The organism is Planctomycetaceae bacterium, from assembly GCA_041398785.1.
Classification (GTDB): domain Bacteria; phylum Planctomycetota; class Planctomycetia; order Planctomycetales; family Planctomycetaceae; genus JAWKUA01.
The window spans coordinates 1-55956 of sequence record JAWKUA010000032.1 but is presented as its reverse complement, the minus strand read 5'-3'; the positions used below and the strand labels follow the sequence as shown (position 1 = coordinate 55956).

At 60.5% G+C, this 55956-nt stretch carries 52 protein-coding genes and 2 CRISPR repeat arrays; of the genes, 22 read left to right on the top strand and 30 right to left on the bottom strand.

Annotation, left to right across the window (positions count from 1 at the left end; genetic code table 11):
• The 3 genes from R3C19_24895 to R3C19_24885 all read left to right on the top strand — a co-directional run.
• Positions 1 to 1414: 3-hydroxyacyl-CoA dehydrogenase NAD-binding domain-containing protein (locus R3C19_24895; protein ID MEZ6063601.1), on the top strand; the 1414-nt coding region annotated here is incomplete at its 5' end.
• Positions 1415 to 1525: 111 nt separating this feature from the next.
• On the top strand, positions 1526 to 2689 hold the full coding sequence (locus tag R3C19_24890; protein MEZ6063600.1) for an acetyl-CoA C-acyltransferase: 1164 nt from the start codon (positions 1526 to 1528) through the stop codon (positions 2687 to 2689).
• Positions 2682 to 4391 (top strand): AMP-dependent synthetase/ligase, encoded by a 1710-nt coding sequence (locus tag R3C19_24885; protein MEZ6063599.1) that lies wholly within the window; start codon positions 2682 to 2684, stop codon positions 4389 to 4391. The genes R3C19_24890 and R3C19_24885 overlap by 8 nt, the downstream gene beginning before the upstream one ends.
• A gap of 71 nt (positions 4392 to 4462) precedes the next feature.
• On the opposite strand, the gene R3C19_24880 is transcribed toward R3C19_24885, so the two are convergent.
• Positions 4463 to 5350, bottom strand: a complete 888-nt coding sequence (locus R3C19_24880) for a polysaccharide deacetylase family protein (GenBank protein MEZ6063598.1) — start codon at positions 5348 to 5350, stop codon at positions 4463 to 4465.
• Positions 5351 to 5515: 165 nt separating this feature from the next.
• Between R3C19_24880 and R3C19_24875 the strand changes: the two genes are divergently transcribed.
• From R3C19_24875 to R3C19_24850, 6 genes are all read left to right on the top strand, one after another.
• Complete coding sequence (locus tag R3C19_24875; GenBank protein MEZ6063597.1) at positions 5516 to 6130, top strand: TetR/AcrR family transcriptional regulator; 615 nt, start codon at positions 5516 to 5518, stop codon at positions 6128 to 6130.
• Positions 6131 to 6591: 461 nt separating this feature from the next.
• Positions 6592 to 7629, top strand: a complete 1038-nt coding sequence (locus R3C19_24870) for a DUF1559 domain-containing protein (protein MEZ6063596.1) — start codon at positions 6592 to 6594, stop codon at positions 7627 to 7629.
• 386 nt (positions 7630 to 8015) lie between these two features.
• Complete coding sequence (locus R3C19_24865) at positions 8016 to 8426, top strand: hypothetical protein (GenBank protein ID MEZ6063595.1); 411 nt, start codon at positions 8016 to 8018, stop codon at positions 8424 to 8426.
• A 167-nt stretch (positions 8427 to 8593) separates the two neighbouring features.
• Positions 8594 to 9919 carry a PhoPQ-activated protein PqaA family protein gene (locus R3C19_24860; GenBank protein ID MEZ6063594.1) on the top strand — a complete coding sequence of 442 codons (1326 nt, stop codon included), beginning with the start codon at positions 8594 to 8596 and terminating at the stop codon, positions 9917 to 9919.
• Between the two features lie 166 nt (positions 9920 to 10085).
• Positions 10086 to 11801 carry a hypothetical protein gene (locus tag R3C19_24855; GenBank protein ID MEZ6063593.1) on the top strand — a complete coding sequence of 572 codons (1716 nt, stop codon included), beginning with the start codon at positions 10086 to 10088 and terminating at the stop codon, positions 11799 to 11801.
• A 68-nt stretch (positions 11802 to 11869) separates the two neighbouring features.
• Positions 11870 to 12865, top strand: coding sequence for an alpha/beta hydrolase (locus tag R3C19_24850; protein MEZ6063592.1), 996 nt, complete (start codon positions 11870 to 11872; stop codon positions 12863 to 12865).
• A 1119-nt stretch (positions 12866 to 13984) separates the two neighbouring features.
• On the opposite strand, the gene R3C19_24845 is transcribed toward R3C19_24850, so the two are convergent.
• On the bottom strand, positions 13985 to 14197 hold the full coding sequence (locus R3C19_24845; protein ID MEZ6063591.1) for an AbrB/MazE/SpoVT family DNA-binding domain-containing protein: 213 nt from the start codon (positions 14195 to 14197) through the stop codon (positions 13985 to 13987).
• A gap of 871 nt (positions 14198 to 15068) precedes the next feature.
• On the opposite strand from R3C19_24845, the gene R3C19_24840 reads away from it, so the two are divergent.
• Complete coding sequence (locus tag R3C19_24840) at positions 15069 to 16694, top strand: hypothetical protein (GenBank protein MEZ6063590.1); 1626 nt, start codon at positions 15069 to 15071, stop codon at positions 16692 to 16694.
• The gene (locus tag R3C19_24835) at positions 16642 to 16866 is read left to right on the top strand and encodes a hypothetical protein (protein MEZ6063589.1); all 225 of its coding nucleotides are present in this window, start codon (positions 16642 to 16644) and stop codon (positions 16864 to 16866) included. The genes R3C19_24840 and R3C19_24835 overlap by 53 nt, the downstream gene beginning before the upstream one ends.
• A 772-nt stretch (positions 16867 to 17638) precedes the next feature.
• Positions 17639 to 18440: a CRISPR direct-repeat array (repeat unit 27 nt; unit sequence GGGGCCGGCGTGTTTCAACGCCGGAGG).
• A 10-nt stretch (positions 18441 to 18450) separates the two neighbouring features.
• A CRISPR array of direct repeats spans positions 18451 to 19049; the repeat unit is 36 nt; unit sequence GCTTCAATGGGGCCGGCGTGTTTCAACGCCGGAGGC.
• A 191-nt stretch (positions 19050 to 19240) separates the two neighbouring features.
• On the opposite strand, the gene cas2 is transcribed toward R3C19_24835, so the two are convergent.
• Together cas2 and cas1 are read right to left on the bottom strand one after the other, a co-directional pair.
• Positions 19241 to 19534 carry a CRISPR-associated endonuclease Cas2 gene (cas2, locus tag R3C19_24830; GenBank protein ID MEZ6063588.1) on the bottom strand — a complete coding sequence of 98 codons (294 nt, stop codon included), beginning with the start codon at positions 19532 to 19534 and terminating at the stop codon, positions 19241 to 19243.
• Positions 19535 to 19603: 69 nt separating this feature from the next.
• Positions 19604 to 21430 carry a CRISPR-associated endonuclease Cas1 gene (cas1, locus tag R3C19_24825; protein ID MEZ6063587.1) on the bottom strand — a complete coding sequence of 609 codons (1827 nt, stop codon included), beginning with the start codon at positions 21428 to 21430 and terminating at the stop codon, positions 19604 to 19606.
• A 270-nt stretch (positions 21431 to 21700) separates the two neighbouring features.
• Here cas1 and R3C19_24820 point away from each other — a divergent pair, with 270 nt between their 5' ends.
• Together R3C19_24820 and R3C19_24815 are read left to right on the top strand one after the other, a co-directional pair.
• On the top strand, positions 21701 to 21964 hold the full coding sequence (locus tag R3C19_24820; GenBank protein ID MEZ6063586.1) for a hypothetical protein: 264 nt from the start codon (positions 21701 to 21703) through the stop codon (positions 21962 to 21964).
• Positions 21948 to 22310: a hypothetical protein gene (locus R3C19_24815; GenBank protein MEZ6063585.1), complete on the top strand. Its 363-nt coding sequence runs from the start codon at positions 21948 to 21950 to the stop codon at positions 22308 to 22310. The genes R3C19_24820 and R3C19_24815 overlap by 17 nt, the downstream gene beginning before the upstream one ends.
• A 179-nt stretch (positions 22311 to 22489) precedes the next feature.
• Here the strand turns inward: R3C19_24815 and R3C19_24810 are convergent, their stop codons facing one another.
• Both R3C19_24810 and R3C19_24805 read right to left on the bottom strand, forming a co-directional pair.
• Complete coding sequence (locus tag R3C19_24810; GenBank protein MEZ6063584.1) at positions 22490 to 22837, bottom strand: hypothetical protein; 348 nt, start codon at positions 22835 to 22837, stop codon at positions 22490 to 22492.
• Positions 22838 to 22851: 14 nt separating this feature from the next.
• Positions 22852 to 23103: a hypothetical protein gene (locus tag R3C19_24805; GenBank protein MEZ6063583.1), complete on the bottom strand. Its 252-nt coding sequence runs from the start codon at positions 23101 to 23103 to the stop codon at positions 22852 to 22854.
• Positions 23104 to 23230: 127 nt separating this feature from the next.
• Between R3C19_24805 and R3C19_24800 the strand changes: the two genes are divergently transcribed.
• Genes R3C19_24800 through R3C19_24790 form a run of 3 tightly spaced genes read left to right on the top strand, consistent with a single transcriptional unit; the run spans position 23231 to position 24943 of the window.
• Positions 23231 to 23428 carry a transposase family protein gene (locus R3C19_24800; protein ID MEZ6063582.1) on the top strand — a complete coding sequence of 66 codons (198 nt, stop codon included), beginning with the start codon at positions 23231 to 23233 and terminating at the stop codon, positions 23426 to 23428.
• A 58-nt stretch (positions 23429 to 23486) separates the two neighbouring features.
• Positions 23487 to 24500, top strand: coding sequence for a transposase (locus R3C19_24795; protein ID MEZ6063581.1), 1014 nt, complete (start codon positions 23487 to 23489; stop codon positions 24498 to 24500).
• Complete coding sequence (locus tag R3C19_24790; GenBank protein MEZ6063580.1) at positions 24395 to 24943, top strand: transposase; 549 nt, start codon at positions 24395 to 24397, stop codon at positions 24941 to 24943. The genes R3C19_24795 and R3C19_24790 overlap by 106 nt, the downstream gene beginning before the upstream one ends.
• A 268-nt stretch (positions 24944 to 25211) precedes the next feature.
• Here R3C19_24790 and R3C19_24785 read toward each other — a convergent pair whose 3' ends face one another.
• Together R3C19_24785 and R3C19_24780 are read right to left on the bottom strand one after the other, a co-directional pair.
• Positions 25212 to 26027 (bottom strand): DUF2263 domain-containing protein, encoded by an 816-nt coding sequence (locus R3C19_24785; GenBank protein MEZ6063579.1) that lies wholly within the window; start codon positions 26025 to 26027, stop codon positions 25212 to 25214.
• A 364-nt stretch (positions 26028 to 26391) separates the two neighbouring features.
• Positions 26392 to 26766, bottom strand: coding sequence for a hypothetical protein (locus tag R3C19_24780; GenBank protein ID MEZ6063578.1), 375 nt, complete (start codon positions 26764 to 26766; stop codon positions 26392 to 26394).
• A 238-nt stretch (positions 26767 to 27004) separates the two neighbouring features.
• Between R3C19_24780 and R3C19_24775 the strand changes: the two genes are divergently transcribed.
• From R3C19_24775 to R3C19_24765, 3 genes are read left to right on the top strand one after another with little or no spacing between them, the layout of a single operon-like run.
• A complete protein-coding gene (locus R3C19_24775) occupies positions 27005 to 28198 on the top strand; it encodes a hypothetical protein (GenBank protein MEZ6063577.1) in 1194 nt (397 codons plus the stop codon).
• Complete coding sequence (locus tag R3C19_24770; GenBank protein MEZ6063576.1) at positions 28195 to 29325, top strand: caspase family protein; 1131 nt, start codon at positions 28195 to 28197, stop codon at positions 29323 to 29325. Before R3C19_24775 ends, R3C19_24770 begins: the two co-directional genes overlap by 4 nt.
• On the top strand, positions 29322 to 30392 hold the full coding sequence (locus R3C19_24765) for a hypothetical protein (GenBank protein MEZ6063575.1): 1071 nt from the start codon (positions 29322 to 29324) through the stop codon (positions 30390 to 30392). The genes R3C19_24770 and R3C19_24765 overlap by 4 nt, the downstream gene beginning before the upstream one ends.
• A gap of 144 nt (positions 30393 to 30536) precedes the next feature.
• Here the strand turns inward: R3C19_24765 and R3C19_24760 are convergent, their stop codons facing one another.
• Both R3C19_24760 and R3C19_24755 read right to left on the bottom strand, forming a co-directional pair.
• Positions 30537 to 30911 (bottom strand): hypothetical protein, encoded by a 375-nt coding sequence (locus R3C19_24760; protein MEZ6063574.1) that lies wholly within the window; start codon positions 30909 to 30911, stop codon positions 30537 to 30539.
• Between the two features lie 79 nt (positions 30912 to 30990).
• The gene (locus R3C19_24755; protein ID MEZ6063573.1) at positions 30991 to 31947 is read right to left on the bottom strand and encodes a zincin-like metallopeptidase domain-containing protein; all 957 of its coding nucleotides are present in this window, start codon (positions 31945 to 31947) and stop codon (positions 30991 to 30993) included.
• Positions 31948 to 32463: 516 nt separating this feature from the next.
• Between R3C19_24755 and R3C19_24750 the strand changes: the two genes are divergently transcribed.
• Positions 32464 to 32913, top strand: a complete 450-nt coding sequence (locus tag R3C19_24750; GenBank protein ID MEZ6063572.1) for a hypothetical protein — start codon at positions 32464 to 32466, stop codon at positions 32911 to 32913.
• A gap of 98 nt (positions 32914 to 33011) precedes the next feature.
• Here the strand turns inward: R3C19_24750 and R3C19_24745 are convergent, their stop codons facing one another.
• Entirely contained in the window at positions 33012 to 33488 is a 477-nt protein-coding gene (locus tag R3C19_24745) for a type II toxin-antitoxin system VapC family toxin (GenBank protein MEZ6063571.1), read from the bottom strand.
• Complete coding sequence (locus R3C19_24740) at positions 33472 to 33750, bottom strand: type II toxin-antitoxin system ParD family antitoxin (GenBank protein MEZ6063570.1); 279 nt, start codon at positions 33748 to 33750, stop codon at positions 33472 to 33474. Before R3C19_24740 ends, R3C19_24745 begins: the two co-directional genes overlap by 17 nt.
• A gap of 317 nt (positions 33751 to 34067) precedes the next feature.
• Between R3C19_24740 and mobF the strand changes: the two genes are divergently transcribed.
• A complete protein-coding gene (gene mobF, locus R3C19_24735; protein ID MEZ6063569.1) occupies positions 34068 to 36767 on the top strand; it encodes a MobF family relaxase in 2700 nt (899 codons plus the stop codon).
• Entirely contained in the window at positions 36757 to 37329 is a 573-nt protein-coding gene (locus R3C19_24730) for a hypothetical protein (GenBank protein MEZ6063568.1), read from the top strand. The genes mobF and R3C19_24730 overlap by 11 nt, the downstream gene beginning before the upstream one ends.
• Positions 37330 to 37905: 576 nt before the next feature.
• Here R3C19_24730 and R3C19_24725 read toward each other — a convergent pair.
• From R3C19_24725 to R3C19_24640, 18 genes are all read right to left on the bottom strand, one after another.
• A complete protein-coding gene (locus R3C19_24725; GenBank protein ID MEZ6063567.1) occupies positions 37906 to 38979 on the bottom strand; it encodes a hypothetical protein in 1074 nt (357 codons plus the stop codon).
• A 757-nt stretch (positions 38980 to 39736) separates the two neighbouring features.
• Entirely contained in the window at positions 39737 to 40270 is a 534-nt protein-coding gene (locus R3C19_24720) for a DUF3341 domain-containing protein (protein MEZ6063566.1), read from the bottom strand.
• Positions 40267 to 40617: a hypothetical protein gene (locus tag R3C19_24715; GenBank protein ID MEZ6063565.1), complete on the bottom strand. Its 351-nt coding sequence runs from the start codon at positions 40615 to 40617 to the stop codon at positions 40267 to 40269. Before R3C19_24715 ends, R3C19_24720 begins: the two co-directional genes overlap by 4 nt.
• Positions 40611 to 40841: a hypothetical protein gene (locus R3C19_24710; protein ID MEZ6063564.1), complete on the bottom strand. Its 231-nt coding sequence runs from the start codon at positions 40839 to 40841 to the stop codon at positions 40611 to 40613. The genes R3C19_24715 and R3C19_24710 overlap by 7 nt, the downstream gene beginning before the upstream one ends.
• Positions 40835 to 41572: an NrfD/PsrC family molybdoenzyme membrane anchor subunit gene (gene nrfD, locus R3C19_24705; GenBank protein ID MEZ6063563.1), complete on the bottom strand. Its 738-nt coding sequence runs from the start codon at positions 41570 to 41572 to the stop codon at positions 40835 to 40837. Before nrfD ends, R3C19_24710 begins: the two co-directional genes overlap by 7 nt.
• 13 nt (positions 41573 to 41585) lie before the next feature.
• Positions 41586 to 44702: a 4Fe-4S dicluster domain-containing protein gene (locus tag R3C19_24700; GenBank protein ID MEZ6063562.1), complete on the bottom strand. Its 3117-nt coding sequence runs from the start codon at positions 44700 to 44702 to the stop codon at positions 41586 to 41588.
• A 418-nt stretch (positions 44703 to 45120) separates the two neighbouring features.
• Positions 45121 to 45363, bottom strand: coding sequence for a hypothetical protein (locus R3C19_24695; protein ID MEZ6063561.1), 243 nt, complete (start codon positions 45361 to 45363; stop codon positions 45121 to 45123).
• A gap of 107 nt (positions 45364 to 45470) precedes the next feature.
• The gene (locus R3C19_24690; protein ID MEZ6063560.1) at positions 45471 to 46358 is read right to left on the bottom strand and encodes a hypothetical protein; all 888 of its coding nucleotides are present in this window, start codon (positions 46356 to 46358) and stop codon (positions 45471 to 45473) included.
• Complete coding sequence (locus tag R3C19_24685; protein MEZ6063559.1) at positions 46316 to 47023, bottom strand: hypothetical protein; 708 nt, start codon at positions 47021 to 47023, stop codon at positions 46316 to 46318. Before R3C19_24685 ends, R3C19_24690 begins: the two co-directional genes overlap by 43 nt.
• Before the next feature lie 7 nt (positions 47024 to 47030).
• Positions 47031 to 47171: a hypothetical protein gene (locus tag R3C19_24680; GenBank protein ID MEZ6063558.1), complete on the bottom strand. Its 141-nt coding sequence runs from the start codon at positions 47169 to 47171 to the stop codon at positions 47031 to 47033.
• A gap of 11 nt (positions 47172 to 47182) precedes the next feature.
• Entirely contained in the window at positions 47183 to 48556 is a 1374-nt protein-coding gene (locus tag R3C19_24675) for an MFS transporter (GenBank protein MEZ6063557.1), read from the bottom strand.
• A 21-nt stretch (positions 48557 to 48577) separates the two neighbouring features.
• Entirely contained in the window at positions 48578 to 49258 is a 681-nt protein-coding gene (narI, locus tag R3C19_24670; GenBank protein ID MEZ6063556.1) for a respiratory nitrate reductase subunit gamma, read from the bottom strand.
• Positions 49258 to 49671 carry a hypothetical protein gene (locus R3C19_24665; GenBank protein ID MEZ6063555.1) on the bottom strand — a complete coding sequence of 138 codons (414 nt, stop codon included), beginning with the start codon at positions 49669 to 49671 and terminating at the stop codon, positions 49258 to 49260. Before R3C19_24665 ends, narI begins: the two co-directional genes overlap by 1 nt.
• Before the next feature lie 308 nt (positions 49672 to 49979).
• Positions 49980 to 51473, bottom strand: coding sequence for a nitrate reductase subunit beta (gene narH / locus R3C19_24660; protein ID MEZ6063554.1), 1494 nt, complete (start codon positions 51471 to 51473; stop codon positions 49980 to 49982).
• 72 nt (positions 51474 to 51545) lie between these two features.
• Positions 51546 to 53711 carry a molybdopterin-dependent oxidoreductase gene (locus R3C19_24655; protein MEZ6063553.1) on the bottom strand — a complete coding sequence of 722 codons (2166 nt, stop codon included), beginning with the start codon at positions 53709 to 53711 and terminating at the stop codon, positions 51546 to 51548.
• Positions 53705 to 53842 carry a hypothetical protein gene (locus R3C19_24650; GenBank protein ID MEZ6063552.1) on the bottom strand — a complete coding sequence of 46 codons (138 nt, stop codon included), beginning with the start codon at positions 53840 to 53842 and terminating at the stop codon, positions 53705 to 53707. The genes R3C19_24655 and R3C19_24650 overlap by 7 nt, the downstream gene beginning before the upstream one ends.
• 36 nt (positions 53843 to 53878) lie before the next feature.
• The gene (locus tag R3C19_24645) at positions 53879 to 55204 is read right to left on the bottom strand and encodes a molybdopterin-dependent oxidoreductase (GenBank protein MEZ6063551.1); all 1326 of its coding nucleotides are present in this window, start codon (positions 55202 to 55204) and stop codon (positions 53879 to 53881) included.
• A gap of 3 nt (positions 55205 to 55207) precedes the next feature.
• Positions 55208 to 55956 (bottom strand): hypothetical protein (locus R3C19_24640; GenBank protein MEZ6063550.1); only part of this gene is annotated, 749 nt, incomplete at its 5' end.

Genomic DNA, 55956 nt, shown 5'->3' with positions numbered 1-55956 from the left:
TCTGGTAGCGCTGAAAGCGATTCGTGACGGGATCAATCTTCCGCTGGATCAGGCACTGCAGGTGGAACGTGATGCCGCTCTGGAGATCATGCAGTCTTCTTCCGCGGCGAATCTGATCGGCGTGTTCTTTCGTGGAAATGCGGTGGACCGGAATCCGGGCATCGATCTGCGAGCGGTGCCGCCACGCGACATCGCGCGAGTCGGCGTGCTGGGCACCGGACTGATGGGAGCCGGCATCGCCACCGCCAGCGCACGTCGCGACATTCCGACAGCCATGGTCGACATCGACAACGATCGTATTGCGGCGGGCCTGCAGGCCGCGTCCAAAGTCGTCGAAAGCCGGATCAAAATCGGCCGGGCCACCACTGACGATCTCGCCCGGATGCTCGCGATGCTCAGTACGTCGACGTCGCACAGCATCTTCGCTGACTGTGACATCGTGGTTGAAGCGGTTCCGGAAAATGAGGCACTCAAGACGAAGATCTACGGTCAACTTGCGGAAGTCATGCGCGGCGACGCGATACTGGCCAGCAACACATCGACGATTTCCATTTCGCGCATGGCCAGGTCGGCTCCGGCGGCCGAACGTTTCGTCGGCATGCACTTTTTCTCTCCCGTCGACCGCATGGCTCTGGTCGAAGTCATTCGCGGCGAACAGACCAGCGACGAAACCGTGTCGACCGTTGTCGGTCTCGCCCGGCGGATCGGCAAGACGCCCATTGTCGTTAACGACTGCGCCGGATTTCTGGTCAATCGCGTTTTGATGCCCTACATGGCGGAAGCCGTCCAGTTGCTGCTGGAAGGCGCGCCGATGGATGCGATCGACAGGGCCGCGACGCGGTTTGGAATGCCGGTCGGCCCGATCGCACTGCACGACATGGTGGGCATCGACGTTGCTTACTTCGCCGGAGACGTGCTGGTCAAAGCCTATTCCGATCGCGCTCTGCAGCACGATATTCTGAAACAGATGGTGGAACTCGGACGACTCGGGAAAAAATCCGGCAGCGGGTTTCGAAAATACGTCGGCCCCAAAGGCAAGCCTGCGGACGATCCCGATTTCGAATCCGTCCTCGCCGCGGCTCGCGTTGATTCGAAATCACACACCACTGAGGAAATCACCGACCGGTTGTTTCTGGCAATGCTGCTGGAAGCCGTGCGGGCTCTGGAACAGAGCATCGTTTCCGAGCCGGCGCACGTTGATATGGCGATGATTCTCGGAACCGGATTTCCGCCGTTTCGAGGCGGCCTGCTGGCATGGTGTGACAACGAAGGAGCCGCCGCGATTGTCGATCGTGCCGCGAAGTACGAGTCTCTCGGAAAACGGTTTGAAGCTCCGGAGATGCTGAAGCAGATGGCGTCGTCCGGCGATCGCTTCTATCCGCTGGAGGTTCCGAAAACAAAGTTCGGCGGCTGATGCACGCGGAAAGGACAAATTGGAAAACGGCGCATTAACCGAAACAACAGTCGCCGAAACAATTGCACGGGCAGCCCTTAACAACCAACCGCTCTCGGGAATCTCATCAATATGACCAGTGCCGTCGTCACGCATGCCATTCGGACACCCATTGCGAAGGCGTCGCCGGACAAGGGGTTGTTCCGCGATACTCGTTCCGACGATCTTTCCGCGGAACTCATGAAAGCGATCGTTGACAGGTCGGGCATCGATCCGCACCTGATCGAAGATATTCGCTGGGGCTGTGTTCAGCAGCAGGGCGAACAGGGGTTCGACATCGCTCGCAACGCCGCAATCATCGCCGAACTGCCGATCGAAGTCGGCGGCGTCACCATCAATCGCAACTGCGCATCCAGCCTGCAGGCGATCAACGACTGTGCGATGAGCATCGCGGCCGGATGCGAAAACATCCAGATCGCCGGCGGTGTTGAGCACATGCACCATATTCCCATGGATAAGGATTACAACCCGTCGCCGCGACTGTTCCGCCGTAACAGCGAAGCGATGATGAACATGGGCATGACAGCCGAATACCTGGCCGTGAAGTACGAAATCGGACGTCAGCAGCAGGACGAATTCGCGTGTCGCAGCCATGAACTTGCCGATCAGGCATTTCAATCCGGCGCGTTCAGCGATGAAGTTATCCCGACCTGGGGACGCGACGACGAAGGCCGCAGAATCCCGCTGACTCGCGACCAGTGTGTTCGGTCCGACTGCAGCGTGTCGGCGCTGGCGGAACTTCCGCCGGTGTTCAATCCTCACGGCGGCTCGGTCACGGCCGGAAACAGTTCTCCGCTAAGCGTGGGAGCGGCGGCTGTGCTGATGATGTCCGAAGACAAGGCCCGCGAACTCGGAATGAAGCCTCTGGCTCGCGTGAAGGCGATGGCCGTCGCGGGCGTCGAACCGTGCGAGATGGGAATCGGACCTGTTCCGGCCGTTCACAAGGCTCTGAAGCGAGCCGGCCTGTCGCTGGACGACATGGCCTGCATTGAAATCAACGAAGCGTTCGCCGTGCAGGTGCTTTCCGTATTGAAGCGGCTGGGTATCGATGAAAAACGCGTGAACACACGCGGCGGAGCGATCTCCATCGGACATCCTCTGGGAGCCAGCGGGTGCCGCATTTCGGTCACGTTGCTGCACCGGATGCAAAGCGAAGGATGCCGGTACGGACTTGCGACGATGTGCGTCGGCCAGGGGCAGGGAGTCGCCACAATCTTCGAACGGCTGGGTGATTGACGACAGAAAGAGTCCGATGGCCGACGGCACGCTTTGTACCATGCACCGCTCCGCCGCCAGCGCTCTCGGGCCGCGCATTGCAATTCGTTACAAGCGAGACGGACTCTGGCACGATCTGTCCTGGCACGACGCACGAAATCTTGCCGACCGAGCGACGTTTGGCTTGCTGCAGCTTGGCATCAATCGCGGCGACCGCATCGGTATCCTATCTGAAAATCGTGTCGAATGGATCCTTGCGGACCTGGCCGTGCTGTCGTGCGGAGCCGCCGGCGTCACGATGCATGCTCCGCTGACACCCGAACAGGTCGCCTATCAGGTCGGCCATTCGCAATCGCGGGGAGTCATCGTCAGCGGCGCAGAACAGGCGGCGAAGGTGTTTGACGTTCTGGATCAGTTGCCAGACCTTGAGTTTCTGATCTCCTTCGAACCGCTGCCCGAATCTCTGCAGCCGTCACGGGAGCTGGAACTTCGGACCTGGCCGGAAGTGATCCACAACTGTCTTCCGACGGATGACTGGAAAGACCAGGTGCTGGACCGAGAAGACACCGTCACCAGCGACGACCTGGCCACCGTGATTTACACCAGCGGCACGACCGGCAATCCCAAGGGAGTCATGCTGACTCACGACAACCTGCTGACCAACGCCGTCGTCACAGGAACGACGGGAGGCTACGACGCGTCGGCCGTGATTCTCAGTTGGCTGCCCTACAGTCACATCTACGCCAGAACCGTTGATCTGTACCAGACGATGTACACCAACGGCACGATCTGCGTCGGCGGTCCGGTCGATGTCCTGCTCGACGATCTGACGATGACGCATCCGACATGGATGACGGCGGTGCCGCGGTTCTACGAAAAGGTCTGGTCGTCCGTGGCCTCGCTGCCGCTGGATGAACGCCGCACCACACTCAGAAAGCTATTCGGCCCGCGTCTGGATCACCTGTCTTCCGGCGGAGCTCCGCTTCCCAAATACATCGCGGCAGGACTTCAGGAATGCGGCATTCCTCTTTACCAGGGCTACGGCCTGACGGAATCGTCGCCGGTGATCAGCTTCAACAATGTGTTCGCCAATCGCCTTGGTTCCGTCGGCCGGCCTCTGCCGGGTGTGGAAGTGCGGATCGCCGCGGACGGCGAAGTGCTGACTCGCGGACCTCACGTGATGCGGGGCTACTGGCGCAACACTGAAGCGACGAACGAAACGATCGCCGACGGCTGGCTGCATACGGGAGACGTCGGCACGATCGATGACGACGGGTACCTGTACATCACGGATCGCAAGAAGGACATCATCGTCACGTCCGGCGGAAAGAATGTGGCTCCCACGGAAATCGAACGGCTGCTGATCAGCGAACCGTTCATTGATCAGGCCGTCGTCTACGGCGACGCGCGACCCTTCATTTCCGCGCTGATCGTTCCGAACGCCGCGATGCTGGACGACGAATGCCGGCAGCGCGGCTGGTCAGTGGACGTCGAAGGCGACTTCATCACGTCGCCGGACATCGCCGCGTTTTTCGAACAGAAGATCGCCGCCGTGATGCAGCCCGTCAGTCCGCCGGAACGAGTCAAGCGGTTTCTGGTGCTCAGCCGACCGCTGTCGATGGAAAGCGGCGAACTGACCGCCACACTGAAAGTGCGCCGCCGGTTCGTCATCAGCCAGTTCGAAGGTGCTCTGGCAGCTCTGTACGACGCACCGGGTTCGTAATTTCGTCGACCTTGCCGCGGCGGATTCTGTCCGTCATCGAGAGTCGTGTTGCCGTTCGCGGAGTCACGCCGCTACTTCGGTGCCGCTTTTTCAGAGACCTGCCCGCGAAACTGCTTCCACGTCAGCAGCCCGATCTTCTGTTCCGACAGAAAGCTTCGCATTTCGTCCGACGTGAAGATTCGACGATCACCGTCCCGGCGAGCGGAGCTGTTGGTGATCGCACGCAGTTCTTCGTTGTCGATCCCGCAGTGAATGATGAGTTCGCTGACACCGGGTTTCAGGTTCTTCAAAGACTCGTAGTAGCTGGCGGTGCGCTGCTCGTGAGTATCCCCGCCATAAAACTGCGACAGCGAATCCAGCACCGGCAGACCGCTGGCGTCCAGTGTCCTGACGATCTGATCGGCTGCCTCCTTCATCGCCGGATACTGAGCCGCCGTGGCGTCATCCAGTTTTCGAATGAACAGGATCGGCAGGTTGTAGTCGATTCCCAGGCGAGCATAAACTTCCACCAGATCCGGCCGGCTGACGAGTGCTCCCATGTGAGTGTCCAGATGCGACAGCGGAACTCCGAACGCCTTCGCCCGATCAATTTGAGCCCGCAGCTCCGTTTCGACCTCTTCCGCACGGACGTTAGCGGCAACCTGAGCCACGTTGTCCCATAGGTAACCGTTCTCATCGATTAAACTGGGCACCTTGTCGCGAGATGTCACAGGCCCCCAGCGGTAATGATTCCACTCCGCGTTCAGCGTCAGATGAATGCCGTAGTCGTATTCCGGATGATTCTTCGCGTATTCCGCAAACTCAGAAAACCACGGGCAAGGAACCATGATGCTGGCCGACGTGACGATGCCGGTTTCCAGAGCTTCGATCGTAGCGACGTTAACCGAATGTGACATGCCGGCGTCGTCGGCATGAATGATCAGCTGCCGCTCCTGGCCGCCGCAGAACGCATTGTTCATCGACAGGATTCCCGCGATCAGCAGTGTTCGTATGTTTCCCGCGTGCATTTGCAATCGGCAATCGTGTTGGCTATTTTCAAAAAACTGAAAACCGACCGACCGGACAGTCGGGACGCCTGGAGCTAACCAGAATACTCACCACTTTGCAAGGGCCTGCAACTCGCAATGACAGCCACGTCGCTGGAAACACTGCCGACCGAAAAGCCGCTGGAGCGTGATCGCACTGCTGAGATCTACCGGGCAGCGGCGGAACTAATCGTTCAAAAGGGACTGGACGCCACGTCGATGAATGACATCGCTCAGGCCGTCGACCTGACGAAACCCGGGCTGTACCACTACATCACCGGCAAGAAGGATTTGCTGTTCGCGATCATGCAGTTCGCCATGGACACGGTCGAATCGTTCGTGATTGAACCCGCCGGGAAAATTGCCGATGCCGAAGACCGTTTGCGGTTCCTGTTGAATCGCCACGCCGGAATGACCGAATACGTCCGCGAAATCACGATTCTCACTGAAGAACTGCCCGCTCTGAATCCGGACCATCGTCAGCACATCATCGCCCGAAAACGGCATTACCTGAATTTTCTGCGGCAGTGCCTGAATGAGCTGCGGTTACAGGGAAAACTGCGAGACCTTGACGTTGATGTCGCGGCACTCAACGTACTCGCCACGGTGCTGGGAATCTCACGCTGGTTCGACCCAGGCGGCCGCCTGTCCGCGGAACAAGTCGCCGAAGAAACCAGCCGATTCATCCTTGCCGGTCTGCTGAACAGCGAATAGCCGCCAAACGCCACCGAAGCGGCTTCACTCGTTCCAGTGGCTCATGGCTCCAGCCCTGGAACGCCGTGCCCGGCAAGCTCTGCCTGCCGATCCACTCGCAGTGAAACATGACCGTTCGGAAATCGGAACGTTTACGGCAGTGCGTTCCAAGGCAGGAGTCGCTGGAACGCGGCGCGATGGACTGACCGATGCATGTCCATTTGAATTCGTTTCAAGCGCTTGCTAAGCTTGAGCCGACCGACCGGTCGGTTATTGCGTTGTTCGCTTAAGAATGCACCCGCACCGCAGATGCTCCGCAACTTTGCCGTCACTGGCGGGTTCCTGACTCGCGGATGCGTGCGCGATGTTCATCAGGATTTCGCAGCGAACACCGTAATCATCTCACACGTATCGTTTACTGTGTTTCCTTCGGTTTGTAGTTCGGGATCTTCTTTCCCCAGTCCTGTTCAGGAGCGTGTTCGATGCGACAAGACAAACGAAACCTAAAACGCGCGAGGGGCTTTACGCTCATCGAATTGCTGGTAGTGATTGCGATCATCGCAATTCTCATCGCGCTGCTGCTGCCGGCGGTGCAACAGGCGCGTGAGGCTGCTCGGCGGACTCAGTGCAAGAACAATCTGAAACAGATGGGTCTGGCTCTGCACAACTATCACGATGCCCACCTGTCGTTTCCCTTTGCCTGGATGCTGGGAGCCGATTTCAATTCCTCCGTCTGGAGCGTGCAGATCCTGCCTTATCTGGAACAGGCGAATCTGTGGCGTGAACTGGACCCCAACATTCCCGCGTATGACCAGGCAGCGGCATTCGGATTTGGCCCCGCATCATCCATTGCCCGCCAGCAGGCGGCCATCAAGACGCCTCTGCAGGTCTATCTTTGCCCGTCGACACCGGGAATGGTTCTGCACACGTACGACTTGACTCCGGCCGGCTTTCCTCTAACCTGGACCGCTGCTCGCAGTGACTACACGCCGACCACGGGAGTTCGTGCCGGAATCGCGGTGATCGCGTACAAAGGAAATCCCGGCGGCAACCGCGGCGGTGCTATGAACGCAGTCGGTTTCAACCCGTCCAATCCCACGGGTAGCAGCGACGATACGACCAAAATGCGCGACTTCACGGACGGGACGTCCAACACGATCGCCGTCGGTGAACGTGTGGGAGGAACCACCATTTACGACAGTCGGCATCAGGGAAATGGAACTTATACAACCGTATTGGGAACGACGAACGGCGGTGCCTGGTCCGATCTTCTGAACGGAGAGAACTGGATTGCGGGTGCCCTCTACGACGGTACGCCTTCGCCATTCGCACCTAACGGTGGACCGTGTCCGATTAATTGCTCGAACGCCCGTGGAGCCGGACTTTATAGCTTTCACGTTGGTGGAGCTCAGGTGTTGCTGATGGATGGTTCCGCTCGTTTCCTGAGTGCCAATATCGACGCGGGAATATTTGCCGGGCTGATTACTCGCAGCAAGGGCGAAGTCCTGGGCGAATTCTGACACGCAGGCTGACGCGACGTCCGGAGTGCCGGTCGCTGTCCACTGCGGCCGGCGTTTCCGCGGCACCCTGAATCGCTGCGTGCGGCCTTCGGCCACAGGCTGAGCGATTCAGAGGCAGTCCGGTACTGACGTAACCAGGGTTGTGTCGGCCCGTCGGTACAGAAACGCAATGGAACCAGTACTCCGGTTTCCGGATGAACCAGTTTGACAGGTGTTTCATGAATTTTGTGACTGAGAGAATTCGGACGGATCGGAGCCGCCGACAGGCATCTGCCAGCCGGTTTATACCGCGAGCGGGGCAGAATGAGACATTCGGGCTCGCGGGAGTAAGAAGAGCGAAAAGTATCGGCGTCGGCCGCGGCCAGTATATATTCATCGGCACTATCATGTTGCTGTTGGCCGGCTGTTCGGGCGAAGAGCCGCCGTATCGCAAGGAAACATCCGGGCTGACCGGGCAGGTATTCGTCGATGGCGTTGCGGTTCCGGCGACAACGCCGCTTAAGGTCGAATGCCACAACGTTGCCGGGTTCGATCAGGAACACACGACGATTTCCTCCGCTCTGACCGGCGAAGATGGCAAGTTTGAAATTTCCACCTATGAAACGGGCGATGGTGTTCCGGAAGGAGACTACGTGCTGACATTCATGTGGGGCAAGATGGACCTGTTCTCACGAAGTTACAGCGGCCCGGATCAACTGAAGGGAAAGTATTCCGACGAAAAGACGTCCACATTCAAAGTGACCGTCAAACGCGGCGAACCTTCCGATATGGGACGAATCGATCTCGTGACGAAGTGATGCCGCGCCGCTGAGCGTTTTGTCGCGGATCGTGGGGTGTCGGCGGCGGAATCCGTTTTGTCCCACACAGCAATGTGTCGCCGCTTGCGGAGTGACGATTCGGGCGGCCGGGCGATTCTTGGTCTTTCAGAGTTTTTCCTTCGGACTTCTGCGTTGTGGGGGATTTCATGAAGTCGGTCGCTGCGTTATTGCTTCTGCTGTGTTGTGTCGCCGGTCACGTTCAGGCGGACAATTTGAAGACTGCTCCCGGCGGCGGCGTCCCCGACGCGATATTTCGTTACGTTGGCCGACCGGAACCGAAGTTTGAGTGGAAGGTGACTTCAAAAACGAAGTTGGACGCCGGAACTGTCTACCAGTTGTCGCTGACTTCACAGGAATGGCACGATATTGTCTGGAAGCACGCCGTCGAGATTTATGAACCGAAGGATCTCGCGTTTGCCAGCCATGCCCTGCTGTTTGTCACCGGCGGCAGCGTCCCCAGCGCGCCCGACAGGGATGATATGAGCATGGGCCTGCAACTGGCCGCCGCCTGCGGTGCACGCGTCGTCATGCTGCACCAGGTGCCGAATCAGCCACTGTTCGGCGGCCGGAAGGAAGACGATCTGATTACGGACACGTGGCTGAAATATCTGAATTCCGGTGACGATACCTGGCCGCTGTTGTTTCCGATGGTCAAGAGTGCCGTCAAGACTATGGACGCCGTCCAGCAGCTTTCGGCCGAATGGGATCAGCCCGTTGAACATTTCGTTATCACCGGCGGTTCCAAGCGCGGCTGGACAAGCTGGCTGACTCCCGTTGTGGATAATCGCATCGTCGCGACGGCTCCGATTGTGATCGACGTGCTGAACTTTCGTGCTCAGATGAAGCATCAACTGGACACGTGGGGCGAATACAGCGAACAGATTGTTGACTACACCAGCAAGGGACTTATCAAGGCGCCCGATGTGGAAGAAACGCCTCGCGAAATTGCCCTGCGAATGATGATGGACCCGTATACCTACCGCAAACAGTTGACTCTGCCAAAGCTGCTGATCGTCGGCACAAACGACCGTTATTGGGTCGTCGATTCCATGAATCTCTACTTTGACGACCTGTCGGGAAGCAGGTTTATCCGGCAGGTTCCAAACGCCGGCCACGGCCTTGACGACGGTCGTGATGCGGCGCTAATGACTCTGGCGGTCTTCTTCCGTCACGTGGCGGCCGGTGTGGAAATGCCGAAGATTTCCTGGGACTTCACCGAAGGTTCTCAGGGTCTTTCTCTGACAATGACCAGTGACCAGCAGCCGGCCAAGACGCGACTCTGGGTGGCTCATTCCGCCGACATGGATTTTCGTGATGACCAGTGGGAATCGCAGGAACTGGATGTCATCAACGGCAAGAGCGTTGGCAGAACTGCTGTTCCCGAATCCGGCCACGTCGCGCTTTATGGGGAACTGGAGTACGACTTTCACGGTCAGCCGTGGTCGATCACCACGCTGGTTTTCCGTCGATAGGATGATCCGCTGTCGGTGTACACGCACGGTCGGTGTCTCATCGTGAGTCCGCAGCGACGGAACATTATTTCCGGAGTGACCGCTTGAAACCGGTGGCATGGGCCGGACGTCGGTGAAAACCATATCCGTCATGATCGATTCCTGCGCGTACGAAATGAGTGGCTGCATGAGGTTTCGAATCTTCCGTAGCGGCTTCGTCATCGCCGCCGTTCTTGCCGCGGTTTGGTGTTCCCACATGGTCAGCGCGGGCGACATGCCGGACGCGCCAAGTTATCGCGGTCTGGTCGTCGGTCGCGCAACGCTCGATGAGGTGCGTGCAGCACTCGGTGACTCGCCAGTCGAAACGCGCTCTCCGCAGGATCTGCGCTATCCGGCGGTCGGCAATCCGGCGCTCAGCGATCGGCTGTACTTCCGGAATTCGCGGCTGGAACTCGTTACTGCGGCATCAGCGGATCCAGACTATCCGGACCGCGCGACGATCGAACGAACGCTGGGTGTTCCGGAAGCGGAGGTTCTGTTTCAGACTCAGCAGTATCTGGACTACACGCAGCGCGGACTGAAGTTCATCTGTCGCCCGGACGGTGCGACGACGGGTGTCATCTACTTTCAGCCGCAGCCGCGGCGAGTCCCGGTCGATCATCCAAACGCACGAATCGACCTGCGCCGACAACTGCAGGCGCCGCCACGGTCAGGGGTGCCGATGCAACTGCGTGTTGGAACGGCTGAGGAAAGTATCGCTCCGGAACGCTTCGATGACCTGCTGCCGGACGGTAAGGGATCGCTGCTTTCGTTGGGCGAAAATCTATTCGCGCGAGTGGCCGTGTTTGAACGTGGCGAACGGAAAGTTGTCATCGCCGGCCTGGACGTCTTCGGGCTCGGGCCGTGGGATGTTCAGAAGCTTCGCGATTCGCTTGCGGAGAAGGGGTTTCCGAATGTGATCATCGCGATGTCGCACACGCACGCGAATGTCGACACGATCGGATTCTATGGCCACTACCCGGAACGCTACGCGGCGAGAATTCTGAATCGGACGGAAGCCGCCGTGATGAACGCGGCCGCGAACATGACCGGGGTCGCCGGGCTGCGGCTGGGTTCGTCGGAAATGCCGCTTGATGGCGGCCGGGTTGTTGACCTCGTGCGAAACGGGCGCGATCCGGGAGTTCTGGATCCCACGGTCAACGTGCTGCAGGTAATCGGCGACGACGGCAGGCCGATCGTCAACGTGATTCAGTTGGCCTGCCATCCGGAGGTCATAGAACTCGACAAGACCCGTGCTCTGTCGCCGGACTTTGTCGGAACACTCTGCAGGGAAACGTCGGCGCGGCTGGGAGGGCAGTCGGTATTCCTGAACGGCGCACTGGGAGGCATGCTGACTCCTGACACGCGATTTCGAACTCAGGCGGCCGCGGAAGAGATGGGGCGACGGCTGACGGAGTTTGTCGTTCAGGCAGCCGCCAATTCGGTCGCTTCCGAATCGGAAACACTGTCGATCGAAACGAGAACCGTTGAGTACCCGGTGACGGGAGAATCCGTTCGCACGTTCCTGGAAAACGCGCCGGGACCGGTCGAAATGCACGACGGTCATGTGCGCACGGAAATGAGCGTCGTCTGGATCGGCGATGCACAGTTCATCACGGTCCCCGGCGAACTGCTGCCGGACATCGGCTTTCGGGTCACTCAGAAAATGACCGGTCGCCTGAGGGCCATCATCGGCCTGGCCAATGGCGAACTCGGCTATCTGGTTCCGAGTTTCGACTTTCGAGTCGGCGGTTACGAAGAACGCACCGGCCCCGGTTCGGCCGGAGGTGAAATCACTCAGGCCGTGGGTTTGGAGCTTGCCGTCACGCGGCCTGACAACCTTTCAACAGGAAATCCGGAATGACGTACCGAGTCCTCCGCCGGCGACCTTGTCCGATCAGACGCCTTCGTTCGACCAAACATCTGTCGTCGATGATTGCCATTGCGCTTGCCGCGGGCGTCACCGTGCAGTCACTGGTTCCAGCGTCCGGTGAAGAACCGCCGGACGGCTATTCGTCGGCAACACTGATCAAACTGGCCATCGCCAGCGGACAATTGAAGTTGCTGGACCGGGAACTGCCTGTTCCCGAAACTGTGCAGGTCACTCGTGGAATCGAATACGGAACAGTCGGCGACGCGTCGCTGCAACTGGATCTGTACGCTCCCAAAGGACTTAAGGACGACGTTCCCGTGCTGGTGTTTATTCACGGCGGCGGATGGAAGGGAGGCAGCCGCGAAGATTATCACTACTACGGTGTTCGATTTGCCGAAAAGGGCTACGTTGTGGCAACGATCAGCTATCGGCTCAGCGGTATCGCTCCGTTTCCGGCAGCCGTTCAGGACGCCAAGTGCGCTGTGCGATGGGTCCGCAAACATGCCGCCGAATATCACATCGATCCGAATCGCATCGCTGCTGCGGGAGGTTCTGCCGGCGGACATCTGGTGATGATGGTCGGCTATTCGTCGGATGTTCCGGACTTTGATCGCAGCGGCGGCAACTTTGATGTCAGCAGTCGAGTTCAGGCCGTCGTGAACTTCTACGGCCCGGTTGATCTCACAACGCCGTATGCCCGCAGCCACGAACTGGTCACCAGCTTCATTGGCCGGTCCTACGATGACGCTACGGAAGCGTATCGGTCCGCGTCGCCGCTGACGCACATCACCAGCGACGATCCGCCAACGCTGACTTTCCACGGAACGCTGGACGATCTCGTTCCCGTGGAACAAGCCGATACTCTCGACGCAGCGTTAAAGAAAGCCGGAGTGGAATCGCGCTACGAACGTCTCGAAGGCTGGCCCCACGGAATGGACCTCGCCCAGGTTGTCAACGATTACTGCTTCAATCGAATGCTGGAGTTCTTCGATCAGACCTTCGACATCAAGCGCCAGCCGGCAGCCGGCACAGCGAGTTCACCAACCGACCAATGATCGCGCGTTGAAACCACGCCGCCGCGACCGATCGCAACACCAGTCAGCCTCGCGACGTCAGTCCGCTTTCGCGCGTCGCCCGACCGTGCCGTATCGGCGGACCGTCAATGGCTGCCACGCGGACGGTTGACTTCATCGCCGGGGCCGGGCTCGACTCACGACGCCGTTCGTCCCGTCCGCGTGCCCGTGACAATGCCGTTCCTGCAGAACAAGCTGCTCATGTTGCCGCTTCGGCCTCTCGACTGCTCGCGCTGCACGGCCGCCGCCATGACGGTTGTACTCGCCGGTTGCGACGCCTGAGCGACAGCTGCGTTCGCGGGCTTGTCGTCATCGGCCCGAACCATTCGCCCCGCCGGCCCCGCGACCGTCATCACGGCCGTCGCACACATCGGCGCATTCAACACACACTTCTTCAGCGCGAATTCTTCATCACAAGCCTGCTGTCAGCAATCCTGAAAGGCCACACGTGTGATCGGACATCGATCACTCTTCGGGATGTCACGCCGGAGCCGGCCTGTCTGTCGCGCGGTGACTGCGATTTCGTCGGAGTTCCGTCCGAAACTGTTTCGGCGAATAGAACAACAGCCCGCTGCGGGGCAGCGGGCTGTTTAATAAAGTCACACTGTTTAACGGCATTTCGATTAACGGCGTTCCGGCAGCAGGCTCGAAGTCATCGTTCCGAGCAGGCTGCAATCACACACCTCCCGCCGCGCGGAGGAATATACTGGCCGCGGCGGACGCCGATACTTTTCGCTCTTCTTACTCCCGCGAGCCCGAATGTCTCATTCTGCCCCGCTCGCGGTATAGTTGAGTTACAGGTTGCGGAACTGGTGGCGTCCCGTCACCAACTCTATTCGACCGACATAGTCGACCGTTGTCAGTGGATTCAGCAGTTACGAGCGAGCCGGTTCTCGCTGGACAATATCAAAGAGCGGCTCTCCTGAAATCGCACGATCAAACGCATCACTATCCCGGCTTCGATCCGATCGATCCGCATACGGTGGCCCGACCTGCCTTGAGTCCTTCAGTCGGTGACCGTGTGACAGATCGACAGTGCCGGAGGATCGTCAGTTTGACTCAGCACGAAGCCCGCTCGTTCCTCAGCGGAAACGGAGCAGCTCAGTTCGTCCGACCACTCACCATCAGCCGAGACAGGCTCTCGAAGTCGCCCTGAATCCGGACGATCAGATCGTCGAGATGCTCCAGCCGGATGCCTTCGTCAGTCCGAATCCAAGCCAGTTCACTTCCCGGAGCCGCCTGCATCGCGTCACGCCGCTCCACGGGCAGCGGCACTCGACCTGACTTATCGACCTTCGTTTTCCAAACCGGCACCGATCCCGAAATCTCCATCCTGACCATCCACACTGATTGCCGTTCCTCTCACTAAAGCCACATTCGCAGCAAACTGTCAATGACTCTCTGAATGGCAGCCGACCGGTTCTGGACGATCCTCAGCATCCGGAGCACTCCCCTCCCGCATCGCGCAACCACGGCGATGTCGCGCCTCGTCACGCCCTGAAACTCCGGCCCGCGACCGTCGGTTCCGGACTCTGGGCATAGCGCTGGCGGAGATTCCGGTCCATCAGAATTGCAGGACGGATTCACCGTGCATCCATCCACCCCGTGGAGAAGTCGGGCCATCGGGCTGCCGTAAATTCACGTGGAGGACGTCGCGAATCCCGAACGATGTCGGTTTCGGGCATCCTGGCCTGGTCGCCGGCCGGGTCATTTCGGGCTTTGCTTCGCTCGCACCACCGCTCGCACCACCACCACACTTCGCAAGCCGCAGACGTCGGTCTCCAGGAAATCTCTCGTCGCCGGAAATTCTTTGTCCGGAATTCCCGTCAACTGCAATTAATGCGCTATTGGCGACGGCAATATCAGTTTTCCGTGCTCGTATGAACCCTGAGAACGTCTCCGAGAAAAATGTGGGGCCGGTTGGGACATGTGCCGCATACTCTGCCGGCTGCATGAAGTGCGCCGATTTCACGCCCCGAAGCATCGAGCTGTGTACTGACTCGAAGATTCCAGCAACACCCGGAATCACGAACTCCGGAATCCATCGTTCGCTGTTGCGAATTGCTGACGTGAGCTTTCTGTATTCTGTCGCCCTTCACGGAGTCTGGAAATGACTGAGATCGGATTCGTGCGGAACGTGTGTCGTCGCCTTTCAGGATCGGCGGATCAGCGTCGGCGAAGAGCGATGCGAAACAGCGCGAAGTGTGCTGCGGAGTTGTTCGAGGCTCGGTTGATGCTCAGTGGCAGTCCGATCTGGGTCACCAACACTCACGATTCAGGACCGGGTTCTCTGCGTACCGCGATTGATACGGCGAACGCGGCTCCCGGCGAAGACACCGTCCGCTTCCGCCCTGCAGCGCGAGGCACGATTGAATTGTCCAGTCAACTCGTGATTACGGACGATTTGCTCATTGATGGCCCGGGAGCCAGCAGGCTGACGATCAGTGGTGAGGATGCGACGCGAGTCTTCCTGGTCCTGCCGGCAGAACTCGCCGACGACCCGTTCGTCACTCCGAGTCAGGCGGTGATTGACTCAGCGCCCGACGTGACGATCCGAGATGTGACCATTGCGGACGGTCTGTCCACCGACGCTCCCGGCTACGCGGAGGGTGGGCCGTTCGCGTTTGGCGGCGGACTGTACAATCTGGGCGGAACTGTCGAACTGGTTCGTGTGGAGTTTACAGGCAACACGGCGAGCGGCCTGGTGACGGCGGGAGGCGCGATTGCTAACGAGTTCGGCGGCACGTTAAACATTTCCCGCAGTGAGTTCGCGGGGAATTCGTCAGACGGAGTCCTGATCGGGGCCGGCGGAGCCATCACTTCCGACCTCGGAGCAACCGCGGAAGCCGTCTCGTTCAGCGTCGAGGGATCCGGGAACGCTCCGCAGGGTGTTCCGTTGCCCGGGCAGGAACCACGACCGCACGATATCGAAGGGACATTCACGATTGGCGGGACCACACTGACTCACACCGGCATGGGAATGGTTCAGACGGACACGGCTGACTTAATGACACTCACGGGAGAATTCGGCAGCGCTGCACCGTTTGTCTTCACGGATTCCGACGGAGATTCGCTGGTCACACAGTATGGAAGAACCGAATTCGGAGCGGCCGAACCGGGATTCTTCAAACTGACGGTGAGGGGTCCGGCAGAAGGCGGTTTAAATGTACTGGTGCAAGCGCACTGGATCGCCGAGTTCGTCGTTCAGCCGGACTCGAGCACCGGCAAATACGCCGGCGTCACCGGCAGCTGGATCATGGACGCGTACTCGGACCCATTCGTACTGGGCACCTCCGAGCCCCTTGATTACCGATGGGAAAGTCGGGAAGGCGCTGAATTGCGGTTTCCCAGTCAGTCGGGACAGCCCGAGGTCCACATTGACCGCAGTTCCTTTGTGCAGAATTCGGCTTCTGCTCAACTGGGGCACTTCGAAGGCCAAGCGTTTTCCGGTCTGGGCGGTGGCGGTGCAATCCTGAACATCGCCGGAGTGTTGAACGTTGAACGCAGCGAATTCCTTCGCAACACGGTCACGGGAGGCACCGGGACCGGCGACGCAGTCAGTGGCGGTGCGGGATTTGGCGGAGCCATCAACAGCAGCGATGTATCGCCATTTGGATCGGCACCGTCGGAATTGATCGTGGAAAGCAGTACGTTTGTGAGCAACTCAGCCCTTGGAGGCAGCGGCGGTGATACGGGGCTTGCGGGTGGACCAGCTGGCGGCGGGCGCGATTTCGGTTTCCAACGGCGGAGACGCTCGGTTGCATCGCAACACCTACGCCGGCAACCGAGCCATCGGTGGAAACGGAACTGAAGGCGGCGACGGCGGGAGTGCCTCCGGCGGCGCGATCGCGGGACTCGCCGGGGCCAAACTGAGAGTTCGCGACGACGTTTTCCTTGCGAACACGGCTCAGGGCGGCAGTGGCGGCGCAACCGGTGTTGGCGGCATTGGTCAGGGCGGCGGTCTGGGCGCTCTTCCGAATTGAACTGGCTGGCTGGTTTCCGACGTCCGCCGCCGCGGTTTCCTCATCGTCGTTCCTGCTGAATACGCGCGGGGCGGCGATGGAGAAGTTGGTGGCAACGGGCAGGGCGGAGCACTCGCCGCCGCAGACGATTCGACTCTGACGCTGGCCAGGAGCCCGTCATCATCAACCGCGCCATCGGAGGTTCCGGCAGCGAGGAAGACGGTCTGGGCCTCGGCGGCGGAGGCTTCAACGGCAGCAGCAACCCGGACAATTTGGAACTTGATTTCCTCTCGCTGTTCTGGATTCAGTTCAACCAGGCGTCGGATGACGACGACGCGATCTTCGGTCCGTTTGGCTTGCTGTAACCGCGCCGCCACGGACTTCCTGCGTGTGCTCCAGCCCGCAGGTTTCGTGAGCGGCGGACGACCAGCTGCCGTTGCGGACGCTTACAGCGTCTGCACGGTGGCCGGTGGTGCCACCGCGCATCTCTGTTCTCGTCCGTTGCTTGCCGAAACGCGTTCAGAAGGTGGCAGTCCGCCGGTTCAACCGCCGGTTTATGCTGGCAGAGGCGGACACCGATGCGTTTCGCAACTTTACTGCGATGAGCCTGAATGCCTCATTTTTCTCCGCTCGCGGGGATCAGCAGTTTCGAACTGGTCTTCTTCTTTGCAATCATGACCGGACAGTTGCGTGAACCCGGAGTCGGTCAAATGCGGCTGGCAGACTGTCAATCAATGAACGGTCGCTGCGCCGGCCCCCCGGCATCTGAATTGAAGACAGTTCTTCACTGGAAGCTTCAATGGGGCCGGCGTGTTTCAACGCCGGAGGCGGCAGTCTGAATCCTGACAAGATTCTGATTGACGAGCTTCAATGGGGCCGGCGTGTTTCAACGCCGGAGGCAAAAGAGCATTGCCAGTTCGAAAAGAGGCGGACGGGGCCGGCGTGTTTCAACGCCGGAAGTCCGCACATCCCGGAAGCCATCGACGCCGTCGGCTTCAATGGGGCCGGCGTGTTTCAACGCCGGAGGCCGAGCCGAGGACTTGTGGACAATGCCGGCTGACGCCACAGCTTCAATGGGGCCGGCGTGTTTCAACGCCGGAGGCCAGTCGGAACACTGACTTTGCTGTCCGCCCTCCGTCGCTTCAATGGGGCCGGCGTGTTTCGTTCGGATGTTTCCAGAGAAGTCCGCATAACATGCTTCAATGGGGCCGGCGTGTTTCAACGCCGGAGGCGAGGAGGAACGGACAACCCGTCAATTCATTCAGCTTCAATGGGGCCGGCGTGTTTCAACGCCGGAGGCCACTCGTGTTCGTCGTCTCCGGCTGTCGTTATGGGGCCGGCTTCAACGCCGGGGGCCGGCGTGTTTCAACGCCGGAGGCGTTTCAACGCCGACGTACCGGTGGCAGACAATGCTTCAATGGGGCCGGCGTGTTTCAACGCCGGAGGCTGCAACGGCAGAGGATGTAGGCATGGCAGATGAAGTAGGCTTCAATGGGGCCGGCGTGTTTCAACGCCGGAGGCAACGTCAACTACTCCACACAGCCAGGCTTTGAAGAGGGGCTTCAATGGGGCCGGCGTGTTTCAACGCCGGACGCCGAGAGGCACGCTTCAATGGGGCCGGCGTGTCAACGCCGGAGGCTACAAAAGCCCCGTAGTGTATCCGCCGGCAGGCTTCAATGGGGCCGGCGTGTTTCAACGCCGGAGGCTTTTTGCTGTCCTCATGCCCAGCATCTGGAAGAGCCCATTCGCTTCAATGGGGCCGGCGTGTTTCAACGCCGGAGGCCACAATGTCCCGGCGGAACGCTGACCAAACGTTTTGGGTTCAATGGGGCCGGCGTGTTTCAACGCCGGAGGCTCAGCAAAGGTCGGAAGGGTTCGCTTCAATGGGGCCGGCGTGTTTCAACGCCGGAGGCCTGCCCCGCCAAACTGTGGCTGCGGCTCAAAAACTGGGCTTCATGGGGGCCGGCGTGTTTCAACGCCGGAGGCGAGTAACCATCGGTCGGAGTTCAGGCCGGGGTTCGCTTCAATGGGGCCGGCGTGTTTCAACGCCGGAGGCGTTCCCGTCATCGCACACGCTGTATCCGGCAGCCCAGCGCTTCAATGGGGCCGGCGTGTTTCAACGCCGGAGGCGACTTCGGCCGACGTCATCATCAGCGGCTACGGATCAGGCTTCAATGGGGCCGGCGTGTTTCAACGCCGGAGGCCGCTCGCGTCGCTATTCCAAGCAGAATAACGGGTTACGAACGGTGTTGCGAGTGGTGCCGTCCACTCGCGTATCGGTGCAGCCTGATAAAGCATAGCGAAGTTCTAATAGGTTGCCAAAGAACAGGTTACGACTGCGAGGGGTCACGGGGGTTTTCGCGCCACTTCACCGCTCGAATCCCAACCCGGGACGTCAAAAAACGATCGGACGCGTCGAATCAGGCAGTTCACGCGGAATGCCCCAGTACTGAAGGCAGTCTGACCCGCGTGTTCCGCTGACACCGAGATTCGCCACGAGCAGTCTGTCTTCGGCGAGATTCAGAAGCTCCCAGAGACGTTCAATCAACTGATGTCGTTCTTCACGCGAAAGCTCACAGCGAAACACGGAGTATTGTAGCGATTCGCCGGCTCCCTGGAGAGCCTTGTAGACTTTTCGCAGACGTTTTGGGTCAGAAACGTCGTAACAGATGAGGTAGACGTTCTTCATGAGTGCGTTCCCGAAAGCGCGTTAACGAAGCCTCCGTGGCCAAGACATTGAGTTCGGTACGGAGACGAATTATCGGGTACAGAACGGGACGTACTCAGACAGTTCGCCGGTGACGGTTCTTGCCAGCAGCCGCATCTGAACTTCCAGGATACGGCGATAGCTGACTCGGTAGCCGAACGTCGGGTGAGTGACTTCCTGTTGCAGTCGACGCTCAAAGGCGGCAATCACGGTCTTGCGGCCGCTGTCAGTCATCGTCACAGCACCCGCGCGCTGTATGAAACTCCGTTCATCGACTTCGCCATTGTTGAAAACCATCAGCGCCACGGAATCGGCGATCAGCGGCCGGTATTCCTCCGCGGCGTCCAGCGCGAGACTCGGACGGCCATAGCGAGGCTGATGTAAGAAGCCCAGCATCGGATCAAAGCCGATGCCCTGCAGCACGACCGTGAGTTCCTTAACGAGCAGCGAATAGACGAAGGACAGCACTGCGTTGACGGGGTCTCGCGGAGGCCGCCGGTTACGACCGTTTACGTCGAAGCCGTGGCGATTGTTCAATAGTTGAAAGAAGCCCGAGAAGTAGGTCTTCGCCGCCATACCTTCGAGGCCGAGAAGGGTTACTGCGGTGGTGGCTCGTTCCGCTTTGCGACGGTAGTCGTCCAGTTGATCGAGCGTCAACGGAGAATCTCCGGCGAGGTGCCTTCGCAACAGCGTTCGGGAATTGCGGATCTTGCCGCTGATGATCGGCCGGGCGATCTTCAGAGCAGCGTCGGCGTCCGCAGCGATCTGAAATTGGCGGATGCGGAGTTCGACGTTCTTGTGTACCAGTCCGGTGGTCATCCCGTGAAACCAGCCGCCGTAGCTGAAATGGCAGACGGGAATTCCGCGAGTGTTCAGTTCCCGCAGGGCCTGGGCGGTAACCATCACGTTGCCGAACAGACTGACCTGCGAAACGTCCATCACGCGGCGCTCGCCAACGAGTTCGCCGCGTTCCTTGATCGTCAGGCGATCACCGGATTTCCCCAGAGTCGCTCCCTGAGCCTGAAGATACAAGGGCAAAGCATCATCGCGGGCAGGGAGCAGCTTGCGGACGCGTCCGTGGTCTCGCGGCGGGTCACCGGCGAGCGGGACCGGGGTTTCCGTCAGCAGGTTCGTTTCGTCGGGCAGGCAGATGCCGACCAGCGAACATCTGGGGCATTTGGGACTATCGACCAGCGGCGGGGGCAACTGACCGGCAGCCGCTGTTCGCCGAAATTCGTCGCGCAGCTCACGAGTTCGCGCGATGAGTGCGTCGGTGAACTCGATGGTGACTCGCTGTTTCGACGCGATAAAGTAAAGGACGCCGCTGTCACACTGAAAACCATTCTCTCGCAGGATCAGCCCCTGAGCACAGAGTTGAACACGTTCCGGTTCGTAGGCACCTTCCGGAATCTTCGGTGCCTTGCCGCGTTTGTAGTCGACGGGAGTGGCGACGTTGCTATCGACCTCCGCCAAATCCAGTTTCGCAATCAAGCCTTCAACGGGAGCTGACAGTTCCAAGGATCGGGCATGAATCGGTTCTGGCGGCGAATCTTCGTCACGTTGTTCCTTCGCCACGGGACTCTCGACCGTTTTCCGATCGGGTTTGTCCACGCGACGATGCCCGAAGGTTCCCTCCATGGTTTCCAGGTTACTGGCCCATTCGCCGTCCACCCATTCGAGATACCCGAGACGCGGGCAATAGGTGAATTCGTTGAGCATGCGGACTGGAATGAGTTCCGGCAACGCATTGTCGCAGGCTGTCTGACCGGCTTGATCGATGCTCGCCGTCGCGTTCTGAGGTGCGTCAGGTCCGATGCCCAACTGCGGATTGTCGGAGCGCGGACGTCGCTCGTTCGCACCGTTCACGGAATCAATCATCACGGCCCTCTCTTCAGAGATGAAGTCATCGGGCCTCCGTGCTGGTCGGTCGATTCCCCCACGTTGACCGTGACCGCCACGCAGAGTCAATAACGAAACTGCGGTGCCAGCGATGTTCTTCCGGAGCAGCAGATCTGCGGGCTGGCCGTGGAGTTGCGTTTCCTTGGACCGCGTGAGCGGCGTGAGCATGAGTGAATCTTGTCGAGCTTTCCGTCGAGCAACTTTTGAGTGAACGAAATTGATTGATAGAATCTCGCAAGGAGAATTTTCATGACGAACACGAACGAACTTGACGACTTCGCTGAGCGCGCTCAGACGTATTACGATTCGCACCTGAAAGCTCGCCTGGAGTCGGAACATTTCGGTGAACTGATTGCTGTTGAGCCCGAATCGGGTGAGTACGTGCTGGCAAGTCGATTCCGCGAACTCGAAGTTGCGTGCTTCGAGAAATTCGGCCTTAGGCCGACGCACATGTTTCGAATCGGTGGCGGCGGTGCGGTTCGAGTCGGGGGCAGCCGTGCGCGGATTTCTTGACGACAACAACGCCGCATTTCTGACCGTCGATTTTGGCCAGGGGCCGATGCACTTCCAGATCGACACAGGATTCGACGGGGCGCTGGCGGTTGGCGACGGCTTGTTCGACCCGTCGAAAACTCTTGGTCATGCGGGCGACGTCATTGCCGACCTGGCAGCCAGTCAGGTGTTTCGTTATGACGCCTGGTTCGTTGAGTTCGTGTGGATGGAGGAAGAAACTCGCACGCGAGTTCTCGTCGCACCCGGAACCGACTGCCTGATCGGGACCGCGCTGCTGACACCTCTTCGACTGGAAATCGACTATGAACAACGGACCGTGGAGTTGATGCGCGGAAAGAGCTGGTAACGTGGCTTTCGCCAAATTGGCGACGTCTCGATTTCTGCCGAACCGTTGTCAAATTCCCGCGCTTCCAATTCTCGCTGTGCTAGCTGACGTGACGCGGGTTGCCAAGGCATCCGAGTTTCAACCGTAGCGGAGGTGTCACCACCTGCGCACAAGAGAACTGGCGCGTGTCTCCAAATCACTCAGCCACGGCTTTGATAATCAAACAGAGCCGCCAACAGCAGGTGTCCATTCGGGAGCGGTTTGGAAAGCTCCACGCTGCGAGCAGCGATGGCAAACAGTTTGCCGTTCACCTTGCAGATAAAGTCCAGGTCGTTGTCCGTCGTAGACGCCGTCGTCACCTCCACAACGTCAACCACCTGCCCGAGCGCCTTGCCCTTGAAGGGTGTCACCAGTTCCTGCATGGTCATCTCAACCAGAGCGCCAATGACTTCATCCCCGTAACAATCCACTGTCGCTTCTTCGTAGGCTTCGGACACATCATCGGCATCGAGGGTCTTCCACCAGGGTTTGGGAGGTTTTATTGGCATCGCGCGTGAGTACCTTACTTGGGCACATGAGGAATTGCCGCTGGTTCGTTCCGAGTTACGATGTCGGAACCATCGCCGTGAATCGCAGATTGAATGACTCGGTCGGTCACGTCGTTGAGATATTCTTCCAGCACCCTGGACAGGTCGAGAAATTCGGGCCAGAGCGTTTCTTCGACGAATCGTTCCGAGACGCGAGCCATCACGGTTGTATGTCGCTGACGGTACAGCCGATAGGGCTCAATCTCGTACCGCCGCAGTAGAGCCACCAGCAGCTTCCGCACGGCCGGCGCGCACTTTGGGAAGCAATGGCAATCTGGGAAGGCTTGCGCTTGAGGCGGATTGAAGGTACATAGGACACCATGAACGTTCCCCCGAATTCATGGAGGTTGTCCTGTGTCCGATTCCCAGCGATTTGACCTGTCGGAAATTGTTTGTCACTTTGAAGCACTCGAAGATCCCCGGTCCACAATCAACAGACATCACCCGCTGATCAGTGTCGTGACGATATCGCTGATCGCGGTGCTCGCCGGAGCAGACGGGCCCACAGCCATTTGCAGGTGGGCTGTCACTCAGCAGGAACAGCTCACGTAACCGTTCACAGTCCGAGATTGGTGTTTAAGAAAGTGTCGGAGTTTGCGATACCTCGTGCATGACACGGATGTCGGAAATCCCGCCGGAATTGCTGACGGAGATGACGCCTGCGGTGCGGGCGTTTGTAGAAGCTCTGTGCAATCGGGTCAACGAGCAGGATCGAATCATCGCCGCCCAGCAGAAGCGGATTGAAGAGCTTGAACGGCAGCTGGGAATGAATTCGGGGAACTCGTCGATGCCGCCGTCCAGTGATGGTCCCCGGCAGCAGCCGGCGAAGACTCCGAAGCCGAAATCCGGGCGAAAACGCGGCGGGCAGCCGGGCCATCCCAAACGGACGCGGCCACTGATTCCCACGGAAGACTGTGAGCGGGTCGAACACCATCGGCCGACCGCGTGTACGGACTGTGGTGCAAAACTCAGCGGCGATGACCCCAATCCCGAACGGCATCAGGTTACGGATCTGCCTGTCGTGAGACCGTCTGTCACGGAACATCAGATTCACACCATGGAGTGCCCCGACTGCGGGTGCCGCTGTCGCGGGACACCGCCAGCGGACGTGTCCCGCGGCTGCTTCGGCCCCAACGTCGTCGCGGCGGTCACACTGCTGAGCAGTCTGGGACGACTCAGCCAGAGAATGATCGCGTCGCTGTTGCGAGACTTGTTCTGTCTGGACGTCTCCGACGGCCAGATCAGCCGTCTGCAGAGCATCGGACGCAGAGCTCTGCAGGCGGGATACAACGAAATCGTCGCGGACGTCCGAAACTCCGCCACTCTGAACATTGATGAAACCAGCTGGCGTCAGAACGGCCGCAAAGCCTGGCTGTGGACCGTTGTGGGACCACTCGGCACACTGTTCGCGGTTCGCCCGTCGCGGTCCCGCGATGAGGTGCATGCCCCGCTGGGCGAGGACTTCAGCGGCATCGTCGTCAGTGACCGCTATTCGGCATACAGCCATCTGGATGACGATTGCCGGCAGTTCTGCCGGGCTCACCTGATCAGTGCCCCGAAGAGAGAACGCGGTCAAGCGATGGTCGATCGTGGAGGAGTTCCGCCGACGCAGGTGCCCGACTGAAGTCTTCCGGACAGGAACTCATTCATCACTGGAATCGGCTGCAGACGCAGCAAATTGAGCGTGCGACGTTCGACGGTCACTACCGACGGCTTCGCAGTGAGATTCTGGAGGCATTGCTGGACGGTTCGCAGTGTGACCATCTGAAAACAGCGGAAACGTGTCGGCGTCTGAGCAACGAGTGTTGCAGTCTGTTTGTGTTCGCTCACCATGACGATGTCTCGCCGACCAACAATGCGGCCGAACAGTCACTGCGAAAATCGGTCATCTTTCGCAAACTCAGCTTCGGTACCGAAGAACAAACCGGCAGTCGCAATCTGACCGTGATCATGTCGGTGGTGGAAACCTGTCGTCGCCTCGGTACCCGGCCACTCGAATACATCCACAACGCCGTTCACGCCGCCTTCAACCGCAAATCGACACCACAGTTGATCCCCGAAAACTAAGCGGCCTGTGAACGGTTACGTTAGTGTGCGCTGACCGTGCGCTAAACCCCGTGGCGCCTGTCAGGCAGCCGGCGCTTCAGTCAGGCATGTCGATCGAGTCGCTGAATGGCCAATGGCTGTTGAGCAACGAAGATCTCTGGACACGGCTTGCTCCAAACAAAGGAACCGCCGTGTGCGGACCCGGATGCCGGATGGTGTACGAGCGGGCCGGTCAAAGCCGGCCCCAGATCCTGATGCCTGTTCCCGCCGTTTTCCCGCACCGCATTGGTCAACCTGGCAGCGATTGATCGGCAAACACCTGTTGGAACGGAATCAGGTTGTTGGGACCATATCCGGATTGGCGAATCGCGAAGGCGATGACACGGAAGTTCTGTTTGCGTCTTGCGATTTCCTGTCGATACAGTTCGGCGATGCGATGCGCCGGATTCAAAAATGCACCGCAGCCGGACGCTCCGAGCACGGCGTGTCGGATTCCGTGGTGTATGAGCGTATCCAGTTGGGCGGCAATTCGCTGACGCGCATTCGGCTCCGAGAATGCGGAACCGTCACGCAGGTCCTGAGCCGCAGCTCTCAACTCGAAAAACGGAAACACGTCCTCGTCTGGCAACCACTGGTAGCCGAGGTCGGATCGGGAACGATCCTCCGGCCCGCGAATGCAGACACGCGGATTCTCGGAATCGAGGTACACCCTGCCATTCTCCGCCGACAAAAGCGATGTCATGTGCGGATGATACTGGTCAAGCGTGGCGTCGTACTCATCGGGGCCAACGTAAAAGTGGCAATTTGTGCGACGAAACATGTTTTCTTCCTGTGCCGAGGCACCCTCGACATAGGCCCCGCCGGGAACGAAGGCGTTTGCCATATTCAAGGCAGCGAAGCAGTAACCATGCCTTCTGGTCATCGCAAGAGTGACCTCACCCCAGTCTCCACCGACAATGCAGATCCGGTTGCTCTCAGGGCGTCTTTCCGCTGAGTCACGCCAACTCGCAAGATTTGTCTGTGCGAGCAGATCGTACTTGTCAGGCGGATCTGCGGTCGAGAAGCGATGAAGTGTTTCTCTGAGCACGGCGCGGCGGCGAACCATGTCAGGATGACTGGGCGCATAGTACGGATCGATGCAGTCTTCTTCCGAGAGTATTGGTCGACCAGGCATGATGCTTACCAGCGATTCCGATCGCGGCGACTTCGGATATTCCGCAAATCATACCGTGACCTATCCGTTGGCAGGGATGCCGACCAATAGATCGTGCGTTGAGCTTTGCTGCCTCGCGGGCCGCCGGCGATGTCACTGACGTCGAATGTTCGGTGTCCAGCGGCACCAATCGATCGGCCGAAGTGGGGATCGGCGCAGCATACACACCGGAAACGGCGCTGTCACCGGCGTCCGAACGAGGGACCTGGGTGACGGCTGCGACTCTTGTCCGGATCGTGCGAACGGCGGCTGCGGATCACCGTTCGGTGTGGGCTTCCCGGGCGGCGGCACGGCCTTTGGATTTTTCGTGTTCGATCCAGTGGTCGGCTTCGTCGAGGAGTTTCTGGGCGCGCAGGAGGTCGGTGTCGCGGAGGTAGGGGGTGTTTTGGAATTCTCCGCTGCTGTCGGCGTAGGAACGGTCGAGGCGGACGGAGTAGCGGTCGGGGCCGTCTTCGGATTTGTGTTTCCAGACGGCCACCGTGAGACCTCCGGAGCCGCTGAATTTGGCGGCGGGGCGGCTGTGGCCGGACTCGGCGGCCGGCGCTTCAGCGGCGACGGCTTCCGTGGCGGTTTCGGCGGCGATATTGGAAGCGTCGGCCGGTTCGATGGGCTGGGGTCTGGATCGTGGCATGGAAATTCTCCCTGAGTTTGAAGTTGTCAGATTGGCCTAGCGCATTTAGGGCCGGGTTGTCAATCTGTTTGTGAGCCCGTCACGAGACCCGGCAGGACGGGATTTCAGAAAGGTGGCGGGTATTGCTGGTGCCTGGCGATGAGTGATCACAGTAATCGGAGTTCTCGGAGTGACTCGGGATCATCTGACGGCTCGATGACAGAGGATGTGTGGCGCGCGACGGGAAAGGTGCAGTCCTATGGCGATCGTCTTCGTTCACGGCGTGAACAATCGGGCGGGAGCGGCCTACGCGGCGGAAGTCGCATCGCGGAAACGGTTTCTGCAGCGGCACTTCAGCGGAGCCGGCGTTGACGGCAAACTGCTGGGGAATCCGGTTGGAGTCACGTCACCGTATTGGGGTGATCTGGGGGTGACATTTAACTGGAACATGGCGTCGCTGCCGAAATCAAAGCTGCAGGCTTTGGGGGGAGCCGGTGGAACAGACGAAGCCGCGCTCATTGCGCTCGTGCGTGACGCGCTGCCGGGTGAAATCGGACCGGAACCATTGACGGCTCTTGCGAAACACGATTTCCGGGCGGCCGTCGACGTGATCAGCGAACTGGCGATCAACTCAGCGCAGCAGGGCAGTGAAGCGCAGGTCGCGGAGTTCATCGTGGCGATTGCTGAATACGCCGACGCCAATCCGCAGCCGGACTGGATTGCGGGAATTCAGAATGACCAGTCACTGCTGACAACGCTGGAAGACAAAGTGAAGCAGCAGTCCGGCGTCCAGTCGCTGGGTGTGGGAGCCGCCCTCGGAAAGCTGAAGATGGGAGCGATGAAGCTCAAACAGGCCGCTCAGAACCTCGCCGGATCGGCGCTCGACAAGGCCGGAGACTTCGCGTCCACCAAACTGCTGGCCCGGTCGCGAGCGTCCCTGAACGAAACGCTCGGAAGGTTTTTCGGGGACGTGTTCGTGTACTTCAATTCCCGCGGGGACCGCAGCAGTCCCGGCCAAATCCCGCAAAGGATCATTCAGGCCTTCGACGACGCGAAAGCAGCAACTCCCTCCGAGCCGCTGGTGATTGTCGCGCACAGCCTCGGCGGGGTGATTTCCTACGACATCCTGAGTCACTTTCGTCAGGATCTGCATGTGGACCTCTTCATCACGGTTGGTTCACAGGTGGCCCACTTTGAGGAAATGAAGCTGTATCATTCCAGTGACAGGTCCGTGGGGCCGCCGAACAAAGTGGCAAAACCGCAGAACGTCGCCCGCTGGATCAACGTCTACGACGAAGTAGACATCTTTGCGTATGGCCTCGACGGCGTGTTTGATGGCTTTGATCTGGATCTTCCGTACGATACCCGAACGTATGTCATCAAGGCGCACGGCGCTTACTGGGAGCAGGCCGACTTCTATCGGCGACTGCGGGCACGCGTGGATTCGCTATGACGCTTCTGTGGCAGGATCCGGGACAGCCGACGAATCCGATGAAGGCACAGGTCCACGCCTTCATCATTGGAGTCGGCGATTATCCGCACCTGTCCGGTGGTTCCGGACACGCGGCCGTCGCCAACTTCGGACTGCAGCAACTGACGACGACTCGCATCGCGGCCGAAGAAATCGCCACGTGGCTGATCAGAAACCGGTCATCGCTGTCGCTGCCGCTGGGGACGGTGGAAGTGCTGATGTCGCCATCGGGTACGATGTCCGACGGTCAGGGCAATTCCGTCAGCATCGATGAAGCCAGCATGCAGAACATCGATGACGTGTTCAGTCAGAAGTGGTGGCCGCGCTGTAACGCTCAGAAGGACAACATCGCGCTGTTCTACTTTGCCGGGCACGGGCTGAACACGCTGTCGCAGTATCTGCTGCCGTCGGACTTCGGAGATCCGCAGTTTCCCAACCTGTGGGCGAACTGCATTGACTTCGACGGCATGCGCCTGGGCATGAAGGCCAATGCCGCCGACACGCAACTGTTCTTCGTCGATGCCTGCCGTGAAAAGCCCATTGATGCGCTCGCGCAGCTTAATCCCAGTGGGAAGCAACTGTGCAGTTCCAGCATTTTCGATCAGGTATCAGCATCGGCCGCATACTTCGCCGCCGCCGACGGACAGCAGGCGTATGGCCCGGCCAACGGCATGACGTACTTTGCCGAAGCGCTGCTGGAATCGCTGGAAGGCGCGGGAGCCATCAATCGCGGCGGTCAGTGGAAGGTGGACACGTTCTCGCTGGGCAACAGCGTCGCCCAGATCATGGCCAGTCTGGCGCACGCTCACAGTCAGCCGCTGACCTGCAACCCGGATGTCCAGGGAGTTCCCGCGTCCATCTGTACCGCGCCGGCGGGGCTGGTTCGCGCGTCGATCGGCTGCCAAACGTCGCTGGCGAATTCCGAGGCCGACATTCAGCTTCAGCGGTTCACGCAGCAGGTGCATTCGCCGCCCGGTGATCGGCGGCCGTGGACGGGCCGGCTGGACGCGGGCGACTGGGCGATCAACATCGGTTTTCAAAGTTTCGCACCGGTGGCGGTGACGGACACGCTGATGCCTCCCGTCTATGATCGCGTGGAGGCTGTATGAGCGATCGCATCCGCATCCAATTTGATTCCGACATGCCGCCGGCTTCCGTCGAAGTGGTCTCGCCCGACCTGCAGACAATTCGCCGCGTCTGGCTGGATCCCGGCCAGACATCCGACGTGATTGACGTGCCCAGCGAAGCGTCGTTTCTGCGCGTGCATCTGCCGTCGGGTAAGTCGATGATCGTCCGCGATCCGGGCATGGACATTCGCCGAGTCGGTATGGCAACGCAGGACAGATCCATTGCGGAGGCAGCTTCCGCGCTGACCGGTGAGTCTGTTCCGATCGTCAACGATGTCGGACCGGAACCGCAAATGCGCGACGGCACCCGACTGGCGCTGACGTCAGACGATCATCGCGTTGAAGGAGTTGTGCGTTACGAAGGCCGGGAAGTTCTCTTCCACGAATTCCCCGATGCCGATGCCTTCATCCTGCGGGCTCAGGGCGAATCTTGGATCTTGAATGCCCGCCTGCCCGGCCGACTGCGCAGTGCTGTCGTGCAGTTGCATGAACGCGAGACAAAACAGCCGACTCTGCGGATTCGCATTGCGACCGACACGCCGCAGGCCGATGTGCTGGCCGGATACATGGCTCGCGGAGACTACTATTCCGCCGCCGCGATGGTGGATTGGATCGATCGAGCGGAAGAAATGCTGCTGCATAAGACTCGCGATCCGAACGCGGCCGCCGTCGGCGCCTATCTGCTGCTGCGGCTGCGACGCTTCGACCTGATGCGCGACTGGGCCGGCAACCTGGCAAAGTGGTGGCCGAAACTCGCCGACGGCGCCATCATTCGAGCCTGGCAGCTGATTCATCAGCGACGGGCCGAAGCGGAAATCGAAGACCTGCTGCGCACGGCGGCCGAAGTTGACCCTCCGGTGTTCACTCAGGGACTGAAGCTGCTCGACGAGGGGCTGCGGCTGATTACCAAACACGGCGACGAAACCCGCCTGCGGATGGAACAGAAGTTGGGCAGCATTCAATGGAGTTCACCGTTCACCGCTTCGGTCTGGTCCAAAGGTGATCCTCCACCACCACTGTTTCAGTTTGGTTATCTGGCGGACGCCTGAGCGATCTGAAATGCCGGCCGCCCGGCAGTAATGCGATCTTCCATCAGTCGGCGCGCAGCGCCGATTTTTTTTCCGCTGCCAAAGCAAAGAGCCGCTCCGGGACGGGAGCGGCTCGGCGGTTGGATCAGGGATGGCGTGACCATGTCACAGCAGTTCGTAGTCCTGTTCTCGTCGGCAGTCGGGGCAGAGGCCAAGGTGGGTGGCCTCAAGGAGATTGCTGACGGGGCGGATTTCGGTCCAGCCGGCGTCGATGGCTTCGGTCAGTGACGCGATGTGCTGGCCGTCGTCGCAGTCGGAACAGGTCAGGCTGGTGAAGGGTGTGTTCAGGGCCGACGGATCGCAGGCGGGCTCAAGCAGGCGGCTGAGCACGTCGGCGACGCGGACGGGTGTGACGCCGTCAGGATGCAGGCCGCCGAGATTCAGCCAGTGCTGCAGGATGAGGGCGTATTGGGAAGCTCGGCTGTAGTTGCGTGAGGCGATCGATTCCAGGATCGTGCGATAGCAGTTGGTGGGTCCCATATTGGATGACTCCGGCGAAGGGTGATTGGATCAGGAACGGCCGCCGGTCCCGATGACCGGCGGCCGGAGGAGGGCGGGTCTATTCCACAGGCTTGGGCTGCAGACCGTGCAGATAGTCCACGGCGGCCGAGGCCATGCTGGCGGCGGAGAAGACCGCTCGCGTGTCGTTCTTCAGGACCTGCAGCCAGTGGCCGATATAGTCGGCGTGGTCGTCGCGGACGTCGGGCGTGATGGCCAGGTCGGCACACAGGAAGGCGGCTCCCAGTTCGGCGACGAGTTCCTCCATCGCATAGCCGGCATCGCCCCATTTCTTCCGGCCGAGATCCCTGTTCAGGCGGGCCGGATTTTTTGTCCAGTGGACAAGCTCATGGCTGAGCGTGGCCGCATGGCTTTCGGCATCGACGAAGGTTTCCAGCTTCGGCATCCGGATCTGGTCGAGGCTCTGGACATAACAGGCCTGGTTGCCGCCTTCGCGGATGTCGGCTCCGGTGTTCCGGCAGAACCGGTCCGCCGCTGCGATCCGTTCAATGTCGCTGTTGGGTGCCTGCTTCAGGGCATAGAACTGGTCGGGCAGACCTTCACACTGTTCGGCATTGAAGACGGCATATTGTTTGAGGAACGGAATCTCCCGCTCGACGTCGCGTCCGTCGTCATCGGCTTCGGTCTTTTTGAAGCGGGAGGCATAGACCACGGGCGACGATTTCTCGCCCTTCCTCACGTGTCCGCCCAGTTCCTGAGCCTGGCGGAACGTGAGCCAGATCGGGCAGCCATAGCCGGCCGATTCGGCGGCGTCCCACAGCATCAGGATATTGATGCCGCGATAGGGGGCTCCGGAGGACCTGAGCGGCCGCGTGATTCGTCCGGTGGCATGTTCGGCGTTCCAGGGTTTGAGCCACGGCCGGATCCCGGCTTCGAGCTGTTCGACAATGCGGCCCGTGACGCGTGTGTAGACATCCGGTCGCGAAGCACCGGAGGTCGTCTTTGCCTTTGGTCGGCGTGTCTTGGTGCGTGTCGTGGCGCGTGTCGTCGTGGTCATGGCGAGAATCTCCCGTTGGTGTTGGACAGAAAAATCAGCAGTGCCCTTTGCACTGTTTGAGGGCAAAGGGCCTGAATGCCCTCGAACACGGGGGAGTGCAGTCAAGGCCGACGGCGGAGGAGGGCACCGGTCTGCACAAGCGCAGCGTCAGCGGAGCGCGGAAGACCGGGCGGAGGCCTCCGCCGTCGCGCGGCCCCGAGCCTTGACGGCACGGGGGCAGAGCCCCCCCTTCAGGAATCACCAAACAGTCACGCCCCCGGCGTGTCACCTGTGGCGCGGCGAGATCGCCTGTCGAGACCTTCCGCGTGCGAAACCTGCGATGCGATTGCCGTGTGAAACACGCATGTGAGCGGAGTCGGGACACTCCCGGTCAGCGGGGCATGGAATCCGCATGACGGGACATGCGGCGAAAAGGCGATTAACAGTTTCGCCCGGTCAGCGTACCTGTCTCAGTGGCCGCCGGAAGACGATCCGGGCCAGCCTGTTCCGTAAATCTGCTCGTGAATGGAGGACATCATGGCCCGCCAGCCGAAACCCGGTGAAGTCGCCAACTGGATTGCTCTGAAGGCCATGACGCTGGGCGAGTGTCTCGACGCGTACTATTCGGCAACCGGTGACACACGCTATCCGCTGCATACGACGACGTCGGCGAATCTGCTGAAGATCCGCAGGGACAAGGTGCTGCTGCGGTCCGAAGGCTATGCGACCTTCGGCCGCGAGATGTTCGGGCCGCTGAAGCCCGGCACGAATGCAATTCGCGTGAAGCCCGGACACTGCGGGAAATCCGGCGGTGTTCCGGGATCGCCGCAGTTTGTGGAATGGCAGGAGCACGACGCGGCGGGCCTGCATTTTCTGTACTGGCCGGACGGCAGGGGCAGCGGGAAATTCAACACCTATATCCCGATCGCGATTCTGGAAGTGTTCCGCTGGGACCTTGGCGAGCACGGGGTGTGGCAGGCGGTGTAGCTCAGAGCGGGACCGGGCAGGCCGGCGGTATGTGAGACGGGCCGGACGACGGCGCGTGCTGCGGGAATCCGCCGTTCACCGCTGCCTGCAGCAACATGTCAGGCCGTCGCCGCCACTTCTTCCGGATTCAGCACGGTGACGTGGGGATACCGCTGAAAGTCAGCCCCGTTGAATGTCAGCAGATGCGTCACTCCGTGCCGGAGCATGGCGGCGGCAAGGCGGGCGTCGTGCGCCTTCTTGCCATGGATACTGTGGTCTCGCACGAGGGCCTCCCAGCGATCGAGAATCCCGCGTTCGTCCCGGAACAGCCGAAACAAAGCACGGGCTGCCACAAGGTCGCGCTGCACCTGTTCCACGGAGAAGCCCAGTCCGTTGACGGATATCGGGCGTGTGGCCACGACCCAGTATTCATAGATCACCTGAGGCACAATGCACGGTTCGAACCCCTGGTCGGTGAGCCGTTCCAGCGCCAGCCGGGCGAGCGATTCGAGTGGATGTCCCGGCTCAGCCAGTCTGAGCAGGATGTTGGAATCCACCAGCATCCGAGTCGGCGCGGGATCAATAGATGGATTCACGGCTGACATCGACTTCATGAGTCTGGCGGGGATGGCTGTCGACCCAGTGTCGCAGACGGTCCTTCCAGTCGGCGGTAACGACTGACGCATCCGGGAGTTCGTCAGCGTCGTGAGTTTCCGGCACGGATCCGGATTTCGCGGCGATCCTGTCACGCAGCAGCTGCAGTGCTTCCGCGACGACCTCTTCTTCACTGGAGTAGCGACCCGCCGCCACGGCCTGACTGACGAAATCGGTGAAGCTGGCAGGAATATTCAATGACATCGTAGTGCCTCGATTGCCGGTGTGATTTCTGAAGCTTGCCGGACGGTGGTGAATAAGTCAACGAGAATCATACGGACACGGACGCATCGTGAGTCCGCCAACTGGCAGGACACAAACCGGGCCGGCAGGTTCCGGCGTCACTCCTTCAATCCCGTTGACCGTGTGCGGAAATCGCGCTATGCAGCAATTCGGGAACCGGCTGCCACATTCGCCCGTCGCGGCGCGTGTCCATCACGGCGGGCGGTGCCGGGAACACGACCGTTCACAACCGCGTACAGCGACCGCCGGCGGCACCGTGTTCCCAGGGAGAGTCCCGGATGCTGAGGATCATACAGAACCGGTCGGCGGCGAGTGCGAAGAGTTATTATTCGCGGGCTGACTACTATGGCGAGGGCCAGGACCGGGCCGGCCTGTGGGGCGGCAGGACGGCGCGGCAGCTTGGTCTGGAAGGCCGGATTCGCGAAGCCGACTTCGCCGCGCTGTGCGATAACCGCGATCCTCGCAGCGGAGAGCAGCTGACCGCCCGGCACAACACCGACCGCACTGTCGGCTATGACTTCAACTGGCACGTGCCGAAGGGAGTCAGCCTGGCGTGGGCGGTCGGCGGCGACGAACGGATTGCCGAAGTCTTTGAACGCAGCGTGCAGCAGACGATGGCGGAGATCGAAGCCGAAGCCAAAACCCGCGTCCGCACCGGCGGAAGGCAGGAAGACCGCACCACCGGCAACCTGGTGTGGGGCCAGTTTCTGCACACGACGGCCCGGCCCGACGAACACGGCGACGCCGATCCGCATCTGCACATGCACTGCTTCGTGTTCAACGTCACACATGACCCGAAAGAAAACCGTTACAAAGCCGTGCAGTTTCGGGAACTCAAACGCGACGCGCCGTACTTCGAAGCCCGGATGCACGCCCGGCTGGCGAAGGCGCTGAAGGACGAACTCGGCTATTCGATCGAACGCAGCGGCCGGCAGTGGGACATCGCCGGTCTGCCGGCGGACCTGAAGCGAAAGTTCTCCCGCCGCACCACGGAAATCGAAGCGCTGGCGAAGCAGCAGGGCATCACCGATCCCGATGAAAAGGCGGAACTCGGAGCGAAGACCCGCAACAGCAAGACGGAGGCGGCTTCGTTCAAAGATCTGCAGACAGAATGGCGCAGCCGCCTCAGCGATGACGAGGCCCGGTTGTTCGATTCACTTACCGATCCTTCCGGTTCCGGCAGCGTCCCCGGACCGCAGACGACAGCCGCCGCTGTGAACCTCGCACTGCAGCACTGCTTCGAACGCGAAGCCGTCGTGCCCGAACGGCAGGTGCTGACCGAAGCCCTGCGATTCGGACTCGGCACGGTGAATGTCTTCGACGTGCAGAAGGAAGCCTGCCGGCAGGGCCTGCTGACGCGTGACATCGACGGCCGCCGGCTGGCCACAACTCCCGAGGTCCTTGCCGACGAAGCGGCAGTCCTGAATTTCGCCCGCAGCGGCCGTCACGCCGCGGCACCGCTGAACCCAGACTGGCAGCCGACGGAAGACTGGCTCAGCGACGAACAAACGGCCGCCATCCGCCAACTCACGGGCAGTACAGACCGGCTGCAACTGCTGCTGGGCGGAGCCGGCACCGGCAAGACCACGATGATGCAGCAGGCAGTCGCCGCGATCAACGCCGGCGGTCACGACGTGTTCACGTTCGCGCCGTCGGCCGACGCCAGCCGCAAAGTTCTGCGCGACGAAGGTTTCGTAACCGCCACCACCGTCGCCGAACTGCTGGTCAACGAAAGACTGCAGCAGACCATCGCCGGGCAGGTGATCTGGATCGACGAAGCCTCGCTGCTGGGCAGCCGGCAGTTGCGGCGAGTCACCGACCTGGCCGGTCGGCTGAACGCAAGGCTGATCCTGTCCGGCGACTGGAAACGCCAGCACGGCAGCGTCGACCGCGGCGGAGTCCTCGGCCTGATCGACCGCTACACGCCGGTGACGCCGATTCAGATCAACACGATCCGCCGGCAGGACGGCGAGTACCGGGACGCGATCGCGTCACTCGCCGAAGGCAATATCCTGGGCGGCTTCGATCAGCTCGACGATCTCGGCTGGGTCCGTGAACTGCCCGACGAGGACCGCGACCGGCAGCTCGCCCGCGACTACGCCGACGTCATCGAAAAGAAACAATCGGCGCTCGTGGTTTCACCGACGCACTTCGAAGCCGATCACCTGACGCAGGCCATCCGAACAGAACTGAAACAGCGCGGCACAATCACCGGCGACGAACACGACGTGGCGATTCTCCAGCCCCGACACCTCACCGAAGCCCAGCGCCGCGATCCGGCCTGGCTGGAAGACGGCGACGTGATCGTCTTCCACCAAAACGCCAAAGGTCTCCGCAAAGGCACGCGGCTGATCGTCAGCGGTCGCGTCCCGGAGGCCATCACCGAACAGGCGGCACGCTTCTCTGTCTACCGCCGTGCGTCGCTGAAGCTGGCAACGGGTGATCGGATCCGTCTGACATCCGGCGGTTCCACGAAGGATGGAAAGCACCGGCTCAACAACGGAGCCACCTTCACCATCAGAAGCATCGCCGCCAGCGGCGACATCGAACTGTCCAACGGCTGGGTCATCGACAAAGACTTCGGCCACCTCGGCCACGGTTTCGTCACGACGAGCCACGCCAGCCAGGGCCGCACCGTCGACCACGTGTTCCTCGCCGAATCGGCCGAATCGTCCGGAGCCGCCAGCCGGCAGCAGTTCTACGTGTCGGCCTCGCGAGGCCGCCGTTCCGCGAGAATCTACACCGACAGCATCGACGACCTGCGGCAGATGATTCAGAAGGACTCAACCCACACGACCGCCAGCGAAGTGTTCCCGTCCGTCACCGATCCGCAGGTCCTGCTTGAGCGAAACCAGCGGCACCGTCAGCAGCAGGAAGTCATTCGCCGCGACGGAAAGCCGAGGCCGCACACGCCCGACACGTCCCGCCGCCGGTCACGCGAACAGCACCTGATCCCGGAGCTCATTCATGAACGATAGCAGCACGCTCGACCGACTCCTCGACCCGAACATCCGCCACCGCAGACCGGCCGCGGATTCCAACACGCCGCGGCCAACCGTCCTCCCGGACTTCACCGCCGGCCTGACCGCCGACGCCGCTCGCGACAGCGACGGTCCTCATGAAGGCGTCTCCGACGACAACGTTCCGAACGACGAAATCCCCGACAACGACTACACCGCCTTCGCCCACGGCCGCATCAGCCGCCATCCGCAAATGATGCTCGCGTTTCACAAAGCCAGCGGCGAAATCGAAGCCTTCCCGTACTCGCTGCTGACCCGCCTCCACACCGACGACCCGTCCACAAACATCACCCTGCACTTCGGCAGCACCGTCGTCACCATCCACGGCCAAAACCTCACCCGCCTGTTCACCCACCTCTGCCACCACCGAGCCGCCACCATCACCCAATCCGACCGCACCGCGGCATTCAGCAACGAAAACGACTGCGTCGTGACCGAGATTCGCGTGATCTCACCGAGGCAAACAACACCACAATCTGCCGCCGGGAAACATCACCTTCAGTCCCGTTCCCCCAACTGATCACTGCGCGACCAGTCGATCAACCCCGGAACGACTCTCACACCCCCGTCCCGAGAACCGCTTCGTTCGAAGTCACACCTGCAGCATTTCCGGATCCGAGTTCGCAACACAGGTCGGTTCGTCATGAGCGCGCAAGGCTTATTTCAGATCCCTGCTTCGAAGAAAGCTTTTCCTCATCGCGCAGCGTTTTTCGCCGAGAGTGCTCATAGAAACATGGTCCGGATTGTCCCGAAGAAGCAGGTGACGTGAATGTGAAGTGGGAGTGTCGGGATGTCGGGAGAAGCAGCGAGCGCGGAATACGTGCCCCGAGGCGGAAGGACGTGGCGTTTGGGTCGCGCGCTCGACGACTGCTCTGCAGCACCTGTCTGTCACCAACGAGAGCTGCTGACAAAGCCGAAGTACCACTCAGTGTGTTGACGCTTCCCGGCGTTTCCTGACTCCCGGGGGAATTGACGAAAGCCTGATGCTCGCAGGGGCATCAATTCATGTATTGCAGGCTTTCCTGCAGAAGCGGATCCTGCAGCGGCACCGGGGCGGCTCGGCGGAATGAGACGTCGAACAGTCGGAATGCCAGGCTCATTCCCGCGACGATTCCGGCGATTTCAGGAATTCCCAAAGCGGGAACATCGCCGACCACGGGGGATAGATCATCACCGACAGATCGATCCAGCGTCCGATGAGCACGATCCATGCCACCCGCAGCATGATCTTCTCGCTGCGTTTACTCTCCCGCGGCAGCAGCACGAAGAACGGAATCACCCAGTTCAGCACCAGACTCGCGATGACCATCGGCCCCCAGCCTCCCTGAAGTCGGCGGGCGAAGTAGACCGTCTCCTCCGGGATGTTCGAATACCAGATCAGCATGTACTGACAGAACCAGATGTACATCCAGAAGCAACTGAATCCCAGCAGCAGTTTGCCCAGATCGTGCAGGTGTTCGTCTCGGAATACCCCCTGCAGCGGCCCGTTGCGACGCAGGAACACACCGCCGATCACTAAACCGGCCAAGCGCTGCCTGAAACATGCCGGAGAAATGGTAAACACCCCACATGGTGCTGAACCAGAGCGGTTCCAGTGCCATGATCCAGTCGATCGATGCCAGCGAAAAGGTGACGGCAAACAGAGCCAGAAAGACGGCGGAAGTTGCGACTCCCGTGCGGTGCGATGCAGTAGTAAGCAGCCGGTCCTGATCCTCGACATCGAAACCAGACGAGTTGTAAATGCGAACCACAGGCCCACATAAACAACCGCCCGAATGCTGAGGAATGCGGGTGACAGCCACCTTTCCTTAAACCAGAACGTGCCCGGATCACCGTGGCCGTGAGCATGCCAACTGTAACGCGGCAACTGCACAAACAGCAGTGTGAGTACGAGCAGGCCGCCGACAGGCAGCAGCCCGGCCAGAGCTTCGGGGACGCGGCGGATTGCCGTGTGCCAACCGGCACCGGTGACATTCGCCACAGCAATAAACACGGCGCCGCCCAGGCCGAGCGTCAACAGGTAGTAAGCCGTCAGCAGCGCACCGGCCCAGGCACGTTCCGGCGCGACGGTCGCGGAGATTCCGATCGCAGCCATCCCGGCCAGAGCAACCGCGAACGCCGACCGAAACCGTGTTGCGGGAAGATCCCTGCTGTCAACAGCACTCATCATGGCTGGGTTCGAGAAGGAGAATCGGACGAAGCATCGCCTGCGGGAGGAGCAGCCGCGCCGGCAGAGGCGGCGGCGGCAGCGGCAACCTTTGCCTGGAGGGAACGTACAAAGTTGATGACGTCCCACCGCTGGTTCCGATCGAGCGCGCTGTCATCGGAGCCATACTTCCCGGCCGTACGTCAGGATGTGAAACAGGTGTCCGTCTTTCATCTGAACGGACTTGCCCGTCGGCAGCGGCGGAGGTGGCGGAAAGCCGCGGCTGAGCCACCGGCCCGTCACCCGCACCGCCGGGACCATGACACGACACGCAGTAGATCCGGTAAACCGCTTCACCCCGCTGCGTTGACGCGGTCAGTTCCGCGGCCGGGCCCGTCGCCGAATTCCCCGCCGGCTTACCGACCGGCCCCGTTGCCGGCTCGCTGACCGGTACGGTTGCCGGCTCGTTTTCACGCGCGGGCGAGTCAGCAGCGGGCTGATGGTACGGATTGACCAGTTCATCGCCCGCCCGGACAGCGTCCTCTTTGGCGGCTGTATAGTGCAGCGGGAGAATTCCTCGCGGAATTGTCCCGGGAACGTGGGTCTGCTGGCAGCGGCCGTTGGGGAACACGGCAGTCGCTTCAAATGCCTGCAGCGCGGATCGTTTCATATCCGGCAGGAACTCGCGGTTTGGCTGCGTCAGGTCGTGACCCGCAAGTGCCATCAGGGCGAGAACCGCCAACAAGCGCCGCTGACAGAACGATCGTCAGGCGATGGGAATTCATTCGCGGCCTCCGTCGTCAACGAATTCGTGAGTGTCCACAGCGTCGAAACTCTTGCAGGAAACGAGCCGCCCGGGAAAGTCGAAGGCCGCGTCTGTCTGAGTGATCAGCAGCACAAACCGGTCGTCGGTGTTGCGCCGATCGGGAACCCGAAGCGCGACGGCCGGGATACAACCGACTGACAGCGAACAGGGCAAAGACCGAACCGAACTCGCCAGCAGTACGGCGGCTTCGAAGGCCACCGGTGCGTCTGACGGAAGGGAATTCCACGGCTTGCCGCCCACGTTGACCGGCCAGGCAATCGCCATCGTCCAGTGCTCGAACCACAGCATGCCGACCGCCCCGATCAAACCGCCGAGCAGGCAGACCCACGGGAGACGTGACGGGCGAAGTCCCATCGCCCGGTCCAGTCCGTGAACGGCATACGGAGTGTACGCGTCAACGATTTTCCATCCTCTCCGGCGGACCGCATCAACCGCGGCCAGCAGGTCAGACTCGTGACGGAAACTGGATTGCAGAAACCGTTGGCTCATGCGGCTCGTTCCTCCCGTGCCGTTTGCGGAACGGGCACTTTGGGCAGATGGGCGGCCCCTTTGACCTCAGCGATGGCGATCGCCGGGGCAATTCGACAGAACAGCAGAAAGCAGGTGAAGAACAGCCCGAAGCTGCCGATGAATGTGGCGATTTCGATTGTCGTCGGTGCGTAATGTGCCCAGCTCGACGGCAGGAAATCGCGATGCAGACTGGTCACGATGATCACAAACCGCTCAAACCACATGCCGACGTTCACCAGGATCGCGATCACAAACACCAGAGGCAACTTCGTTCGCACGGATCGAAACCACAGCAACTGCGGGATCACAACATTGCAGGTCACCATGGTCCAGTAGGCCCGGCCATCGGTCCCGCTGCCCGGTTAAGAAAAACGAACTGTTCATACGGATTGCCGCTGTAGGCAGCCATGAAGAACTCCGTTCCGTACGCAAGCCCGACAATGCTGCCCATGGACAGCATCAGCAGTGCCATACGCTCGATATGAGTGTGCGTCACATAGGCTTCCAGCCGCATGGTCTTGCGAGCGATAATCATCAGAGTGATTACCATCGCCAGTCCGCTGAAAATCGCCCCGCCACAAAGTACGGAGGGAAAATCGTGGTATGCCAGCCGGGTATAACGGATGTCGCAAAGTCCATACTCACAATCGTATGGACCGAAAAAACCAGCGGCGTCGCCAGTCCCGCCAGCAGCATGTACACCGTTTCATAGCGGCTGCCAGGTGTGAGCGGATCCGTCCCAGCCAAGCGAGAGCAATCCTGTGATGCGCGTGCCGGCCAGCCAGGCGCCGATCGGTCGCGGATTGTGGCGAGGTCGGGAATCAGCCCGACGTACCAGAACACGGCCGAAATCGCGAGATAGGTCGAGATTGCGAACACATCCCATAACAGCGGCGATTTGAAGTTCAGCCACAACGAGCCGCGAGTGTTGGGATAAGGAAGCATCCAGTAAGCCAGCCATGTGCGGCCCATGTGAATCAGCGGAAAGATTCCCGCACAACAGACGGCGAAGATCGCCATGGCTTCGGCGGAGCGGTTGACGGCCGTGCGCCACTTCTGTCGGAACAGGAACAGCACGGCCGAAATCAGCGTGCCGGCGTGTCCGATTCCGACCCAGAAGACGAAGTTGGTGATGTCGAAACCCCAGCCGACCGTTTTGTTGAGTCCCCAGGTGCCGATGCCGACCGCGAGCTGATACCACACCGCTGCAATTCCGACAACAAGTGCCGTCACTGCCGCCGCGAACGCTCCCCACCACCAGGCGGTGGGCTGTGCCTCCATGGGTGCGCAGATGTCATTCGTCACGTCGGCGAGAGATTTTTCGCCGGAGATCAGCGGAGGACGAAGTGAGGAGGAGTGCTAGACATGAGTCGGACTCCTCTCCGGAATGTGAGTCCGTCTCAGCATCCGCTCGGTTTCTCACAGTCCGCAGGTATGAGACCGCCGGCCGGAAATTGAATTCCTCCAGCACACCAAACCTCCCGGGACCCGCCGCTGCCTGCGACACCGCGCTTTCCGAGTCATTCATGTCACCGAAGACGATTGCCTGTGCCGGACACGACTGCTGGCAGGCTGTACGAATGGATCCGTCGGCGACGGGCATCCCCAGTCGCGAGGCCTCCGCCTTGCCCTCTTCGATCCGCTGCACGCACATCGAGCACTTCTCCATCACCCCGCGTGCACGAACCGTCACGTCCGGATTGAGAACCAGATTCTGCAGCGAATCCTCGTGCGGATAATCGAACCAGTTGAAGCGGCGCACCTTATACGGGCAGTTGTTGGCGCAGTACCGCGTGCCGACGCAGCGGTTGTAAGCCTGATCGTTCAGTCCTTCATCACTGTGGACCGTCGCGAGAACCGGACAGACCGTTTCACAGGGAGCGTTCCCGCAGTGCTGGCACATCATCGGCTGATGCGCGACATCAACGTCGTCGCCGTCACCTGAGTAATACCGGTCCAGCCGGATCCAGTGCATTTCGCGCTGCCGCAGCACTTCGTCCCGGCCGACGACGGGAACGTTGTTTTCCGCCTGACAGGCAATCACGCAGGCCGAACAGCCCGTGCAGGCGTTCAGATCAATCACCATTCCCCAGGCGTGCCCCGTGCGGGGGTGATCGTCGGGCCACAAATCCGGCCCGAATTCGTGGTGCTGCGGAGTTCCTGCCGACGGATCTGCGGCAAACTGCGGCAGCGTCGTCTCCTGGATCGGCTCCCGCATCCCGGCACCATGCGGTGCCACGCGCGGCGGGACTTCCAGCGAGTGGTGTTCCTGAGTCGTCGCGAGGTCATAATGCCGGCCGGTCGCGGTGACCTTCACACCGCTGCGGAAATACCGCACGCTGTCCGACTCCAGCGCCAACAGCGGCGCAGCGTTCTTTCCGATTCGCTCACCCCGAGCGACTGTGGGACGAGCTTCGAGCCATCGGGGGCCGATGTGGGAAAACCGATCGGTCCCGCGCACACCGTAACCGAGCGGAATGGCGACGACCCGATCGTGCTGTCCCGGCTGAACGACGGCGGGCAGTTCCACGGCATCGCCGTTGTCGGGCAACGACACGCGAACGAGATCGCCGTCGGTCACACCCAATTCGGCGGCAGCTTTCGGTGACAGGGCGACAAAGTTGTCCCAGGTCGTCTTTGTAATCGGGTCCGGAAGTTCCTGCAGCCAGGGATTGTGAGCGTGGCGGCTGCAGGGCAATCCGACTCGGGAAAAGAGTTCCAGCCCCCACCCTTCCTCCTCTGCCGGAAGCAGGTCCACTGCCGATGACTGAAACTCCCCGACCGCGACTCCGTTCGGCGGCACGGTGACCACGCCGTCGTGCAGCGACCGGTCCCAGAACTGCTGAAACTCCTGTGCTTCGGCCCGCGGAAGTATCTGTTCACGCCAGTGTCGCTGCAGGATCTCCTGTGCCGTTGCCGGTGTCCCGGTCCAGGCCGCCAGCGACTCGAGAAGCGATCGCGTCTGACCGAGGGGCTGCAGCAGCGGCTGCGACAGACTGAGTTGCCCATCGACCGGTTCAGCATCCAGCCACGACTCCAGCGGATGATGGTCCGGACAGACATAGCCTGCCAGTACCGAGAAGTCATCTTCACGCTCAGCCGTGCTGACGACCAGCGGCACCTTCCCGATGGCTTCCGTCAGCCCCTTCGCATCGGGCAGACTGTGAATCGGATCAACGCCGCAGACGAACAGCGCCTGCACGCTGCCGGACTTCAGTTCCTCCAGCAATTGCAGCAGAGCCGCGTCGCTTCCCTGTTTCTGAAAGCTGGGGCGTTCGACGTTCAGAGTGGCTCCATATCCCTGCAGCAGATGATTGATGCCGTTTACCAGGACCTGCACGCGGACATCCTGGCTGTCAGAGATTACCAGCGCGCTTCCGCGGGCGTTCCACAACCGGTCGGCCAGTTCCTCGTGCGTCGGATCCGCCAAAACGTGCTGCTGCGATTCGGCGGAGTCGACGGGTGTTCCCGCACGGGCGGACAGATCAACATAAAGTCGACTCAGCACGGCACCGTAGTTGTGTGGCGAAACACGTATGCGCCGGTCGGCTTTGCAGCCGCTGAGTGACATTCGTCCTTCAAGCTGGGCGTGCCACGACATCTCCGGATGCTCCGGCGTCGGCGATCGTCGCGTTCGCCATCCGGCGGTGAATTCAACGGGAGAGATCCACGTACCCAGAAAGTCGGCACCCAGGGAGACGATGACTTCCGCCTGATCAAATCGGTATTGCGGCAACACACGAACTCCCTGCGTCTTTGCGTGTGCGTCGAGAATCGCGGAACTGCTGACGGCGTCCCATACCACGTGGCGTGCGTCCGCGAACGAACCGAGAAATGCGTCGATGGCTGCCTTCAGCGTCGGGCTGGTCACCGTGCCGGTTACCAACCGAACGGCTCCACCGCCCGATCGCAGCTTTTCCAGGGCCGCGATGATCTGCTTATCAATGGTTTCCCAGTCACTCTGCTGCTGACCGACCAGCGGTTGTGTGAAACGCAGGCTGTCGTACAGACCGATCGTCTGCGCCTGGCCGACAGCGCAGAGTCCGCCGCGTGATCCGGGATGTTCCGGGAGTCCTTCCATCTTCAGCGGTCGACCATCGCGTACTGTCGCCAGCAGTCCGCAGCCGGCGGTACATCCGCCGCACGTGGTGGCAAAGTGCAGAGCCCGGCCCGGAATCGTGCCTTCAGGCTGCTCGACCAGAGGCAGGGCGATCGCGACCGGCGCTCGACCACAGCCGACAAAGGTGCTTAGGGAAAGTGAGAACCCGGCGACTTCGAGAAAATGTCGGCGGCTCATTCCCGCAGCCGGTTCGGGACGGCGGCCGGGCTGCTGCTGCAGACCGGTTCTTCCGTTCGCACCGTTGAGTACGGAAAGGCTTTTCCAGTAAATCGGTTGAGCTGCATCGGTCATGGTTGAGGCTCAGTAGTGGCAGGTCGAACAATTCAGCGAAGCATTGACAGGGTGACCGTTGATGCCCTGTTCCGTTGCTTCACGATGACACCACACACCAGCCCATCGACAGCGATTCGACCTGACGAATCCGTTCCATCGATTCCACCGGTCCGTGACACTTCTGACAGGACACTCCCCGCGGCCACATGCGACCGATGATCGAACGCGACGTAGTCCGGGAGATTGTGGACCCGCACCCACGGAATACCCGCCTCTGGATCGAGCACCGGCTGCTGCGGGTTTTCGATTCCGAGTGCTGCGTAGAACGGTCGCAGATCGTCGGAAATGATGGTCTGCGGCTTTCGTTTTTCTTTGTCCGCTCTGGTCAGTTCCTGCTGCAATAGTTCAAACGAACCGGTGACGTACTTATGGCACTTCAGGCAGACGTCGGCCGCAGGAATCCCTGCATGCCGACCCCGTTCGGCCGCGGAATGGCAAAACCGGCAGTCAATTCCCAGTTCTCCGGCATGCAGACGGTGCGAATAGGCAATCGGCTGCTGCGGCGCGTACCCCGTTCATCATCGGGCAGCCGCCAGGTACTGGCCGCCGCTCCCAGCACAACCAGTGCATAGGCCAAGCCGATCAGCAGCACAAGATTGATCACGCTTCGCGGCATCATTCCTGTCGTCCTCGTGATTCCCGTCGCCCTCTTTTTCGTCGCTCCACTCCGTCACCATGTCGATCAGCATTTGATCTCCGCATTCTTCCGTGCGTAATACCACCAGTTCACCAGCAGACAGCTCGCGTAGTAAACGGCGAATCCGTACAGCGCGCGTACTCCGGCGTGCCCGACTCAATTTGTGTCGCGAAGATCGTCGGAATGAGGTACGCCCCGTAGGCAGCAATCGCGGATGTCCAGCCGAGGACCGGTCCCGCCTGCTCCTTCGAGAAGATGATCGGAATCATGCGGAAGGTCGATCCGTTACCGATCCCCGTCGTTGCGAACAGCACAATGAATGTGACCAGAAACGGAATGAAATACTTCTCCGGAGTTTCACTCTTGCCCGCCAGAGACACGATGTAACCGGCAAGAATTGTTGAGACGACCATGATCCATGTGTCCCACTGAGTCACGCGGGCGCCTCCGAGTTTGTCAGACAGCCAGCCCCCGACGGGACGAATCAGTGCCCCGACGGCCGCCCCGATCCAGATGTAATTCGACGTGATCAGTCCGTTTGTCGGCGTTACGAACACATCGTCGATCAGTTTCGGAAAGGCGTTGGAATACCCGATGAACGAACCGAACGTCATCACGTACAGCCATGTCATGATCCAGTTGTGCTTGTTTCTGAAAATTGCAAACTGGCGATTGAGCGGCTCCTGAATCGTCTTCGGTGTGAGGAACTTCATCCCGAGCATCGTTGCGGCGACTGTTGCAATCAGGACCAGGAAGATCCGAACCAATTCGGGCACGGGCATCGGGACCAGAATCAGCAGGACGACACCAGCCGCCGAGCCCAGGAAGCCGATCCCCTGCAGCCACAGATATTTCCCGATGGCGGACGGCGTCGGACCACAGTCATGCTGTGGCAGGTTGTTCATGAAAATCCAGGCCAGAATTGCCAGCACCGTCATGATCGGCACCCACACCAGCGCGGCGTTCTGAATCCACAACTCCTGCGTCCTGCCTTCGGCGACGAACTTACCTGCGGTTCGCCGCCCGCGCCGCCGAACAGACCGAACGTGATCACCCACGGAATCAGAAACTGCATCACGCTCACGCCGGCGTTGCCCAGCCCGGCATTAAGTCCCAGTGCCAGCCCCTGCTGCCGCTTCGGAAAGAAGAACGAGATGTTCGACATGCTGGACGCGAATGCACCGCCCCCGACACCGGACAGTGCCGCCAGCACGATGAATGTGGTGAACGGTGTGGCGGGATCCCGCAGCGCGAGCCCCGCGGCGACCGCGGGAATGATCAGCATGACCGTCGTCATGAACTTGACGTTGCGCCCGCCGCAGATGGCGATCATAAACGAGTTCGGAATGCGAAGCGTCGCCCCGGCCAGTCCCGCCACCGCCGGCAGCGTAAACAACAGCGCCCGATAACCCGCTTCGTCGTAGCTCTGACCGTTGTTCCGGAAGGTAAAGTTGAACAGTTCCGGGTTGGCAAAGTGCAGCCGCTGCATGATCTTCACAACCATGCCCCAGTACAGCCACACGGAGAACCCGCACAACAGGTTCGGGATCGAGATCCACAGATTGCGGTTCGCAATCACCCGCCCCTCCGATTCCCAGAAGGCGTCGTCTTCCACATCCCAGCGTTCAGGTGTTCGGGCCATAGCGGGTTTACTCGATTCGATGTGCCAGATCAGGAACTTCGGATTTCAGCATGCGGGCGATCACCAGGTGCATCCAGCCCAGACAGACCGCGACCAGCACAAAGAAAAACATCCAACACGATGTCCACAGTCCGGTCCACTGCAGCATGTACCCGAAAATCACGGGACAGATGAATCCGCCCAGACCGCCGAGAACGCCGACGATCCCGCCGACGACGCCGACGTCGTCCGGGAAGTAATCGGGAATGTGTTTGTAGACAGCCGCCTTGCCGATGCCCATGACCGTCCCCAGGATGATGCTGAGCACCGTGAAGACCCAGACGTTTGCCTGGAAAAAATGTGCGTCATGCCGCGAGCAAGGACCTCCTTTTTCTGCACCTGCCCGCCGACGGCAACCGCCGGTTCCTGCCAGCTCATCGCTCGGGGAAGAATCAGCATTCCCGAGTGACGTTCCTCGCGGGAGACCAGTTCTCCGACCTTTGGTTTCAGCGAATACTGCATCTCTCCCAGCTTCGGCGAATCCACCATAATCTGCTCCGGCGTGACTGCCGTCACGGTCCCCGCAGCACGCGCCATCACGCCGCTTCCGGGAGCATGGATATCCATTTGAGGCACGATCAGCAGCAGGCAGCAGATCAGCGACAGGCCCAGCACCCAATACATCACCAGACGCGCTCCCCAGACATCCGACATCCAGCCGCCCAGTGCCCGGATGACTCCGGAAGGCAGACTGTTGCAGGCTGCCAGTGCGCCCGCCAGTGCCACGGTCATGCCATAGGCGTTGACGTAATAAGGCACCAGCCACTGAGCGAGTGCGACGAAACCGCCGAACACGTAGAAGTAATACAGGCCGAACCGCCACACGCGTATCGAGCGGAGCGGTGCAAGCCGCTGCGACATCGATTTGTTTGCGCCGCGGGCGAGCTTCGTGCGGGTGGTTGCCAGAAAAATGACGCCCGTCACTGCGAGAATCGCCGCGTAGATTTTCGGAAGCGTCCGCCAGGCCTCCGGATTCTCGCCGTAGTTCGTCAGCCACCGCAGAAGATGCGGAGCCCCCAGACTGGTCAACGCTGCGCCGGCATTTCCCGCGCCGAAGATGCCCAGGGCGGTTCCCTGGCGATGTGCAGGAAACCAGACTGACGTGTAGGCAATTCCCACGGCAAAGCTCGTTCCCACAAGACCGAAGCCCAGCCCCGCCAGACAGAACTGCCAGTAGTTGTTGCAGGCGCTGACGAGGTACGTGGGAACGGCACACAGCAGCAGCAACACCCCCATCACGATGCGGCCGCCGTATTGATCCGTGGCAATGCCCAGCGGGAGCCGAAAGATGGCTCCTGTCAGCACCGGGATGCCGATGATCCAGCCGATCTCTGACGGACTCCAGCGGAAGACCCCGTTGTCGACCAGATATGTCACCAGCACTCCGTTCATCATCCACACGGCGAAACAAACGGTGAACGCAAACGTGTTCATCGCCAGAATCCACCACGCATAGCGACCACCGGAATCCGGTTGTTTTTCCTGGGCAGTCATTACCTCTCCGTTGGCAGGAATCTACCTGCGACCGTACCAGCGAACGACCTGCGTCTTTCGCCACAAATACGGGTTCGGCACCACGAGCAGGTGCACCAGGCGTGTGAATGGGAAGAATCCGATCGTCAGAAATGCCAGCACGATGTGCAGCTTGACCGCATGCGGCATGGCTGACACGTAGCTGACGTCGGGGCTGAGCAGAAAGATCGACCACAGATACGGAGACAGATTCGTGGCGAACCACGACGATCCCCACGGATGAAACAGGGCAATCAGCACACCACTTGCGGTCTGCACCAGCAGCATGCCCAGCAGCACCCAGTCATTCACCGAAGTGACCTTGCGAATGCGGGCCGTTGTCGCCCGGCGGGACATCAGCCCCAACAGTCCGATCAGTGTCAGCAGGCCGCAGGCCAGCGCAGAAATCTCCAGCACGTACAATCTCAGCGGGTGGCTGTTCCACGCGAGGATTGACCGCGGGATCAGAAAGGCGATGAGGTGTCCTGCCGTCACCGCCAGAATGCCGTAATGAAACGGTACCACCACCCAAAAGTGCTGTTTGTTCTCCAGGAACTGGCTCGACAGGCTCGAATAGGAGAACGACTGCGCCCGATAACGATAGATCGTCATCAGAAAAAACGTGAACAGACACACATAGGGAAGTGCGATGAACAGAAACTGATCAATCGGTCGAACCGGCATCAGCGGATCTCCTTCAACACAGATTCGCTCATCCCCAGCGGTACGAACGGCACAGCGCCTTCGTCTCCCCCGCAACTTCCGGAACAACTGCTGCCGCAGCCCGGCTGCACATCCGCCGCCGGATAGGCGTGCAGCAGATCAACACCGTCAGGAATCTCCCGGCCGTCCGCGCGATGCGGTCCGGAACCGTCAGTGATCGGCCGCCCCTCGCCCCACACCGACTGAATCACCGCGGCCAGAGCATCCGTGATCCAGCGGTACGGAGTGTCGCTGCGAGCCAGTGCCTGTTGCATTTTGAGCACCGCCGGCTGCACGCAGGCCGTGACGAACCGCCCGGCCTCTTCTTCCGGCATGGCGCCGATCAGCGGCAGAACATGCGTCAGGTGATCCGGAAGTTCGCACGATTCGCTCACACCATATCGCCGCATTTCCTCGCGCAGCCGCACCAGCAGGACCCGCGGTCATACTCTTCCCCGAACAGGTGCCAGCCGATCTCCAGCGCATGCACGCCGGGTTGACGTCAAATGTCGCCGTATAGGTCTCTTCCACCTGCCACAATTCATGCTGTTCGATGTACGCTCCGAAACGGCCGATGCCGGCCGCCGCATCCGGCAGTTCCGACTGCAGGATGATGTACAGCAGTTCGCAGGCCTCCAGCGTCTGCTCATCCGGGTAGCTGAGCAGTTGGCGGAATGTTCGTAATGTGCGCGGTCTGGCCATGCTACAATCCTCTCCTCGGTCCGCCGACGAAACCGAAACCGGTCTCTTCGCGGTGCTCATGCGGTTCCTTCATCATTTCGATCGCCTGCTCGCGGTGCATCGGCGGAATCACAAAGCGATCCTCGAACGTGCACAACGCGGTGAGCTGATAGATGGCGTCGGCCTCTTCACGCGTGCAATTGGCTTCACGCAGCATGCGATCCGCGGTGTCGCGGTCGATGTCACCGACAGTTTCTGCGCGGCGGTGCCAGCGGACGGCCTTCTGTTTTGCCAGAGCGTACCGCACCACTCCTTCGTGACCGGCACCCAGGAGATTGGCGAGAAATTTCATCGGCAGGCGCGACTGATCGATGTCGTGGAACAGATTGTCACTGTTGTGCTGAATCGTATCCTCCGGCTTGCTGGCCTGTACGGGCGACATCGGCGGTACGTAGAACAGCATTGGCAGCGTGCGATACTCGATGTGCGGCGGCAGGGCGATCTTCCACTGCTTGACGAACTTGTACACCGGAGATCTCTGCGCAGATTCGATCACGGCCTCGGTCACGCCGTTTCGCAGCGCCGCCTCGATGACCTGCGGATCGAACGGATCAAGAATCATTTCGCGATGCCCTTCGACCAGTTGATCGTCGGGCAATTTGGCAACTTCCTCCAGACGCTCGGCGTCATACAGCAGGACGCCGAGATACCGAATGCGGCCGACGCAGGAATGAAAACACGCCGGCGCCTGTCCCGTCTCCAGTCGCGGGTAGCACAGAATGCACTTCTCGCTCTTGCCGGTGAACCAGTTGAAATACGTCTTCTTATACGGACAGGCTGCCACGCACGATCGCCACGCGCGGCACTTCTGCTGATCGATCAGGACAATCCCGTCCTCGCCTCGCTTGTACAGCGCTCCGGACGGGCACGAAGCCACACAGCACGGATTCAGGCAGTGATTGCAGATGCGCGGCAGGTAGAAGAACACCAGACGCTCGACGCTGCTGAGCTGCAGTCGCTGCTGTTCCGTCAGCCCCGCGAGATTCGGGTCGTTTTCGGCATAGATCGGCGATCCGCCGAGATCGTCGTCCCAGTTCGGCCCGGACTGAATATCAACCGGCTCACCATCGATCATCGAAATGGGTTCGGCAGTCGGCTGATCGGCTCCTTCCGGAGCATTGAACAGGTTCTGATAGTCGTAAGTCCAGGGCTCGTAATAATCATCCATGCTCGGCATGTGGGGGTTGTGGAAAATGTTGGGCACGATCCTCGACCGGCTCGTCGAGCGGATCTCCAGTTTCCCGTTGCCGTTGCTTTTGAAGCCTCCCTGATACTTCTCCTGGTCTTCCCACTTCGTTGGATAACCCGTCCCGGGTTTCGTCTCGACGTTGTTCCACCACATGTACTCCGCCCCTTTGCGATCGGTCCAGACGTTTTTGCAGGCAACGCTGCACGTGTGGCACCCGATGCATTTGTCGAGATGGAACACCATCGAAACCTGGGAGCGAACCTGCATGGAAGCTGTTCCGGCAAGAGGGCGAAAAACAGGTGAGCGGACGGGGATCAGGCCCAGGGCAGCGCATGAACCCTAGTAAACAACCTTCGGACATTTGCGGACCAGCAGGTGCGTATCCCGATTGCAGCCGACCGGACCCCAGTAATTGAAGTGATACGTGAACTGACCGTAACCCCCGACCATAAGGTTGGGCTTCAGCCGTGTGCGGGTGAGACTGTTGTGCCCGCCCGATCGGCGGTTTTTCCGCAGCGGTGACAACGGAATGCCGATTGTCCGCTCCGGCGAGTGGTACTGCATGCAGATGCCCCGCGGAATCCGCGCGCTGACGACCGCCGTGGTCACGACGACGCCGTGATCGTTAAACACTTCCACCCAGTCATTGTCAGCGATGCCGATGTCGGCGGCGTCCTGATCGTTGAGCCACAGCGGATACGTTCCCCGCGACAGTGTGGTCATCCGCTGGTTGTCGCCGTAGGTCGAGTGGATGTGCCACTTGCCGTGCGGCGTGAGGTAGTTGAGCATCAGCGTGGGACCGACTTCCGGTCCGGATTCACTGAAGCGCAAGTCCGCGTACTCCATCGGCAGCGGCTTGGGCTTGTACGTCGGCAGATGCTCACCAAAGTCGATGTACACCGGATGGTCCAGGTACAAAGACTGCCGCCCGGTCAGCGTCCGCCACGGAACCATCGATTCGACGTTGTATGTGTACGGCGAATACGAACGCCCGTTTTCGATCAGTCCCGACCACATCGGACTGTTGATGAAACGTCGCGGCTGACTTTGAATATCCGCGTAGGACGTCAGGAAACCGCGATTCTTCTCCGCCAGGTGCGCCAGCGGCACACCCGTCTTCTTTTCCATATTCCGGTACGAGCGATAAGCCAGTTCACCGTTCGTGACCGTGGCAAAGTGCAGGATCGCGTCACAGACGTCGACGTCCCGGTCGAGTGACGGATAGGTCCGGCCGTTCCAGGTCTCCGTGCGGTGTGTCTGCAGATACCGGTCGTACTCCTCCTGAATGGCATAGCCGGTGCCGTGCGCCGCAAGACCGTTTTCCCGAACAAGCGGCCCGTACGAAATGAACTGCTTGTGGACATTGCGATAGTCGCGGGAAACAACGCGGAACGCGGGCATCGTCTTCCCGGGGATCGCCGGGCATTCGCCATTGATCCACTGCTTCATGTCCGGCTGAGCCACCTCGGCGGGGCTGTCATGCGCCAGCGGTGCGGCGACGACGTCTTCGACCGGTTCGGGGAAGTGTGGAGCGGCGAGTTCGGAAAACTTCTTCGCCACCCCTTTGAAGATCGCCCAGTCGCTCTTCGACTCCCAGCACGGCGGCACCGCCTGCGACAGCGGATGAATGAAGCTGTGCATGTCGGTCGAGTTCAGGTCTGCCTTCTCGTACCAGGTCGCGGCCGGAAGCACGATGTCCGAATACAGAGCCGATGAATCCATTCGGAAGTTCAGATCAACGACGAGGTCCATCTTTCCCCGTGGAGCATGTTCATGCCATTTGACCTCATGGACCGAATCCTGCGCCAGATCCTGTCCGAGCGCGTTGTCATGCGTCCCGAGATAATGCCGCAGAAAGTATTCGTGCCCCTTGGCACTGGCCATCAGAGCGTTGCCCCGCCAGATAAACCACACTCGCGGCCAGTTCGCTTCGGCGTCGGGGTCTTCCACCGAGAACTGCATTTCCTTCGACTGCAGCCGCTGAGCGACCCAGTTCGAAATCTGATCCTGCGTCTCGGCCCCGGCAGCGCGGGCCTGCCGGACGACGTCCAGCGGGTTTTCGGGAAACTGCGGATAGAACGGCAGCCAGCCCTGCCGCACGGCCCGCACCTGCATGTCCATCGTATGCCCCTGCGCCGTTGTGGCAGGGCCTCCGTTCTTCGGCAATGCATGATACTCCGTGAACGCCTTTTCATACCGCCACTGATCGGTATGCACATAATGCCAACTCGGAGAATTCTGCAGGCGGGACGGCCCGAACCAGTCTTTGGCCAGCGCGATGGATGACCACGATTCCATCGGGGCGAGCTTCTCCTGTCCGACATAGTGAGCCAGCCCGCCGCCGTTGACACCCACGCAGCCGCAGAAGATGAGGGCGTGAATTCCGGCTCGGTACATCAGGTTGGCGTGGTACCAGTGGTTGATTCCGGCACCAATGAGAATCGTGCACTTCCCCTGCGTGTGCTCGGCTGTCGTCGCCCATTCGCGGGCAAATCGAATCAGCACTTCTCGCGACCAATGCCGGTGTATTTTTCACTCCAGGCGGGCGTGTACGGAGCGTCCTTGTCGTCATAGTCCGCAGGATACTCACCGGGTAATCCGCGACCGACGCCGTATTGCGGCCATGAGCAGATCATAGACCGTCGTGACGCGAACCTGCTCGCCGCTCGTAGTCAGGGTGCGAACCGGAACACCGCGCTGGACACTCTACCGCCGCCGAAATCGTCCAGAGCGACCTCAGCAACATCGTCGGATTCGGTCAGAAACGTCAGCACCGGATCGATATCGCTGCCGTCCACGCCGTCCTGCAGCAACAGATTCCATTTGCCGGGAGTCTTACCCCAGCGGAATCCGGAACTGCCCATGGGCATTTTGGGGCCGTTGCTCGCACCGTCCCACATCAGAAACTTCCAGTCGCCGTGTTCCTCACCGGCGTACTTCGCCAGCCGACCGGCCCGCAGCAACTGACCGGGGCGATCAATTCCGTCCTCGCCCGTGACGACCTCCACCAGATACGGTGCGTCCGAGTACTTCTTAGCGTAGTCGATGAACCAGGGAGTCTGCTTCTGGTGGTGAAACTCCGTCAGCAGCACATGGTTGACCGCCATCCACCAGGCACCGTCCTGACCGGCGTTGACCGCGACCCATTCGTCCGCGTACTTCGCCACCATGTTGAAGTCGGGTGAGAAGACCCACAGCTTGGTCCCGTTGTGCCGTCCTTCGGCCAGGAAGTGGCAGTCCGGCGTGCGAGTCATACCGATGTTCGCCCCCATCGAGACCAGCATCTTGGCGTGATACCAGTCGGCACTTTCCTGAACGTCGGTCTGCTCACCCCAAGTTTCAGGAGACGCCGACGGCAGGTCGCAGTACCAGTCGTAGAAGGAGAGCGAGATGCCGCCGATCAACTGCATCAGTCGCGCACCGGCGGCGTAACTCACCATCGACATGGCCGGAATCGGTGAGAATCCGGCGATGCGATCCGGTCCGTGCTTTTTGATCGTATACACCATCGAGGCGGCAATGATCTCGACGGCAGTCTTCCAGTCGGTGCGACGAAGACCTCCTTTACCGCGAGCCCGCTGCCATCGCTGCCTCGCCTCGGGATCTTCCACCAGACTCTTCCAGGCATCGACCGGATCGGCATGATCAGCGCGCGCCTTTCGCCACAGGTCGAGCAGCGCTCCGCGAATGTACGGGTATTTCACCCGCAGCGGACTGTACAGATACCAACTGAACGAGATCCCGCGCTGACATCCGCGCGGCTCATACGGCGGAAGACCTGCTTCCAGCCGCGGATAGTCCAGCCCCTGCATTTCCCAGGTGACGATGCCGTCCTTGACATGGATATTCCACGTGCAGCCGCCGGTGCAGTTGACGCCGTGAGTACTGCGAACGACTTTGTCATACTGCCAGCGATTGCGGTAAAATTCCTCCCATTGCCGTCCCTGAGGGTCCACTTCGTCACGGATCCAGGCAATGGCATCTCGAAGCAGGCTCATGTGTCACCTTTTCTCGTGCTCGGCAGCGGCGGACGTCGTTTCCGAATGAAGTGAATGCTGAAATCGTGTATGCACGGCGTCAACACCGGCCTCGACCAGCGGTCGACGGATGGCGTGGAAACGCTGCCGCCACAGTGTGTCGAACAGAAAGATCAGTCCCCCCGCCAGACCAAGTCCCAGCAACAAAAATGCAACCCGTCCCTGAGAACGGGACGATTCCGCCTGATCGGCGGAGGCTTCAAAACAAGCGGTCAGAGCGTGAATCTCGCTCGCATCCAGGGGATGATTCCTGAAGATCGGCTGCATCGTTTCAGTCGCAGGGGCCGAGAGCCAGGCTGCGACAGCATTCCGGCCCTTGAGCCGCTCGTAGACCCGCGTCAGGTCCGGGCCCAGGCGGCCACCGCCGAGTGCACTGAGATCGTGCATGGCATGGCAACTGTTACAGGCCGCACCCCCGTTTTTAAGAGTTTTCCTGCCCACAAACAGGTCACGGCCCGCCTGCCGGTCCCTCTCCGTGAAGGGCTCATTCGAAATCTTCAGTCCCTTGAATTGCGACTCCGGCAGTTTGGATTCCTCCGCAATCAGCTTGAGAATCTGCTCGGCCCGGTACCGGTTCATGCCCGGTCCGATCGGCATCACAACACCGCGCGACTCCTCCACCAACTTCTGCGCGTAAGCATCCCCTCCGTCAACCACCTGCTTTGGGTTGATCATGAAGTTGATCAGCCACTCCGCATCCTTCCGCTGAGACA

Bases quoted from the DNA above. Each gene is read 5' to 3' on its own strand.
- R3C19_24770 (MEZ6063576.1), top strand. From the start codon at position 28,195: ATGACGCTTCTGTGGCAGGATCCGGGACAGCCGACGAATCCGATGAAG.
- R3C19_24740 (MEZ6063570.1), bottom strand. From the start codon at position 33,750: ATGTCATTGAATATTCCTGCCAGCTTCACCGATTTCGTCAGTCAGGCC.
- narH (MEZ6063554.1), bottom strand. From the start codon at position 51,473: ATGCAGGTTCGCTCCCAGGTTTCGATGGTGTTCCATCTCGACAAATGC.
- cas2 (MEZ6063588.1), bottom strand. From the start codon at position 19,534: ATGAAGAACGTCTACCTCATCTGTTACGACGTTTCTGACCCAAAACGT.
- R3C19_24775 (MEZ6063577.1), top strand. From the start codon at position 27,005: ATGGCGATCGTCTTCGTTCACGGCGTGAACAATCGGGCGGGAGCGGCC.
- R3C19_24880 (MEZ6063598.1), bottom strand. From the start codon at position 5,350: ATGAACAATGCGTTCTGCGGCGGCCAGGAGCGGCAGCTGATCATTCAT.
- R3C19_24715 (MEZ6063565.1), bottom strand. From the start codon at position 40,617: ATGGTGACCTGCAATGTTGTGATCCCGCAGTTGCTGTGGTTTCGATCC.
- R3C19_24890 (MEZ6063600.1), top strand. From the start codon at position 1,526: ATGACCAGTGCCGTCGTCACGCATGCCATTCGGACACCCATTGCGAAG.
- R3C19_24860 (MEZ6063594.1), top strand. From the start codon at position 8,594: ATGAAGTCGGTCGCTGCGTTATTGCTTCTGCTGTGTTGTGTCGCCGGT.
- mobF (MEZ6063569.1), top strand. From the start codon at position 34,068: ATGCTGAGGATCATACAGAACCGGTCGGCGGCGAGTGCGAAGAGTTAT.
- cas1 (MEZ6063587.1), bottom strand. From the start codon at position 21,430: ATGATTGATTCCGTGAACGGTGCGAACGAGCGACGTCCGCGCTCCGAC.
- R3C19_24795 (MEZ6063581.1), top strand. From the start codon at position 23,487: ATGACACGGATGTCGGAAATCCCGCCGGAATTGCTGACGGAGATGACG.
- R3C19_24810 (MEZ6063584.1), bottom strand. From the start codon at position 22,837: ATGCCAATAAAACCTCCCAAACCCTGGTGGAAGACCCTCGATGCCGAT.
- R3C19_24865 (MEZ6063595.1), top strand. From the start codon at position 8,016: ATGTTGCTGTTGGCCGGCTGTTCGGGCGAAGAGCCGCCGTATCGCAAG.
- R3C19_24710 (MEZ6063564.1), bottom strand. From the start codon at position 40,841: ATGGTAATCACTCTGATGATTATCGCTCGCAAGACCATGCGGCTGGAA.
- R3C19_24725 (MEZ6063567.1), bottom strand. From the start codon at position 38,979: ATGATGAGTGCTGTTGACAGCAGGGATCTTCCCGCAACACGGTTTCGG.
- R3C19_24645 (MEZ6063551.1), bottom strand. From the start codon at position 55,204: ATGAGCCTGCTTCGAGATGCCATTGCCTGGATCCGTGACGAAGTGGAC.
- nrfD (MEZ6063563.1), bottom strand. From the start codon at position 41,572: ATGGAGGCACAGCCCACCGCCTGGTGGTGGGGAGCGTTCGCGGCGGCA.
- R3C19_24765 (MEZ6063575.1), top strand. From the start codon at position 29,322: ATGAGCGATCGCATCCGCATCCAATTTGATTCCGACATGCCGCCGGCT.
- R3C19_24875 (MEZ6063597.1), top strand. From the start codon at position 5,516: ATGACAGCCACGTCGCTGGAAACACTGCCGACCGAAAAGCCGCTGGAG.
- R3C19_24750 (MEZ6063572.1), top strand. From the start codon at position 32,464: ATGGCCCGCCAGCCGAAACCCGGTGAAGTCGCCAACTGGATTGCTCTG.
- R3C19_24850 (MEZ6063592.1), top strand. From the start codon at position 11,870: ATGATTGCCATTGCGCTTGCCGCGGGCGTCACCGTGCAGTCACTGGTT.
- R3C19_24785 (MEZ6063579.1), bottom strand. From the start codon at position 26,027: ATGGTTCGCCGCCGCGCCGTGCTCAGAGAAACACTTCATCGCTTCTCG.
- R3C19_24650 (MEZ6063552.1), bottom strand. From the start codon at position 53,842: ATGATCTGCTCATGGCCGCAATACGGCGTCGGTCGCGGATTACCCGGT.
- R3C19_24780 (MEZ6063578.1), bottom strand. From the start codon at position 26,766: ATGCCACGATCCAGACCCCAGCCCATCGAACCGGCCGACGCTTCCAAT.
- R3C19_24720 (MEZ6063566.1), bottom strand. From the start codon at position 40,270: ATGAGCCAACGGTTTCTGCAATCCAGTTTCCGTCACGAGTCTGACCTG.
- R3C19_24855 (MEZ6063593.1), top strand. From the start codon at position 10,086: ATGAGGTTTCGAATCTTCCGTAGCGGCTTCGTCATCGCCGCCGTTCTT.
- R3C19_24840 (MEZ6063590.1), top strand. From the start codon at position 15,069: ATGCGAAACAGCGCGAAGTGTGCTGCGGAGTTGTTCGAGGCTCGGTTG.
- R3C19_24760 (MEZ6063574.1), bottom strand. From the start codon at position 30,911: ATGGGACCCACCAACTGCTATCGCACGATCCTGGAATCGATCGCCTCA.
- R3C19_24870 (MEZ6063596.1), top strand. From the start codon at position 6,592: ATGCGACAAGACAAACGAAACCTAAAACGCGCGAGGGGCTTTACGCTC.
- R3C19_24820 (MEZ6063586.1), top strand. From the start codon at position 21,701: ATGACGAACACGAACGAACTTGACGACTTCGCTGAGCGCGCTCAGACG.
- R3C19_24730 (MEZ6063568.1), top strand. From the start codon at position 36,757: ATGAACGATAGCAGCACGCTCGACCGACTCCTCGACCCGAACATCCGC.
- R3C19_24695 (MEZ6063561.1), bottom strand. From the start codon at position 45,363: ATGATGCCGCGAAGCGTGATCAATCTTGTGCTGCTGATCGGCTTGGCC.
- R3C19_24755 (MEZ6063573.1), bottom strand. From the start codon at position 31,947: ATGACCACGACGACACGCGCCACGACACGCACCAAGACACGCCGACCA.
- R3C19_24700 (MEZ6063562.1), bottom strand. From the start codon at position 44,702: ATGACCGATGCAGCTCAACCGATTTACTGGAAAAGCCTTTCCGTACTC.
- R3C19_24685 (MEZ6063559.1), bottom strand. From the start codon at position 47,023: ATGGCCCGAACACCTGAACGCTGGGATGTGGAAGACGACGCCTTCTGG.
- R3C19_24675 (MEZ6063557.1), bottom strand. From the start codon at position 48,556: ATGACTGCCCAGGAAAAACAACCGGATTCCGGTGGTCGCTATGCGTGG.
- R3C19_24680 (MEZ6063558.1), bottom strand. From the start codon at position 47,171: ATGCTGCAGTGGACCGGACTGTGGACATCGTGTTGGATGTTTTTCTTT.
- narI (MEZ6063556.1), bottom strand. From the start codon at position 49,258: ATGCCGGTTCGACCGATTGATCAGTTTCTGTTCATCGCACTTCCCTAT.